Genomic DNA, 43751 nt, shown 5'->3' with positions numbered 1-43751 from the left:
CTGCGCGCGGAAGTCGACCAGCCCGCAGTCCCGCAGGCACGCCAGATGCGCCGACACCGTCGACTGCGCCAGGCCCAGCTCGCCCACCAGATCGGTCACCCGCCGCTCGCCGGCGGCGAGCCGCCGCACCAGCGCCAGCCGGGTCGGGTCCGCCAGGCTGCGGAACAACGCCACCGCCGCCGACAGCTCCGACCGGCTCGCCACCAGCGGAAGCTCACCGCCATCTACACTGATCGCCATGGACCGATGCTATCGTCCTTCAGCGATGATCCCGCAGGTGGTATCGGACCCGAGACGGCAGTCGCGGGGGTTTCGGGCAGTCGGTGCCAGGTGATGGCGGCCGGGCGCGGACGAGCCCGTGTCCATGCGCGGTCGCCCGACCGCTGCAAGTGGACTATGGGCTGATCGTCCCGAGCAGTGCGGGCACGGCCACGAGCAGCCCGCCCAGCAGCACGGGGGGCCAGATGAAGCCGGCGGCGACGGCGGTCCAGCGCAGCTGATGGCGGCGGTGGTAGGACGCCGTCAGCGTGGCGAACATCGCAGCGCCGGCCAGGAAGAACAGCACGTAGGCGACCGCTGGGAGCGTGACCCCGCCCGGCCGACGTCGGTGCGGGCATCGTGGGCAGCCGTGGGAGCCGTGGCGTGGATCGTATGCGACGTGACGGGACCGCCGATCCCCACCCGGCGGACGGTCGGGCCGGCGGATCCGATTGGTGCGTGCCCGCGTCGGGTGACGAGCGGATGATGTGGCTGCCGGTATCGGGTGGGCGGACGAGGGGCGTGACCATCGTGACCATGAAGGCCGATCACCCAAACGCGAAGATGATGCGAGACGCCATGCAGCGGATGCGCGACGAAGGCCCGCAGTCGCTCTCGGAGCTACTCGCCGAAGACGTCGTGTGGCACCAGGTCGGGGAGGTGGAGCCGCTGCGCGGACGCGAGACCGTCCTCGAGCGGATGACGTCCGTCGCCGACAAGGTGACCTTCGACTCGCGCTCCACGACGTGCTCGCCGACGACGTGGGCGTGTGCTTCGGTCGCGCCTCGCTCCACACGGAGGGGCGCTCGACCGAGTACGAGGCGGTGGAGATCTACCGCTTCCGCAACGGCAAGGTCGCCGACCGCTGGGCGATGGTCGGCAGCAACCCGGTGGTCGGCGCCCTCGCCGGCTATGCCGCCAGCCGGACGATGGACGCGGTCACGAGCGGGTTCCTCCGGCGACAGAGCGCCGCGTCGCAGCACAAGGAGAAGGAGCTGGCCCCAGGGGGCAGGCTCACCCAGTTCGGTCATCAGGTGGCCCAGGCGACCGGCCGGCAGATCGACGACGCCGCCGCCAGGCGGATCGGACTCGCGGCCCACCGCACGTTCGGCACCACGTACGGCGTGCTCGCGAGCTTCCTCGACCGCCGCGGCGTGGCCCCGCTGCGAGCGGGGCTCATCGTGCGCGCGGCCGGCTTCCTCGTCGTGGACGAGGGGACCTCGCTGTCGTCGCTGACGGCGTACCGCGTCGAGAGCCATCTCCGCGTGGTCGTTGGGCACGCCACGCTCGGACTCGTCCTGGGCACGCTGCTGACGCTGGCCGAACGTCGTTCCTGACCGCTCGCCGCGGCGGGCGTCACCAGGTGAGCCGGGCCCACCCGATGCGGCTGTCCGCCATGCCGTAGTAGACGTCCGCGGCGTGGTCGTCGCGGACGTCGATGCCCGTCGGGAAGACCACGTTGGGCACGGTGCCGACGCGCTCCTCGTCGAGTTCCGGCTGCAGCAGCGGCCGCGCGGAGCGGTACCGCAGCCGGGCGACGTCCTGCGGATCGTGGACCATAACCCCGGCCGCGTAGTGCACGCACGGCTGCAGCGCCACCCCCAAGAGATAGCGCCCCGACACGCCGTGGAAGACGGACAGCCACCCGTGCTCAGTGCGGATCGGCGGCGTCCCGCCCCCAATCTTCAGCTCCTCCCAGGGCTGCTCGGCGTAGGCGACACAGCGATGACCGAGCTGACGCGTCAGCCCCCGCAGGTCGTCTCCGACCGCATCGACGGGCACGTAGGACACCCAGATCGCCGGCCGGCGGTCGGCGAGCCCGGGTGGCACGGCGTCGTAGCCGAGCATCGCGACCTCCTCGAGGTTCCAGCTCGGCCGGTGCAGCATGGCGAAGGCGGGCGCACCGTCCGGGCCGGGAACCGGCTCGGGGAACCAGACGGCGTCCTTGTTCGGGTACAGGTTGAGATCGGCACCGAGCTCCGGTTCGTAGTCGAAGGTGACGGGACCGAGACGCCGCCAGTGCCGCAGATCGTCCGACACGGCCAGGCCGATCCGCGCCCCGAACGGCCCGTACGCCGCGTACGTCATGACGTAGGTGTCGAGCGCCTCGACGAACGTGACGCGCGGATCCTCGACGCCCGCGGTGACGGCGTTGCGCTCCCAGAGCAGCTGCGGCTCCAGAACGACGCCGAGGCGCTCCACCCCGCAGGGGTCCCCGTGGTCGTCGGCGAGGATCCGGCACAGACCGATGCATGACAGGTTGTTCTCCGCGACCAGCCGCGGGAGGAGGTAGCGGTCGCCGTCGCGGCCGCGCACTACCGCCGGGTTCAGCACGCCCCAAGCCTCCCGGCTGTCCTCCTTGTCCGGCACCATCACGATGCCGCGGCGCTCTAGGCGGTAGGTCGTCACCGTCAGCCTTTGATGCCCGCGCCGATGTCGGACTGGAGGAAGTACCGCTGGAACGCCAGGAACAGCACGACCGCGGGGATGGCGAGCACCGTCGCGCCTGCGAGGATCGCGCCGAAGGGGTTGGCCGCCCTGCCCGCGATCGTGGTGATGTAGTTGGCCAGCGCCACCGCGAGCGGCTGCATGGTCTGCTGCTTGGTAATCAGGAACGGCCAGAGGAACTCGTTCCACGGTCCGATGAACGTCACGATGATGGCCGTGAGGATCGCCGGACGGGCGATCGGAATCGCCAGTCGCAGCAGGATCTGCAGTTCGCTCGCGCCGTCGATCCGGGCCGCATCGAACAGGTCGCGCGGGATCGAGCGGAAGAACTGCCGGAAGATGAACACCGCGGTGGCGTTGACGGCGAACGGCAGGATCATGCCGAGGTAGCTGTCCGCCAACCCGTAGGTGCGCACGATCATGACGTACAGCGGGATCATGAGCAACTGGAACGGCACGATCAGGCTCAGCAGCACGACGCTGAACACCAAGCCCTTTCCCCGGAAGTCGAGCACCGCAAGGGCGTAGCCGGCGAGCAGCCCCAGCACGAGGGTGAACACGATGACCCCACCGGTGAAGACGCCCGAATTGAACAGGGTGCGCAGGAGATCGAGTCGGCTGTTGATGTCGGCGTAGTTGGCCAGGGTGATGTTCGCGGGATCGGGGAACGCGCCGCCCACGGTCGGATCCGGCTCCGTTTGCAGGGAGCCCACGACCATGTACCAGAACGGGAAGAGGAAGAGGATCGCCCCGAGGCTTAGGAGGACGAATCCGGCCATCCGGGCACGTGTGCGGCGGCGGACGAGGGTCTGGACCTCGCGGCCCTCTGCGGCCGCTTCCCGAGCCGTGCCCTGATCGGGTGCCCGTACAGCCGGCGCGTCGACGTCGTCCCCGCGCCCGGTCCGATCGGTCGTGGTGCGGTGGTCGGTCGTGGTCGGACCGTCGGTCGGGGGATCGGTGTTGGTGGCCATCACTCACGCTCCTCGAGGACGAACTGGTTGATGGCGGAGATGATCATCACGACGGCGGCGAGCAGGACGCCGATCGCGGCGCCGTAGCCCGCGTTGCCCTGCTCGATGCCCTCCTGGTACATGATGAGTACGGGGGACACCGACGCGCCGTTCGGCCCGCCGCCGCCGGTGAGCAGGTACGGCTCGGTGAAGAAGTTCGCGCCGATGATGATCGCGAGGACCACCACCAGTGTCGTGGCGGAGCGCACGCCGGGAACCGTCACCGTCCAGAACCGCCGGACCACCCCGGCCCCGTCGACCTTCGCGGCGTCGTACAGCTCGTCGGAGACGTTCTGCATGGCGGCCAGGTACAGGAGCACGTAGAAGCCGAGCTGCTTCCACGTGGCGAAGAGCGCGATGACCGGCATCGCCCAGAAGCTGTTGACGAGCCAGGATGGGTCCGGCGACAGGGGACCCAGCAATTGGTTGATCAGACCGCCGCCCGAGAACAGCCAGAGCCACACGGCGATCATCGCCACGCTGGCGGTGACGTAGGGCACGTAGTAGCTGGCGCGGAAGAACGTGCGCAGCGGCAGCGCCTGGTTGAGGGCGTAGGCGAGCACCATCGCCAGCACGACGGTGAGCGGCACGTTGATGACGATGAAGATGAGGGCGTTCAGGGCCGCCCGCCGCACGCTCGGGTCGCCGAGCACCTCGGTGTAGTTGTCCAGACCCACGAACGGTCGGTCGACCTCGGCGCCGGGCGCCGCGAAGAACCAATCGAAGAACGACATGTACACCGCGAACCCGATCGGGAATGCGAACAGGGCGAGCCAGAAGATGAGGTACGGGCCTGCGAAGGCGTACCCGATCGGGTGGACGCCGAAGAGCCGCTGGCGCAGCGGTGTGCGGTACTGGCCCTCCGGCCCCGCGTCAGTGGCGGCGGCCACGGCCTTACCCCTGGACCAGGTCCGCGACGGCGTTCGCCGCGTCTTCCATGGCCGGCTCGACCTCCTGCTCGCCGAAGATCACGGAGGAACTCCAGGCGTCGCGGAACGTCTGCCACATCTCGATGGAGCTCGGCAGGTACGGCACCTCGACCACGCGGTCGACCTGCTGGGCGAAGATCTCGTACTGCGCGTTCTGCTCGAAGAAGTCCGGGAAGGCGTCGAGCAGGTCCTGGCGCATCGGCATCTGACCGGTCGTCTCCAGCAGCGCCTGGTCGTTCTCCTCACTCATGGAGAAGGCGAGGAAGTCCCAGGCGGTCTGCTGGTTCTCGCAGGCGGTGTACAGCCCCACCGACTTCCCGTCGGAGAAGGTGTAGACCTCCTCCGAACCCGTGCCCTGTGAGGTGGGCGGTGGCACGACGCCCCAGTTGACGTCGCCGTAGATGGCGACGGCCCAGGGACCGGCGGAGCTCATCGCCGAGACGCCGTCGGCGAAGGCGTCGCCCTGGTACTCCTCGCGGGGCGCCAACCCCTCGTCATAGAGGGTCTTCCACGTGTTGGCGACGGCGAGGCCGGCCTCGCTGTTGAACTGCGGTTCGCCGTCCTCGACGAGTTGCTGGCCGCCGGTCTCCGCCGCGAACCACGGGTAGAAATCGAACCAGGACTGGAAGAACTGCGACGTCGGCGCCGGGTAGATCGCCGCCTCGGCGACGCCCTGCTCCACGAGCGTACGGGACGTCTCGAGGAACTCGTCGTGGGTCGACAGCGGCGGGTTCTCGGGGTCCAGGCCGGCCTCCTCGAAAAGATCCTTGTTGTAGAGGATCATGACGGGGTTGGCCTTCCACGGGAACTGATGGAACTGCCCATCCTCGGACTGGTACTGGGAGGCGACGTCGCCGAGCCGCTCCTCGATGAGCTCGCGCGCCCCGTCGAACTGGTCGAGTGCCACGAGCCCGCCGGCGCGGTTGAACGACGGAACGGCGGCGGGAGCGGTGTTGTAGATCAGGCACGGGGCGTTGCCGGCGGTGATCGCCGCCCGGATGACCTCCTCCGACGACTCACCGGCGGGGATCTCCTGCGCCGTCACCTGCTGGTCGGAGTTCTCGCTGTTCCACGCCTCGACGACGGCCTCGCCCCATTCGATCTCCTCGGGATTGTTCGAGTACCAGATGTCGATCGGCCCCACGCCGCCAGCGGCTTCGCCACCACCGTCGCCGCCGGTCGCCTCGGGGCTCGCGCCACCGGCGGTGTCCTCTCCGCTCTCGCCCTCACCACCGCCGCACGCCGCGAGCAGCAACAGCAGCACGGAGACCAGGACGGTCGGGACGCGGCGATGGAAGCGACGGGACATGGCGGCTCCTAGCCTTCGGGATTCCGGTTCGGCGCTGCGGACGGAGGCGCGGCGGTCGAGCCGCGGACGACGAGTCGGGCGGTGCGGAGCTCGAGCTCGCGGGGCGGCCCGCCCTCGATGCGGTCGAGAACCTCATTGCCGGCCGTCCGCGCCCACTCGTGGACGTCGGCGCATACCGAGGTGAGCAGCGGGCGGAGGAAGCCGGCGAGCGGGGCGTCCTCGAAGCCGACGACGGACACGTCCCTGCGGCACCCGCAGGCCGGCCTCGGCGAGCACCCCCATGCCCGCCATCGCCATGAGATCGTTCGCGTGGACGATGGCCGTCGGCAGCGGCGCGCCGTCGAGGAGCTGCTTCGTGGCGGCCGCTCCCCCCTCGGCGGTGAGGTCCGCGATCGCGCACCGGTCGTCCGGCAGCCCGTGGCGTCGCAGCGCCCGGCGCCAGGCCAGAGCCCGCGCCCTGGCGTGGAGGTACAGCTCCGGCCCCGAGACGTGCGCGATGCGCCGGTGTCCGAGCGCGACGAGGTGGTCGACCGCCGCCCCGACGCCGCCGTTGTCGTCAATCCAGATCCAGCCGCACGCACGGGCGCGGCCGGGCCGCCCGAGCACGACCACGGGCACGCCGAGCTCCTCGGCCCAGCCGGGCCGTGGATCGCGCCGACGCACGTCGGTGAGGACGAAGCCGTCCACCATGCCACTGCCCGCGAGCGTGCGGTACACCTGCGCCTCGTCGGTCCCCTCGGCGATGACACGGAGCAGCAGGCTCGAGCCGCGTTCGCCAGCGCCTCCCGAGCCCGGCGAGGAAGCTCGCGAAGAAGGGATCGGCGGCGAGGAGTCGCGCAGGGATCGCGTGGACGAGTCCGACCGCGAAGCCCTGGCGCGGGCGAGGGCACGGCCGCCGGCGTGCGGCTGCCACCCCAGCTGCTCGGCAGCGCGGCGGACCCGCTCGCGAGTGGCCTCGGACACCCCGGGACGGCCGTTCATGGCGTAGGAGGCGGCCGAGGACGAAATCCCCGCGGCGGTGCGACGTCCGCCAAGGTGACGGAGCGCCTCTTCGCGCTGGCCATGCGGCTTCCTCGCAAAATCCGAGAAGGGTCCTTGATCGAACTTAAGCGCCCAAGTAGGAAGGTGTCAACGCCATCGAAGCCGGGAGCCGCCATGTCCCCACCACCGGTCCGCGTCCGCTCCCTCGTCGCGCTGATGGTGCTCGCCATGAGCCTGCTCGCCGCACCGACCGGTGCCGCGGCGGCCAACGGCAGGCTCACGAACCTCGATCACCTCGAATTCCTCACCACGGAGGTCACGCCGCCAGAGCAGGCCGGGCACACGACGTACCAGCTCGATGAGGATCCCTCCATCGGGATGCTCTGGACCTACGCCGAGCCGGGGGAGGACGGGTACGTCCGGATCGGTGGTGGCACCTACGACCCCGCCACCGACACGTACGGACAGGGGGCCTACAACGCCGACGACATCAGCCGCGCCGCCGTGGTGTTCCTGCGCCACTGGCAGCAGTTCGGGGACGCCTCCAGCCGTGAGCACGCGTACGGGCTGCTCCGCGGCCTCACGTACCTGCAGACCGTCGAGGGCGAGCACCGCGGCAACGTCGTGCTGTGGATGCAGCCCGACGGCACGCTGAACCCCAGTGCCGAACCGGTGGAGCTGCCGAACCCCAGCGACTCAGGGCCGTCGTACTGGCTGGCGCGCACGATCTGGGCGCTCGGTGAGGGCTACGCGGCCTTTGCGGGCGACGACCCGGTGTTCGCCGCCTTCCTCGAGGAGCGGCTGCAGTTGGCCATCGCGGCGGTGGAGCGACAGGTCCTCGAACCGGACTACCCGCGGCTGCAGCAGGTCGACGGGCTCGCGTGGCCGGCCTGGCTCATCGCCGACGGCGCCGACGCGTCGTCGGAGGCCGTCTATGGCCTTGCCGCCTATGTCGAGGCCACCGGCGACGAGCGTGCCGAGGCGGCGCTGCGCAAGCTCGCCGAGGGCATCGCGCTCATGGGCGACGGCGACGTGCGGACCTGGCCGTTCCGGGCGCTCCTGCCGTGGGCGCAGTCCCGGACGGTCTGGCACGCCTGGGGCGACCAGATGGCCGGCGCGCTCGCGCGGGCGGGCACCCTGATGGGCGAGCCCGACTGGATCCAGGCCGCCGTCGACGAGACCGGGAGCTTCACGCCCCATCTCCTCGTGCAGAACGGCCCTGAGAACGGCTGGCTGCCCGCGCCGGCGGACCGCACCCAGATCGCCTACGGCGCCGACGCGACGCTGCAGAATCTGCTCGGCGCCCAGGACGCGACGGGCCGCGACGCGTTCACGGAGGTCGCTGCGATGGCCGCCGCCTGGTACTTCGGCAACAACCCCGCGGGTGAGCAGATGTACGACCCCGGGAGCGGGCGCACGTTCGACGGCATCAACCCCGACGGCGTCGTGAACCGCAACTCCGGCGCCGAGTCCACCATCCACGGGTTGCTGTCGATGCTGGCCCTCGACGCCCGGCCGGAGCTGGCCGAGCGCGCGCACGTCGCCTCGCGCATCGCCCAGGTGACGTGGCAGCTCGTCGAGGCCGAGGACGGCACCGTCCGCGACGATGCGACCGTCGTGACCGCCGATCCCGCCTGGACCGGCGAGAGCCTCTTCACCGGTGGCGCCTACGTCGAGCTGGGCCACGGCGGGCACGTGTCAGTGCCGGTCGACCTGCCGACCGCGGACGCCTACCACGTCATGCCGGTGTTCTGGCGGGAGCGCGCGGCCGCAGGCGTCACCCGCCACCTGCTCGACGGCCGCATGGCCGGGGCCGAACGCGCCGGTGGGGCGGGGCCGCAGGGGGTGACGCCGGAGCCGGGCTATCTCGAGGTGGGCAGCACGGACGTGGTGCGACCCGTCGGGCCCGGAGAGGTGCCCGTCGAGGCGCGCCGGTCGGGCGGTGGAGACGCGGTGCGCGTGGACGCCACGCTCGTGCAGCCGAACATCGAGTGGCTGCTGCTCGCCGGCGAGGGGGAGGCGCAGGGGCTGCTCCGCAGCTTCGACCGGCGCACCCGGTGGCAGGAGCTGCACCTCGGCGACGTGGGTGACGTGCACGCACGGTCCTACGACGATCAGGGCCGCCTCGTCAACGTCACCACCGGCGAGGACGGCGCCGTGAGGGCCCGCGTCGCGCCGGGCGGTTTCACCACCGTGTCGTCCGGCTGACGGCCCATTGCGCGGTGGGTGCACGAGCCCACCGCTGGTGGCGGGTGAGATCCGCCACCTCGCGGGGCGGGGCCGGGGACGGCACCGCCCCGCACGTCGGGTAGCATCCGCGAATGACCACCCGGTCCCCGGGGGAGCGTGACCTTCCTCCTCACGGACATCGAGGGGAGCACGCGCGTGCTGGCACGCGTGGGAGCCCGCTACCCCGAGATGGTCGCGCGGCACCGTTGGAGGGTGACGCGTGTCTCGCGGTGTTCCCCACGGCCGCTGCCGCGGTGCTCGCCGCGGTGGAGGCCCAGCGGAGGCTGGCGGTCGCGAGCGCCGCGAGCGCCGCGGGCGAGGCCGTGCTCGAGTGACGGTCGAAGCCGTAATCATCGCGGACTTGCAGGCCACACCGATGCGTGAGTCCTGGAAGAATGATCTTCGCGAGTCCGATCGCGCCGTCACCGCGAGCCTTCGCGGCTGAGGTAGTCGCCGCGATCCTCCCAGCGCTGGGCAAGGCGCCGGCAGCGACCGCCGAGACTTGACTTGGCGTATCCCGTCGGATGCAACGGGTGAGCGCAACACGTCATCGCAAGGGGCCTGGCCGCCGGGCGAGTCCGTCCGGTGCATGCACGACAGCGAATGGGACTTTCGCACCCTCCTGTGCCGACCCGGGGACTGTCGGGGAGTCATCGCTGACCTTCGGCCCTGCACCTGGCTACGGACCACGGTGCGCTACCACCAGCATCTTGATACACCGTACGAGGTTGCGACCGGCGCTCATGATCGGAGGGCATGTGCACATCACCGCATCCGCCATCTCGCTCAACGTGGCCGACGTCGAGGCATCGGCGTCATTCCTCGTCGACCACTTCGGGTTCACGCGCGACATGGGCGACGACGGGTTCGTGTCGCTGAGTCGTCCGGACGCAGGGTTCAACGTGATCTATCTGCGCACCGGTCTGCCGACATTCAGACCAGCGGCGCTCGCGGGTCGGAACGCCGACGGACTGCTGGTCGTGTTCGTCGTCGACGACATCGATGCTGAGTACGCGCGGATCGTGACCGAAGGCGTCGCCATCACCACGCCCATCGACACCGAACCGTGGGGCGAGCGCTTCTTCCAGGTCACCGACCCCAACGGCGTCGTAATCCAGCTCGTGCAGTGGATGACGGCCCCGGACGACACCTAGCGCCACGCTCCGACAGGTTGCGCTCGTCGCCGCCAGCGGCGCCGGGAAGACCAGGCGGCCTCATGCCCTCGAACGACCAGGTCGCCGACCAACCCTTCACGCGGTATCCCGCCCGTGGCGTCGTGCAGTGACCCGTCACCCGGCGTGCTCGACGCTGCGGCCACCTCGATCACCAACTCCCATAGATGGAGCGGCTGGCGACGACCACATCCGACGCCGAACTGCGACGCGGGCCCGGGCCGAATCGTCACAGCAGATGACCGCAGGCGCGCGTTCGGGATCCTGACGCTGGAGTTCTGGCTGTACGCCGCGCGACACAGCGAGACCCGGGCAGCGCTCGCCGCGGCGCGATCGGCGGATGCGCGACCGCGGCAGCCGCCGGGGCGCTTGTTCCTCACGAGCGGGGCCGGAGGTCCCTGCAACCGGGTTGCGAACCGCGGCACCCTGACCTCGGCGGAGTGGCCGTGCGGAAAGGATGCGCCGGTGGCCAGGTCGACGGGGTTCTCGGAGGACGATCTTGCGCAGTTCGCGGCTCTGTACCGCGACGAACGTGCGAGTGCGGCGCTGTATCGCGAGCTCGCGGGTCTGAGCGCGGAGCACGCCGCACTGCTCGAGGAGCTCGCGGCGACCGAGGAGCGCCACGCCGATCACTGGGACGGGCTGCTGCGGGCGGAGGGTCGGACGCCGGAACCGGCGCCGATGCCCTGGCGTCACCGGCTGCTGGTGTGGCGGGCGCGTCGTTTCGGAGTCGATCATGCGCTTCCCGCCGTGATCCGTGGTGAGGCGGCCGCTCGTGACCGCTACCGCGCCAACCCGTACGCGCCGGACCGCATGGCCGAGGAAGAGGCCGGCCACGGTCGCGCCCTGGCCCTCGCGTCGCACGACAACGTCGGCGAGGGGCTGGCGCTGGCCGACGCACGACACCGGATCACTGCCGGTGGAGCCCTGCGTGCCGCCGTGTTCGGCGTCAACGACGGCCTGGTGTCGAATCTGGCCTTGATCATGGGCGTGGCCGGCGGCACGACCGATCCCGCGGTCATCGTGCTCGCCGGGGTCGCCGGCCTCGTCGCCGGCGCGGGCTCGATGGCGGCGGGCGAGTGGGTCAGTGTCCGGTCTCAGCGCGAGCTGTACGAGCGCGAGCTGTCGGTCGAGCGCTGGGAACTGGAACAGTTCCCCGATGACGAGTGCCACGAGCTCGAGCTGATCTACCGGGGCAAGGGCATGCCCGCCAAGCTCGCCGCGGCGGTGGCCAAGCAGATTATGACCGATCCCGATGTGGCGCTGGACACGCTCGCACGTGAGGAGCTCGGCCTGAACCCCGGCGATCTCGGGTCACCATGGGCAGCCGCCGTGTCGTCATTCGTCGCGTTCGCTCTCGGCGCGCTGGTCCCTCTGGTGCCGTTCCTGTTCGCTGTGGTCGGGACCGGAGCCGTCGTCGCCTCCGCCCTGATGTCGGCGCTGGCACTGGCCGGCGTCGGCGCGATCCTGTCGGTCTTCACTGGCCGGCCGGCATGGCGGTCCAGCCTGCGCATGGTGCTCATCGGCGGCGGTGCGGCCGTGGTGACCTATCTGATCGGCGCGCTCGTGGGCGTCACACTCGACTGACCGTCGATCCGGCCCCGGGCCATCATGCGATCGCTCCATTGTCCCGCCCCGATGCAGTCACCACGACAGGAGCGGTGGGCACGGCGCACCGCCCGCCACGCTGGGGACGCCCCGCAACCGCGTCGGCGGTCCGGTGACGATCGTGTCACGGCTGACGTCCGCGTGTGGCGCCGGTCGCGGCTGAGGGCTCCGAGGGGTGCGTCGCCGCCGTGGGACCGCTCGCGCCGCCGGCGGCGTCCGCGTCATTGTCGAGGGCCGGCAGCTCCGCGTCCGTGCACCATATGCTGGGACGTAGCCACGGAGCGTCCGACGGCCGCATGCGGCGGGCGCCGACGGCCAGCCAGCCGGCGGCGATGACGGCGATCGTGACCCACAGGGCGGTCTCGCCGGGGTTGGGTCGCGGCACGAAGGCGAGGTTCATGCTCAGCAGTGCCAGCGCCAGGGTCACTTTGAGGCACAGCAGGACGCCCGCCAGCGCCGAGCCGGCGACGTGGCCGCGCCACAGCATGATCCCGGCGGTCAGCAGCAACGGCAGCACGAACGCGAGATCGAGGATGTGGACGGCGCTGGCGATGTCATAGGTCTGCCGCCCCGCGGGAAGACCGCCGGGGATGGCCGGCGCGATCATCGCCAGCCACATGCCGGCGAACAGCACGGCCACCGCGATGAGGAACACCCCCAGCGAACGCCGTGGCGCCTGCGCGAACGCGGCCGACACCACGTCCATGCGCAGCCGCAGCACGCCGTCGAGCAGCCCGAAGGATGCCATCCCCATCACGGCGACATACAGCAGGAACGCGTCGGTGAACGGCGCGAACGCGTACATGACGTACGAGTAGGCGTAGTACAGCAGCAGACCCGCCCACAGCAGATGCGCGCGCAGTGACCCAGCCCGCGCCCGCACGCCCGCCCAGACAAGCAGCGGCACCGTCATCAACGTCAGCAGATCCTGGCCACGCAGCACATCCGGCAGCGTCGGACGGACCCCGGGTGCCGCCCGGTACGGCGTGTCGGACAGCAGCCCGAACGCGGTCGCGCCGACCAGCACGACCGCCAGCACGACCGAGTACCCGATCGGCAACGGACGGCCGCTCGACCGGCCACCGTGCGGCACCGCCTGGGGGGTGGCCGGCACTGTCACGACGTTGACGTCGACCTTTGACGCGCGCATCATTCCCACACCTCCGCGCCACGCTCCGGTGCCCACCATCGTTGACGTTTCGACCCCGGGGCAGGGACGGCGTTGGTCCCCCGGGTCTGCAGCGAACGTCCCGTCACAGCACTGACCGCCGGAGAGGCCACAGGCCTTGCCAACCTGGTGGTCGACCGCAGCCACGTACTACGGTGAGCATCCCAGCGACAAGAACGAACAAGGAGGCGGCAGCGCCGGTGACGGAACGTCCGACGACCGCGAAGGAGTGCCCCATGCGCCGAGTAGTCGTGTCCGAGTGGATGAGCCTGGACGGGGTCGTGCAGGCACCCGGGGCAGCTGACGAGGACTGCACCGACGGCTTCCCCCACGGCGGCCGGCACATGCCCTACTTCGACGACGGGTCACGTGCGTGGGTGGTCGAGGGCCTCACCGTTCGACGGCGACGTCCCAACCGCGCTGGTCGCACGGTAGGGCAGCGCCGCAGCCGCGTCGACCATGCATCAGTCGAGGGCCTGGGCTCGTCCCACGAGCAGGACATCAACGTCGTAGTCGTCGAGCATCTCATCCGTCGTCACGATCGGGATTCGCAGCTGCTGTGCCTGCGCAACGAGCATGCGGTCGAACGGATCTCGATGGTGAGGCGGCAGCGCGGCGACCGCCAGCGCATGGGAATGCTCGATGCCCAGCGGCGTGACATCGAGCTCGCGGAACACGTGTGGGACGTAGCGCTCGGGCGGCTCGGGCAACGGCAACCTGTCGAGTCCGTACTTGATCGCGATCTCCCACGAACTGGCGGCCGAGACAAGCACCTCATTGTCGGCGTCCTCGAGCACGCCGGCCACCTCTCCAAGCCGCTCCGGGTCCACCGCCGCCCACAGGAGCACGTGGGTGTCGAGCAGGAGTCTCACCGTTCGAAGGCCTCCAGCAGCTCGTCGGGCAGCGGCGCATCGAAGTCGTCTGGCACGACGAACCGTCCGCGGTCGAACCCGAGCCGGCGGCGTGCCCGACGGACGGGAGGAACGAGGCGCGCGACATCACGGCCCCGGCGAGTGATCGTGATCTCCTCACCTGCGGCAACGCGGCGCAGCAGCTGACTGAGGTGCGTCTTGGCCTCGTGAACCCCAACAGACGTAGTCATACGACTTAGTCCACTCACCCGGGCCAGTCAGCGGCGCGCCAGCCGCCGTCTGGACACTGCCGTGAGGCGAGGGCCGCGGCGCGATCGCGTCGCACGCTGCCGAGGTGAGGCGAGGGAGCGGTGTCGCTGTATCACCTCGATGACACGCCGACAGCGGCGGGGTGTGGTATCCAGCACCTGACACGATGCCGTCAAGGTCCCACGCCGCCCACACCGCGCTGGATGGAGCGATGGCGCGATGACCACCAATCGTGACCCAGCCGTGATCCGGGTCGAATCTCCCCCTGAGGCACGCGCGACCCACCGCCTGCCGGTCGGACGCTCGATCGTGGGGCGCGACCCCGCCGCGGGGGTGGCGATCGCCTCCGAGTACGTCAGCCGGCGTCACGCCGAGCTCCACTGGGACGGAGATCGCGTGAGCGTCCGCGACCTCGGGTCGCAGAACGGCACGCACGTCAACGACCGACCGGCAACCGACTGGGTCGATCTGTCGGACGGCGACGTGATCCGGTTCGGGCCCGTCGAAGCGGTCGTCGAAGTGCCCGCTGCCTCCACCCGAAGCGGACTGTCCGCCACACGTGATCAGATGGGAGCGGACGACCTGCCCGCCGCGCCGCGTGATGCCCCTGTCGCCACGGCACGAACCGTACCGCTGTCACAGGTCCCGATCTTCGTCAGCCACAGTTCCGAGGACAAGACCGCGGCGCGCATGATCGCCGACCACCTCCGCCGCCGCGGGTGGAACGTGTGGATCGACGAGGCAGGCATCGCCGGGGGCAAGGAGTGGCACGGCGAACTCATGCGCGCCCTCGAAGCGGCCTGGATCGTGCTGCTCGTCGTCAGCTTCCACTCCATGCGCAGTCGGTGGGTCATCCGCGAGGTCCAGGCAGCGGACCGTCTCGGGCTGAAGGTCATACCCGTGGTCGTAGACGATGCCCCGTATCCGGACGAGTTGAGAATGATCCTCAGCGGCGTCCAGCAACTGCCGCTCACTGAACGCCGCGACGCCGCACGCCGGAACCGGCAGCTGGCAGGCCTCGACGATGCACTGTTGCTCGCCGCCCGAGCCGGTCGAGAGGGCAGACCGGGCAAGGTTCTCATCGCCATCGGCTCGGTCATCAGCGCGATCGGGGCCATCGGATGCATCGTGGGATTCGCCCTGTTCGCCTACCTGGGGTTCGCCGAGGTGAACGACCCGTCGATAGGTGGTGGTGGGATCCCTCCGCCGTTCATCGGCTGGGGCGTGTTCGCCGCGTCCATCGTCGTCGTCGGTGTCGGGCAGGCGTTGAGGCGAGCGGGCCTGAAGAAAGGCATCTGAGCTCCCACGCCCGTCGTCGACGGCGACCGCGCCAACCCTGACGCATCCGAATCGGGCGCATTGCGCCCTGCTCCCACGTCGGCGGACGACGGCAGAGGGACTTTCGTGATTCACTGCAGCACGCGCAACCAGCCGTGGCTGGGCGAGGAGGCAGGCGATGAAGGTGTATCTGTCATCGACGCTCCGCGATCTCGCCCACCATCGTGCAACGGTCGACACAGCCTTGCGCCGCCTGGGCCATGACGTCATCGGCATGGAGCAGTGAGTTCGAGGCCGCGATCGAGCCCCCGGCCAAGCCGGTGCTCGCCTTTCTGCTCGATCCCGAGGCACCGTGGCCACCCTCGCAGATGGACGCCTTCGGCCACGACGAGTCCCCAGCCGAGAGGCCGGGCGACGCCATCCAGCGGTTCCGCGTCGACATCGGCGGCGAGTACCTCGCCGGCGTGTTCAAGACGCCGGAAGATCTGGCCAGCCATGAGGCGCCTCGTGTTCCGGGACGGTGGTGGGCGGTTCGCCGGGATGTCGACGCCAGCCGCTGTGGTCGACGGCCTGGTCGGAGGCGCACGACGTGCTCTCTGCGTTCGGACGCGCGTTGGCCAAGAAGCGCGCGTCGCAGGATGTCGATGCGGAGATCGATCGGCAGATCGACATCTGGTACGAGGTCGTCAGCAGTCCGCAGTGGGCGAACGCGGGGGGCGAGCAGGCTCTCAAGGTCGGTGTCCGTGTGCCGCTCCTGAGAGCCTGGCTCGAAGACCGCTGGATCGACCGCTGCATCCGGATCGACGAGGGCGGGCTCACCATGAGCCAGGTGCAGCAGATCGTCGACTCGCTGCTGCCCGACGTACCGGTTGAACGACAACGGACCGACGCCACCGGCGACGTGATCGCCTATGACCTCCACGTCGTCGACCGCGACGCGTTCGCACTCGAACTCGCCCGTGACTGGGTACGGTCCGGACTTCCGCGCACGCCGATCCTGTGAGCCGGAGATCACCCGCAACCCGCACACCGCGGCCGCTGGTTGGCGTGATGTGACTGGAGTGGCGCGGCATGGTGACCCGCCTACCCCGGCCGTGATATCCGAGTGAGATCCGCGGTGGCGGCGGCTACGCCCCCTGGCCGCTGATGTTCACGAGCCAGTCGATCCCGAACCTGTCGGTGAGCATGCCGAACTTGTCGCCCCAGGGCGCCTGCACGAGCGGCTCGCGAACGGTCCCTCCCTCCCCCAGCTGCTCGAAGTAGCCGGCGAGCAGCGCGTCGTCGTCGCCGCTCAGCGAGATGCTGATCGTGCTGCCCGGCTGAAGCTCCATGCCGGCCGGCGAGTCGGCGCCCATCAGCGTCATGTCGTTCTCAGCCTCGAGCTGGGCGTGCATGATCTTGTCGTCATCGCTCGGGTCCGAGGACATCCCGAACTCCTTGAACGTGTTCATCGTCAGCTCACCGCCGAAGACGGATTGGTAGAACTCCATCGCCTCGCGGGCATCGCCGCGGAAGGTCAGGTACGGATTCAGTCGGCTGGCCATGGGATCCTCCGGATGTGTGCGCGTATGCACAGTGATCGACGACACACGATCGCACAGATCATCGGTCGCGGCGAGATCGTGCCCGCGCTCGACAGCGGCGCCGGCGGACATGGCCGGGATGCGTCGTCAGCAACTCGGTCTGCGTGAGCATCTCCCGCGCCTCGTCGGCGAGGAGGTCGATCGCCCGAACGTCAGCGGCGCGTCGGCGGCACGGCGCAGCAGCGGCGTGAACTGGGCGGCGACGAGCTCCTCGAAAGCCGACAGGTCGCGACGGTCGAGCACCAGTTGGTCGGTGAGCACGGCCATGGCGTCGTCGAAGGCCCGCTGGTGGCGAAGACGTCATCGACGCTGGTGACGATGCCGTCGGCGCCCCGACGCACCGCGTCGGTGATCTGGTCCTCCGTGGTCGCGCGCGCGAACAGCGTCACGTCGACCTGCTCGTCGGCGTGCTGCAGCAGCGTGGCGAGGTGCACGTTCGAGGTGGCGGGCCGGCTCATGGCCAGAGCGCCGACGTACCCCTCGCCGGTCGCGCCGTCCAACCACATCGCGTCGCCGACTCGAATGCGACGCCGGTGCCCGAAGGCGCCCCGAGGTTGCCGAAGACCATCGTCTGCGCGACGACGGCGGTTGAGGTCGTGCGGGATGCGGTGGTGCTCCCGGTAGGTCACGGCGTCGTAGGCGGGGTCGTGGTGGTGTTGGGCACCGTCTGTCCACCGACGTCGGCCCGCTGCCACCACGTCATCGCCTCCAGGAACCGCCGGTTGATGCGCTCGAAGTCGCCGTGCAGGTCCGCGATCGCCGGATCGGCGCGCAGGTCGGCGTAGCGGGCGGCTGCGGCCTCGGCCAGCGCAGGCTCGGCCGCGTCGGTCGGCACCTGCTCGCCGACGGCGGCGACGAGGCCGTCGTCGGCGAGCCCGGCGATGATCGACCTGGCAGCATCGGGGCCGTGGCCATCTTCTTGAGCACGACGGCGTTGAGCACGGCGTAGCGGTCGTCGTCGCGCGCGTCGATGGTCACGTCGCGTGGTCCTGCGCCGCCGTCGCTCAGAAGACCCGGTCCTTCGACCGACGCGGATCGGCGTCGTCCGGGAACGGCAGGTAGCCGGCTCGAGATCGGCGACCGCGTCGTCGGCAGCGACATCCTGGCGTGCGGCCTGTGCTGGTGGTGCCGGCCGGGGCGACCACTGGGAATGCACCGAGCGCAGGTTCATGGTCGGCGGTTGCGTGTTCGGCCCGCCGCTGGCCGGTGCGCGGACCGAGGCCGTGCGCGTCCCGTTCGCCGACGTCAGCCTCGGTGTGCTGCCGGACGGGGTGCGGTCGGACCGTGCGGTGCTGCTGACCGACGCACTGCCGACCGGGTACGCGGCGGCACGACGGGCCGACATGCGACCTGGTGATGTCGTCGCCGTCATCGGTGTCGGACCCGTCGGGCAGATGGCCAACCTGGCCGGCCAGGCCTGCGGTGCGGCGGCCGTGGTCGTCTCGGAGCCACGTGCCGAACGCCGTGTGATGGCCGACCGCCTGGGCGGCATCGGTTCGGACCCCGACGAGCTGGATCGGCTCGTGCACGATCTCACCGCAGCTGCGGAGCGGACGCCGTCATCGACGCCGTCGGTGGCGACGGACCACTGGGCGCGGCGTTCGACCCGTCAGCCGTGATCACCGATGTCGCTCGAGGTTGCCGTGCAGGCCTATCGCGCCTTCGAGTCCGGCTCTAGCATGAAGACGCTGCTCGCAGGTGGTCGCTGACGGCGAGGATGGGAGGCGACGGTGCCCGAGCAGAAAGGTTCCGTCATGGCCGCGGCGGACCCCGTTGCGGTGCCGACCGACGCCGTGCCCGCACTGCGCGCAGCGGCCTCTGTCGCCGAGGTCGATGCCGTCCTCAACGCCGCGCTACAGCGCCTCGAGGCTCCCACGTTGCCGACGACGCACCTGCTCCGCGACAACGGTGACGACACATCGGTCGTCCGCCTGCGGGTCGACCCCCAGCACGAGCCGGCGTTCGGGCAGCAGGTGCGCGCCGGCCAGGCCGCGCTCGGCGCGATCTGCCTGCTGGGCTGCTCGGAGACGGAGGAGGTCGCGACTGCTAGCAGAAGAACGCAGCCGAGCTGATCCCCGTGCACCACAAGACGCTGCGGTACCGCCTCGACAAGACCGAGGAACTGACGGGGCTCGATCTCACGCGCCACTCCGAGCGACTGCGCGCGTCCATCGCGCTGGACCTCCTGGCGTTGCACGACGACTGATGGGCGTGTGCCGGGCCGAGGTCACCGCCGACGCCGGCGAGATGATCCGAGAACGTGTCGATCAACTGCTGGAACGCGATCCGTCGATCCTCGCGGCGCGCCCGCTGTTCCGGGGGTGGATGGCACTTGTGGCTCCCCAACGCGGCGGTCGCCTGTGAGCGGCCACGCGGGCGCGTGACACGGATGCGACCCGACGCAGCCGACCGCGGCGACCGATGGGATCTGCGGCGCGCACGCGACGGTGTCGGGCGTGCGCTGGCCGCGAGCCCGGTGGTGTGGCGGGGCGCAATCGCCGCCGTCGGCATCGTCGTGCTGGTGGCCGCGCGCTCAGGGGTGACCGAACTGTTCGACGAGATCGTCGGCGTCACGCTGATCGCGATCGCGGTGCTCGAGCATGCGCCGCGCCTCGTTGGAGGGCATCGTGCACCCTGGTGGCGCAGCGGGCTCACGGCGGCGGCGGGAGTGGCCATGGTCGCGTGGCCGTCCGAGACGTCGCAGTCGGTGGGGCTGGTGGCTGCCGCGCTGATCGCCACCTACGGTGCCGTCAAGTCGGTGCAGGCGTTCGGATCAGCGGCACGTGAACGGCGGTATGACCGGCTGGCCCGAGGTGTGCTGACCGTGGCGCTGGCGATCGTCGTCGCGCTGTTCCCCGAGGCGACCGTGCGCGTCGTGGTGGTCGGCACCGGCCTGTTGTGGATCTTCCGCGCATCGCTCGTGGCGGCGGCGATCGGACGCGCCGACACGATGACCGCCGCGGCGTCCCGCGCCGACGCACCGCCACGCGGACGGCTGCCCGGCCACCTGACCGCGCGGCAGATGGGTCAGGTCGACCGCGACCGGATCGACGCGACGTTGTTCTTCGACGGCGACGACGGGCGCCGGCGGCTGTTCCGCTTCGCCATCCTCATGGCGTTGTCGACGGCCCTCGCCACGTTCGGCGTCGCCGCCGACTCCACGGCCGTCGTCATCGGCGCGATGCTGATCGCACCGCTCATGACGCCGATCCTCGCCACGGCGTCGGCGGTGTTGCGCGGGTGGACGGCTGGGGCGCTGCGCTCGGGCGGCATCGTGCTGGTCGCGACGGTCGCGGCGGTCGCGCTGGCCTATGTGCTCACCGGCTTCGTGCCCGACCTGCCGACCGTGGTCGCGAACGACGAGGTGACGTCACGTACGGCTCCGAACCTGCTCGATCTGGCCATCGCGGTCGCCGCCGGAGCTGCCGGTGCGTTCGCCGTGAGCCGCTCCGACGTCTCCGAGGCGCTGCCGGGCGTGGCCGTAGCGATCGCCCTGGTACCGCCGCTCGCCGTGACCGGGGTGACGCTCTACGCGGGCAGCTACGAGCAGGCGGCGGGCGCCATGCTGCTGTTCGTCACAAACCTGACGGCCATCGTGGCGATGGCCAGCGCGGTGTTCCTGCTCACCGGATACGTCGACTGGTCCCGGCTCCTGCGCGAACGCCGGCGTGTGCGCACCTCCTATGCCACCGTTGCGACCGGTGTCGTCCTGCTGCTGATCCCCCTGGGCCTGACGACGAAGGGGCTGATCGACGACGCGGCGGCACTGCGGGCATCCCAGCGCGCGGCCAGCGCGTGGCTCGACGGCACCGACGGCATCAGCGTGGCGGCGCTCGAGGTGGAGGGCGACCGGGTCAGCATCACCGTGCACGGTGCGGGCACGCCACCGGCGCCTGAGGTCCTGCACGCCAGGCTGGTCGAGGAGCTCGATCGCGAGGTCGTCGTCGAGATGCGGTTCGTACCGGAGGTCGTGCACGTCATCGGAGGAGACCGCCCCTGACGGACACGGCATGGCTCCGACGGCGGTCGCCGGGGCTCCCGCGAAGGTGACGGCCACGGCGTCGGTGTTCGCCGGTGGGTCCTCGATCCGACCGGCGAGGAGCAGGTGCTCCGGCTGCTCAACGACGCGCAGGGTGACCAACGCGCCGGGTGGCCACATCAGGCGGTGGCGATGACCGTCCTGAAGGTGTTGGGGATCAGGTACGACCCGTCGGGTCGGCGGTAGGGGGCGGCCGCCGCTCCGATCGCGTCCCGCACCGCGTCGAGCCCGGCGACGTGCGCCGCCTCCGAGTGCTGCAGGTCCGACAGGAACGCCTCGATCAGCATCTGGCGGTCGTGCAGGAGCAGCGGCGTGTCGACCAGCCGCGCGTCGGTCGGCGTCAGTTCGACATCGCGCATCAGCCCCTCGACTGCGCCGGGGCCGGACCAGTCCGGCACGGACGGGTGGTCGTCCTCCGGCTCGTCGGGCGCATCGGCGTCGTTGGGCACGAGCGCGCGGACGGCATGGTCGATGTCCAGCACGTGCCGGTCCTCGCGGGGACCCCACACGCACACCCCGACGCTGCCGCCTGGCTCGACGACCCGCGCGATCTCCGCGAGCGCGTCCACCGGATCGTCGGCGAACTGGATCGCGTTGATCGCGACGACGACATCGAAGCTGGCCGCCGCCCACGGCAGCCGTTCCATGCCCCCGAGGCGGACATCGGCCTCGGGCACCCGCGCCCGCGCGAGCTCGACCATCCGCTCGGCGGCGTCGATCCCAGCCACGACAGCGCCGCGGTCAGCCGCCATGCGCAGGAACCACCCCGGCCCGCACGCAACGTCCAGCAGCCGCGTGCCGCGCGTTACCGCCGCTGCGTCGAGCAGCACATCCCAGACCGGCGCGCCGAGGTCCGCCCACCAGCGGTCGTAGTCGTCGGCGGCCGCGCTCCACGCGGCGCCGTGTCCGGTCCCGGGACCGACGTCCATGTCCTCGGCACGGTCCTCGTGCCCGGTGTGTCCGTCGTCGTCCACGGTTTCGTCCGGCTGCGTCATGAGGAGCCGCATTCTTCCACGCACGCGTGCGGCGTCACGCGCGTGTCTGGCGGCAGATCGCGACCTTGGAGGCGTGGGTGCGCGAGTGGGGCGCGGAGGCGGACGAGCTCGCGCTCGTCGTCGGCGCCGACGACTTCGCCGAGCGGCAGGCGAGGCGCGGTCGACGCGGCCCGCGGGGTCTGCTGCGCCGGTACCTCATCACCCGCCGCCCGCGCCTGACGCTCGTGAGACGAGGCGGGTGTGCGGGCACGGCGTCGACCCCCGACGCGCGCATGCGGTGTGCGGCGCCCGCCTGCGGCCTGCGATGGCAAGGGACGGGATGCGCCATTTCCTACGTTTCGGGGTCGCCACGGCGGGTGGTGGAGTATCGTCACGGCGTGAGGGTGCCCCCGGCTGGGGTCAGCCGGCCGTGGGTCGGACGGCCTGGAGGTGGCGGGATGGAGCACATGGCGGATGTCGTGCTGGTCGGCGTCGGGACCGGCGGCGAGGATCTGGCACTGCGGCTGTTGGGCGCCGGCGTTGATGTGGTCGGCGTCGAGCCGAACCTGATCGGTGGTGAGTGCGCCTACTGGGCGTGCCTGCCGTCGAAACTGATGATCCGCGCCGCGAACCTGCTGCAGGAGGCGCGCCGCGTCAACGGCGTTGCCGGGCGGGCCGAGGTCACGCCCGACTGGGAGCTCCTGGCGACACGGGTGCGGCAGGAGGTCACCGGCGGGTGGGACGACTCCGCGGCCGTCGCCCGGTTCCAAGACCGCGGCGGCACGCTCGTCCGCGGATACGGCAGGCTCACCGGTCCGGGCACCGTGGCCGTGGGCGACGACACCTACACCGCCCGCCATGGGGTGGTGCTCGCGACGGGCTCACAGCCGGCGATCCCCACCATCCCCGGGCTCGACGACGTCGGCTACTGGACAACGCACGATGTGATCCAGGCCGAGAGGCTGCCCACCTCGGTCATCGTGCTCGGCGGCGGCACGGTGGGCTGCGAGCTGGGGCAGGTGCTGGCCCGGTACGGCGCCGCGGTCACCATCGTCGAGCAGCACGATCGGCTGCTGCCGGCCGAGGAGCCCGAGGCGTCGGACATCGTCGCCGCGGCGCTGGCGGGCGAGGGCATCGCCGTGCACGCCGGATCTCCGGTCCAGAAGGTGTCGGCCGGCGACGGGCAGATCGCGGTGACCACCGGCGACGGGACGGTGCGTGCCGAGCGGCTGCTGGTCGCCACAGGCAGGACGATCGACGTCGCCGCCCTCGGCCTCGACACGGTCGGCGTGGACCCGGCGGCCGGCCATGTCCCCATCGACGGGCGGTGTCGCGTCGCCGACGGCGTGTGGGCGCTGGGCGACGTGACCGGCGCGGCCATGCTCACCCACATGGCGCTGCACCAGGCGGCAATCGTCGCCGACGACATCCTCCGGCTCGAGCCCACCGCCGCCGACGACCGGCCACCCCCGCGGGCGACATTCACCGATCCAGAGGTCTGCGCGGTGGGCTTGACCGAGGCCGCAGCCCGCGAGCAGGGCCTCACGGTGGACGTCGTCGTCAAGCAGGTGCCCGCCACCTTCCGAGGGTGGCTGCACGGACCCGGCAACGCCGGCGTCCTCAAGCTGGTCGTCGACCGCGACGAGCGCGTGATGGTCGGCGCGACCGCCGTCGGCCCCGAGGCCGGCGAGACGCTGGGCATGCTGGCGCTGGCCGTCCATGCCCGGCTACCGCTCGACACCCTCCGCAGCATGATCTACGCCTTCCCGACCTTCCACGGCGGCATCGGCGAGGCCATCGGCGCCTACGCCCGCGGGCTGGTCACCGTCCTCGACCCGGGCTCCCAGCCGCTGGTCACCTGACCGGCCGCAGCCCGCGCACCAAGCAAGGACCACCGATGACGACGATGACCGATGGCTCGACGCAGCCGGTGCTGCTGCTGTTGGCCGACATCAGCGGCTACACGCAGTTCATGATCGAGCACGACGCGGCGCTGCGGCACAGCCAGACAATCATCGGCGAGCTGCTGGAGAGCCTGATCCGGCAGATCGACGTGCCGCTGCGGCTCTCGGCGGTCGAGGGTGACGCGCTGTTCCTGTACGCGGTCAAGAGCGGCGACGCCGATATCTGGCGCCGGCGCGGCGCCAGCCTCGTGGACCGTGTGCGCGGACTGTTCCGCACGTTCGCGCAACGGCTCGTGGAGATCGGCGCCTACTCGGTCTGCAACTGCAACGCCTGCCGCGTCGTCGGCGACCTCAAGCTGAAGATCGTCGCACACTCCGGCGAGGCGCTGTTCACACAGGTCGGCCAGCGCCCCACGCTGTCGGGTCCGGACGTGATCACGCTGCACCGGCTGGCGAAGAACTCGGTCCGCGAGAAGCAGTACTTCCTCATGACCGAGTCGGCCTACCGCGATCTGGGAGCGCCCGGCGGGGACCGCGTGATCGAAGGTACCGAGGTGCTCGACACGGGCACGTTCACGACGTACACGGTGGTGCCCGAAGTCACGGTGCGCGACGACCCGGCGTTCATCCGGTCACGGTTCTCCGACGACAACGCCGCGGTGCAGATCCTCCGCGACGAGGTCACCCGTGAGTACACCGCCGTCGCCCGCGACCCCGATCGCGGCTATCACTTCAACACCGGCCGGACGGCGCTGTCGACCAACGGCTACGACGAGGCGTGGCTGGACGGACTACCCGACGACGTGATCGCGTCGTTCGCCGGGACGGGCAACCCGTTCGCGATGGGCATGCCCACGGAGGGTGAGTACGTGGTCGACATCGGCTCGGGCGCGGGTCTCGACACGCTGATCGCGGCACGGGCGGTGGGTCCGGCCGGCCATGTCATCGGCGTCGAGATGACCGAGGCGATGCTCGACAAGGCGCGCGCCGGCGCCACGACGGCCGGGTTCGACACGGTCGAGTTCCGCGCGGGCTTCTCGGAGTCGCTGCCGATCTCCGACGGCTGGGCCGACCTGGTGGTCTCCAACGGGTCGGTGAACCTGTCGCCGAACAAGTCGCTGGTGTTCGAGGAGATCTTCCGGGTGCTGCGGCCCGGTGGACGGCTGCAGATCGCCGACATCACCGTCGAGCGGGAGATCCCGGAGGACGCCAAGCGCGACATCGATCTGTGGACCGGGTGAATCGCAGGGGCTCTGCTGGAGGCAGAGCTCAAGGCCACGGTCGTGGCCGCCGGGTTCACGGACTTCGAGATCACGTGGAGCGCCAACATCTTCGAGGGTGCCGCCAGACCCCGCAGGGAGGTGGCCGAGTTCGGCACGCGTGGGGTCAACTTCCGCGCCCGCAGGCCCCGGTGAGCACGGCGCAACCCTCCTCGGCAGCCGGCCTCGAGCACGACCATCGCGGCCGCTCAGGCCGCGCACCGCGAACACCGACAGGCCGGGACGTGTCCGGCGGCCCACTCGGACGTCTGGCGGACAACGAGCAGTGGCCGGTCCCGCACGCCGTAACCCGGACCGACCAGCGGGAGGGTGGCGGTGCGTAGCCGTCGGCGGTCCACGCGGCCATGCCGCCGGCCCGGTGCGGTTGACCTCCCGCAGGTGCAGGAAGTAGCGCGCTCGCGCGCGCCGGCTCGTCACCACGCGACGCACCGGCACCTATGTGCACTACCGGCTGGCATCCGAACGTGTCGACGACCTGTGGGCCGCCCTGCGGGACGTGGCCGCCACGCCCCTCGACGGACTCGGCGCACTGGCGCGCGCCTACCTCGGCGACCGTGGGCAGCTCGAAGCGATCGTCGGGGCTTCGACACCCGTGCGCCCGATGCCGTCCGGTTCGGCAACGCACTCCACCGTGCCGGCCCCGATGTCACCGTCCGACCGCCACGGCACTCCGCGCCCGTCCCGGTCACGCCGCCTCCATGCTCAGCCCGGCGGGCTCAGCGTGCCGGGATCATGAAGCCATCGAAGAAGGCAGCCAGCTCGGCGTGGGCGTCGAGTGGCAGGACGTGCGCGACGTGCTGGTCCGGGCGGACGACGACCACGCAGCCATGGTCGCGGTCGATGCCGCGCCGGTCGTAGATGTCTGTGTCGCTCCGCACCACGGGGTCGGTGCACCTGCGCAGGTCGGCGCAGAACACCTTCTGGTAGTCAATGAGCCCGTACCGACCCTTGCGGGGCCGGAGAAAGGTGGGCACCGCCGCGACGGCGAGCTCGCGATGGTCCTGCTGGAACACAGCCCGGACGTCGATCACCGCATCACTGTCCGCTCCCGGTGGCGTGTAGCGCCCGACAGGCGAGTCGGGTGCGCCGCCAAGGTACGCACACAGGCGCTGGATGGCCGACGACGGGTCGTCGGGATCGGCGGCGCCGGCGAACGCGAAGACGCGCCATCGGCCGTCCGCCTCGACGGTGTGACCGAGGTGGACCGGTCTGGCGTCCGCGAGACGGATGACCGGCGCCGAGTGGAAGCGCATGCCGATCTCGAAACCCGCGGCCAGATGCTGGTACGTCAGCTCCGCGGAGATGATCGACGGGTGATAGCGAATCGCCGTCCCGGCGGTGAACCGGCCCTGCTGGACGAAGTAGCGCTGGAACTCGGCCGGATCGACGCCGTCGCCATCGTCATCGACTGAGGTCTTCGGCCGCGCGCTGAACATCGCGGCGAACTCCCGATCGAACTCGATCAGCTCGCGCGCGACGGTCTGCCGTTCCGCGGAGTACGTGTGCAGCAGCTGTGGCGAGCACCGCCCGAGGATGACCGACGCCAGCTTCCACCCCAGGTTGAAGCTGTCGCGCATCGACACGTTCATGCCCTGGCCGGCCTTCGGGCTGTGGGTGTGGCAGGCGTCCCCCGTGATGAAGACGTGTGGCAGCCGGGTGTCGATCTCATCGGCCGGGACGTCATCGAACCGGTCGCAGAGCCGTTGGCCGATCTCATAGACCGACCACCAGGCGATCTCGTGCACCTCCAGCGTGTAGGGGTGCAGGATCCGCTGCGCTGCGGCGATGAGGTGGTCGGCGGTGATGTTGCGGTTCGCGACCCGCTCGTCCTCCTTGAGCTCGTCGAGCTCGATGTAGAGGCGGACCAGATAGCCACCTTCCCGCGGGATGATCAGGACGTTGCCCTCGTTCGCCGAGTGGATGACGCTCTTGAGCCGGATGTCGGGGAAGTCGGTCACTGCGAGCACGTCCATCACGCCCCACGCCTGGTTGGCCGAGTCGCCGTGGAGGGCCAGGCCGAGGGCCCTGCGCACAGTGCTCCGCGCGCCGTCGCATCCGACCACGTAGCGCGCCCGAACGGTCTCGACCTCCCCTTCATGTTGAGGGTCACGGCGCTCGAGCGTGGCGGTCGCCGCGTATCCGCCCTCCCCCGCATCTGATGCGCCGTCCCCGACGGATGACGTGGGCCCGATCGCAAGGTCGAGCAGACGCCGCGAGTAGTCGGGTGCAAGCCGGGTCGGCGCGTTGCGCATGACGTCGAGGAAGAAGTCGTGCACCCGTGCCTGGTTGAGGATGACGTGCGGGAACTCCGACAAGCCGTCCTCGACGTCCTGGATCCTGCTGCTCCGCGCGATCCGGGTCGGATCCCGCTCGTCCGGCTTCCAGAACACGGTCTCGTTGACCCAGTAGGCCTCCCTGAGCACCCGCTCGCTGAAGCCGTAGGCGCCGAACATCTCCAGCGTACGACAGGCGATGCCGTCGGCCTGACCCACCAGCAGTCGCCCCGGCTTCTGCTCGACGATCCGCGTCCTGATCGACCCGAACTGCGCGAGCTGCGCGGCCAGTGTCAGTCCCGCGGGACCACAGCCGACGATCAGGACGTCCACCTCGTCGGGGAGGCCGTCGGGCCGTCCCGCCCCATCATCGGGCGCCGATGCTTCCGCGACCGCCGGATCGCCGGACCTGAACCCGTTCAGATGGAACTGCATGGCCTCCGTCCTCCCTGGCTTGGCGTCAGCGCGCACCGTCGTGTGCCCCGCGGTCTCCATGTTCGATCATGCGCGTGGTGAGCGGCCAGGATCTGACCGAAGGGCGGGAACGACCGGGACGGCGCGACCAACCAGAGCGTGGCGTCGATCGTTCACCGGACTGGACGACCCCATCGAGCGCGGACGATGGTCCCGGCCACGTCTCGCCGGGCGTCACATGGTGGGTGGAGTCCGCGGTGGAACGCCGAGCGCCGCGGACGGCGACGGCGCGGCAACGACCGCCCGTCGTTGGTGGCCCGGAAACAGGGAGGCCGCAGATGACCGCCACGAACGAGCACCGTACGAGCCACGGCACAGACGCGCATCAGTATCTGCGGGATCTGCGCGAACCGACCAAGCGGTTGCGCCGGCAGATTCCAGACGCGTTCAAGGGGTTCCTCGACACCTCGCAGGCCACGATGACAGATGGCGCGCTGTCAGCGAAGCACAAGGAGCTCATCGCCCTGGCGCTCGCTGTGTCCGAGCACTGCGAGGGATGCATCGCCTACCACGCGCGCGGCGCCGCACGGCGGGGCGCCAGCGAGGCGGAGGTCGCCGAGACCCTGAGCGTCACCATCCTCCTGGGCGGTGGCCCAGCGGCCAGCGACTACGCCCCGCGAGCGCTCGAGGCGTTCCGCGAGTTTGCGAACGCCGACTGACACCTCCACGGGACGGGTGGTTGCTGGCCAGCCGCGGGCGTTCCGGTCACGCCGCCTTCATGCTCAGCCCGGCGGTCGAGGGTCGTCGGTCTCGTCGGGCCCCGACCTGAACGTCACCTCGACGTGCTGCTCCGGTCGCAGCTGCTCCGTCCGTGCGAGAGCGGTGAGCGCGCGCATGTCCTGCGCCGTGAGCGGCGGCTGCAGGAGGCTCCGGGGCCACAGACGCCGCGCGAGGACGACGTTGATCTCGGCGGCGTAGATCAGGATCCGGCCCGTCAGCAGCATCCATGACAACAGGACGAGGACGACGGCGAAGACCCCGTACAGCAGGTTCGCCCGCGCCACCTGCTGCGTCACGATCAGGACGCCCAGGGCCTGGACCATGCTCCACGCGACCGCCGCGACGGCAGCACCGGGCGCGAGACGCAGCCAGGACACGTCAACCGCGGTCAGCAGCCTGAACAGTGCCGCCACGATCACCATGTTGACCAGCAGCGAACCCAACAGCGAGACCAACGAGCCCAGCACACCGGGCACGACGGCGCCGTGGCCCGCGAGCCACGTCGCGCCGAACAGCGCCGCGGCTGCCAACAGCAGGACGCCACCGCTGCGCACCAGCCGCAACCAGAAATTGGGACGATCCCTCCTCGGCACGTTCCACACCGCGTTCATCGCGTCCTGCGCGGTCTGGGTGATGCCCAGACCGCCCCAGAGCGTGCCGAGCACCCCGATCAGCAGCCCGAGCCCCGACCCCCGGATGGTCCCGATGCTGCCCCGCAACTGCAGGCCCACCACCGGGAACTGCGCCACCACCGCGTCGATCACACGCTGCTGCAGATCCGGGTCGTTCTCCACGACGTACGCCATCGTGGTCCCGAGCACCAGCAGGAGTGGGAACAGCGAGACGAAGCCGTAGTAGGCCAGCAGCGCGGCGTGCTTGCCGCCCTGGTCGTCACCGAACTTCTTGACGACCCCGACCACGAACGCCGGCACGCCGTGCCGTTGTTGGAACCGGTCGACCGCTCGCAACAGCTGCTGGATCCGCTCCATGACAGCCATCCTGCGCGACACGGCGTGGTCCGTCGACGATGCCGCGTCTCGACGCCGCGGCGAGGGACGCCCGGCGAGCCGACGGGTGCGCGACGAGCCAGGAGATCGCCCTCAGGAGGACCTGTCCCTGGTGGGCAGCAGGCCGCCGACGACCAGCGCAACGCCAAGTGCCACGAGGAACAACGGCCACATCCAGTCGGGCCGGGTCTCCCAGACACCCAGATCGGCCAGCAGCGCGAACACGCCGACCAGCACGAACACCGTGCCCCACGCCAATCCGGAACGGCTCATCGTGTCACCTCGATGCGTCCGACACCGACGGAGACGTCGAGGCTGAGCACCCGCGACGACGACGTCCCGGCGAGCTCCCCGCTGAACGACGGCGCGACACCCGCCCGCTCCTGCTCGTCGACGACGACCTCGCCCATGCCGGCGCTGGCGTCGACCTGCACCGAGACGTCGTCGGGCACCCGGATGGTCAGCTCACCGGCTCCGAGGCGTACGGCCGTCGCCGTCGTGCCGACGGGGAACGTGATGTCGCGCAGGTCGACGGTGACGTTTCCGGCACCGTGTTCGTAGGTCTCGCGCACCTGGCTGGCCGACGCGGGTGCGAGGGTCACGTTGCCGGCGCCGCTGCGGAACACCGTGACATCGGCGGCCGGACCGGCCACCACGGTGATCAGCGCGAGCACCACCAGCACGATGCCGAGCCCGATGACGCCTCCGTGCTCACGCACCGGGACGAACGGGGTGACGATCCCGACACCGATCAGGGCCAGGGCGATCATGCGCGGGAAGGTGACGTCCACGACGTCGGCGGCGTCCAACAGCCAGAGCACGCCGGCGCCGACCAGTACGACACCCCACAGCAGCCGGCCCCATGCTGGTTCCTGCCGATCTGGGATCGGGACCGGTGCGGGAGCGGTGCTCACCGCCGCGCTCCCACGACAAGCGCCGCGCCGAGGCCGACCAGGATCAGCGGACCCATGAAGGTCGCGAACGACGGGATCAGCCGGTCGGCGAACAGCAGCCCCCCGGCGATCATCAGCACCCCGCCCAACACGATGATGCCGTGGTTGCGGTCCGGCGACACGACCCCCGCCGGCACCTCGCCTGGCTGCTCCTCCGGGATCGCGATCCAGCCAATGATGTACAGCAGGACGCCCGATCCGCCGGTCAGCGCCAGCACGACGAGGGCGATCCTGATGATCACCGGGTCGATACCGAGGTAGCGTCCCAGGCCACCCGCCACACCAGCGACCACCTTGTCCGTGGTCGACCGCCGCAGCGGGACGCGCTCAGGCGGCGAGTCCACCGGAGAACCGTCGTCGATCATCGGACGGTCGGGAGCCGTCGCGTCGTCCCGCACGGTGCCGTCGGGTGTCGGCGCGTCAGCGTCAAATGGCGATGCGGTACTCATGTCGTTTCGTTCCTCGCCACGCTCCGTGTGAGCAGCGTGGCGGGCACACGGTTCCGTCGGCACGGTCAGAGGTCCCGGGGCCGGCCGACGAACGGCCGTGTCCCGGACCACCGAACGTCGGGTCGCGCGGTTCTACCGCGGCATGGCCGCCATGTCGGTCGGGGCGGGCACGTCGTGGTCGGGCTTGACGTTGAAGTTGCCCTTGCCACGTCTTTCATTGATCGCTTCGGTGCTCTGCGCCAGGGAGATGGTGGCGTGCGCAGCGGCGTCACTCATCTGATCGAGGGCGTCGAGGCTCAGGTTGTCGATCGTGTCGCACGACAGGTGGTAGCACTGGTCGTACTGCTCACCCGCGATGCCACCGTAGATCTCCTCCTGCTCCTGGGTCTTGATGCCCTCGGCGCCGGTGAACAGGCCCCCGGCGGGGATGCCGGCCTCGATGAACGGCCCGTAGTCGGAGCGGCCGGAGAACTCGGTCGGTTCGACGGGCAGGTCCTGGCTCTCGAAGTAGTCGAGGAACAGCTCCTCGATCTGCGCGGAGCCCTCGGGCGCACCGCTGGGCGGCGGTTCCGAATCCGAAAGATCGCCGTCGTACACGAACCGGACGAAGTTCGGCGACGCGATCATGTCGAAGTTGAGCATCGCCGCGATCTGTGACTGCTGCTCCGCGGAGAGGTTGTTGACGTAGAACGTCGAACCCAGCAGACCGGATTCCTCCGCACCGAACCACAGGAACCGCACCTTGTTGCGCGGTTTCACCTTGGCCATCCCCTCGGCGATCTCGAGGATCGTCGCGGATCCCGACCCGTTGTCCTGAATGCCCGCGCCGACACCGACGCTGTCGAGGTGGGCACCGACCGCGATGACGTTGTCGGCGTCACCACCGGGCGTCTCTGCGATGACGTTACGCGTGGTGTAGGTGCCGGGACGCCAATCGATCTTGAAGCGTGCGGTCAACCCCGTGTCGCCGCTCGACACGCCGTTCGCGAGCGCGGTTCCGGTCTCCACGGTCGCCGCGAAGGTGGGGATCTCCAAGCCGTCGAAGTTGAACCACAGCGGGGTGGTGCGGCCGGGCTGGCCCTCGTTGATGAAGACCATCCCGCCCGCCGGCGACGCGTCAGCAAGGGTGAACTTCTGCGCGAACGTGCAGGTCCCCCGCTGGACGATGATGATCGCGCCCTCGGGTACGCCGTCGTAGTCGGACGCCTCACAGCCACTCGTGCTCGTGTTCGGCGCATCGCCGGGTGGTAGCACGAGATCGATGGCCCACACAGGGGCCGTGATGTCTGTGCCATACGTGGTGCTCTTGAACATCGACCCGAAGTCGCCACCGAGGCTGGCCCCGGCGATTCCCGCCACGAAGTCGGTGCCGCCGACCACGCTGAGGATCGGCGCCTCCCAGTCGGCCAGGAAGCTCAGGTCGTACTCGAACTCCTGGACCTCGACGTCATAGCCCGCGGCCTCGGCACGATCGGCGACGTAGTCGACCGAGTCCTCGTAGCCGGGCGCACCTGACAGGCGGTTGTCGCCCCCAGCCTCGGCGAAGGACTGGAACGCCTGCTCGTGCTCGAGGATGCCGTCGACGGTGACCGCCCGACGCAGCTTCTCCGAGTTGTTGTTGTTCGGCGCGGAGGCGGCGGGAACCGCACTCGCCATCAGGACTGCCAACGTCAGCAGAACCACTCGTGCGGACGACCACCGACGCATTGACCGATCCCGTCTTCTCACGTCGCCCGCACCGCGCGGCCACGACCGAGCATGCACTCTCGCCGACGACCACATTCCCGTCAACACGTGGATTGCGAGACTCGGACACGGGGACCTTGCGTCCGCCGCACTGCAACTGCCGTCGGCAGGCTCCGAGCGTGCGACCGGCACGGCTGAGAGTCGGATCGGGTGCCGTCGCTTCGACGCGCACGGTCCGAGGCGCCGGACCTCAGACCCCTGCATACCTGACACCCGCGAAGGGCCAGGCGTGACGCACCCACGTCGCGACGACCGTCCGGACCACCATGTCGAGGTCGGCGTGGTCGGCACGCACCCATGACCGGATGTCGGCGTCATGTGCCGGATCGTCGTCGGGATAGATGTAGACGCAGCCGATCACGTCATCCTGCGCATCGAGCACCGTGTAGGTGAACCCCCGCCGCGCGGCAAAGTCCTCCGCGTGCCCGGACAGGTCCTCTGCGTTCTCATCCAGTGACATCGTGTGTGGCCACCGCCGCCCCTCGAACCCAGGGCTGGTCCGGATGTGGTCGATGCTGGACATCCACGCGCGATGGTCGCGCTCGTTGTGCTCGACACCCAGCGGCTCGAGGCGGAACGCCACACCCGCGGGCGACGTCGCATGCAGGGACGTCGGTGGGTCGAAGTCGTCAGGTACGAACACGCACCGTCCTCTCACGCGTGCGGGACACGGCCGGTGGCGCGTGCCGACCCCGCGATGAGACCCGCCGCCCCGATCAGGACCGCGGTGTGAGCACCACGAGCGGGATGTCACGGTCGGTCCGTTGCGTGTAATCGTCGTAGTCGGGCCACACCTCAGTCATCGCGGGCCACAGCCGGGACCTGTCCTCGCTCGACGCCGTGCGAGCGGTGGCAGCAATGATCTGATCGGCCACCTGGACCTCAACCTCAGGCTCATGCTGAAGGTTGTGGTACCAGTCAGGGTGCTCGTCGGCACCGCCGTTCGATGCGACGACGACGTACCGGGGTCCGTCCTCGCGGTAGATCAACGGCGTCGTGTAGCGGTCGCCCGTCCTGCGTCCCGTCGTGGTCAACAGCAGCGTGAACACCCCCGGCTGCCATTCGTGACCGATCTCGCCCGCGGTCTCACGATACCTGCGCACATGCTCCTCGCCGTACAACATCGGCCGGGGCCTCCCCATCGTCGGTCGTCGTCGGTCACCGGCGGCCGGTGAATCCGCAGTCCCACGCCGCCACAACCCTGCGCGGGGCTCAGCTCGCGTCGCAGCAACGCTACCCGCCCGAGGCTGCTCGGCACGGATGGCGGCACTCCGAGGGCTGCCGAAACGCCGCCCGAGTCGAGGTCAGCGTGAGCGGGTCCAGTCGAGGAAGCGTTCGGCGGGCCAGGTGTTGGCGACCAGATCGCGTGGCACGCGGCCGCGGCGGGCGAGCCGCACGCCCCAACGGTGGTTGTCGAGATCACCGAGCCGATGGGCGTCGGTGGAGATCACGACGTGGACGCCGCGCGCCGCGGCCTCACGGAGCACGTCGGCGGGCGCGTCCAGCCGGTCGAGGTGGCAGTTGGCCTCCAGCGCGGTCCCCGTGCCGGCGCACGCGTCGAGGACGGCGTCGACGTCGACGCGGATCCCGCGTCGACGACCGATGCGCCGGCCGGTCAGGTGCCCGATGGCGTGCACGCCAGGGTTGCGGATCGCCGCGACGACGCGGGCGGTCTGCTCGGCGACGTCGAGGCCGAACAGCGAGTGGACGCTGGCCACCGTCCAGTCGTAGCCGGCGATGAAGTCCGGGTCGTAGTCGACCGACCCGTCCGGACCGATGTTCAGCTCGGCGCCGTGCAGTACGGCGAGATCGTCGTTGCCGCGGCGCAGCGCCTGAAGCTCGTCCCGCTGGCGGCGCATCGTCGCCCGGTCCAGGCCGTTGATCCGCAGGTCCTCGGCATGGTCGGTGATGGCGACGTACTCCCAGCCTCGGGCCACGGCGGCGTCCAGCAGTTCTCGCATCGTCATCCGGCCGTCGCCGGACCAGTCGTGCAGGTCGCCGCGCAGGTCCCCGACATCGGCGCAGCGGGGCAACCGGCCGGCGCGCGCCAGGTCGAGCTCGTCGGTGCCGTCGCGCTGCTCCGCGGGCACGGGCTGCAGGTCGAGCGCGCGGTACACCGTGTCGGCGTCCGGGGTGTCGAGCAGGGTCTCCCCCGGTCCGTGCATGGCGTCGGCGGTCAGCCGCATGGATCGCACGGTCGCCAATGCCTGCAGGCCCCGCCAGTGGCGGGAGTCCGCCGTCGCATGCACCAGGGCGAGACCGAGCCGGGTGGGTGGCACAACGGTCACACGCACGCGCGGTCCCTCGAAGGTCTGCACGGTCGCCGTCGAGTTGTCCACGTCGATCGCTTCGCGAATCGCCGGCAGCTGGACGGCGGCGCGCACCACGCTGTCCGGTGTGTCGGAAGCGACCACGAGATCGATCACGCCGACCGTGTCCGTCAGACGCCCGAGATCACCCGCCCACGACACCGAGGCCACGCCGTCGAGACCGCGGACCATGCGACTCATTCGCGCCGCGTGGCCGACGGCGTCCGCGATCGGCAGGCCGGGCTGCCGGCGGTGGAGGTCCAGGTCGCGCAGCGCCTCACGCAGCCGTCGCTCGGTGGCAGGTCCGAACCCGCACGGTGCGCACCCGCTCGGCATCGAGCGCGGCGCGCAGCCCGGCGACGTCCCGGACATCCAGGGCGTCGCGCAGCTTGACCACCGTCGTCGGCCCGAGCCCCGGCACGCGCAGGAGCTCCTCGGCACCGTACGGGTCCAACGCGCGCAGGTGCTCGAGCCGCTCGATCGTGCCCGTCCGACGGAACTCATCGATCCGTGCGGCGGTACCGGCGCCCACACCGGGCAGCGCGGTCAACTCCTCGATGGACAGGGCGAACACGTCCTCGGTGAGACCGGCGACGGTGGCGGCCGCGCGGCGATAGGCGTTCGCGCGGAACCGTCGGGTGCGGTCGTCGAGCCGCTCGCTGAGCGCACCCAGCTCGTACAGCAGCCGCGCGACGTCGTGGTTGTCGGTCACCGTCGGGCCTCGCTCGCCGTCACCCGGCATCCGGAAGGCTCGCCGTGTAGGTGTCGTCGTCGACAGCGTGCAGCCACCGGGTCGGTCCCGAGGCCGTCACGGCCAGATGGGTGAAGACCTCGTCGGGCACGGCGCCATGCCAGTGCGCGACGCCGGGGCTGACGTGCACCCAATCCCCCGGCGCGAGGATCTCGGCGGCGTCGAGGCCCTCCCACTGGATGAGGCCACGGCCGTCGACCACGATGATCGCCTGCTCGCCGTCGTGGATGTGCCAGTGCGAGCGGCTGCCCGGGGCATACGTGAAGCGGTTGCTGCGCAGACCGTCGCTCCGGGTCACCAGGATGTCCGCGCGCCACACCCCCGCCGTCCACTTCCGCGTATCAGCGGTGCGTGCGGTCACGTCGGCCGCTCGAACGATCTTCATCGGACGTCCTCGCGTGTCGGGTGGCGTCGTGGGCGCTCGTCATCGGTGATCATGCGGGATAGATGTTGACCTCGGTGGCCTTGACCGAGACGTGGACGTCGCCGCCGATGCCCAGGTCGAGGGCGGCGACCGCCGCCGGGGTGACCTCGGCGACGATCGGCAGCGGCCCGGCGACGTGGACGCGCACACGGTCGCCGTGCACGTCGAACCCGTCGATGGTCCCGGTCCACACGTTGCGTGGCGTCCCGTCCGGTCGGGCACGGTACAGCGCGACGGCGGTGGGATGCACGGCGGCGAACACGTCCCCACGCGCCGCCGTCGCGGTGACGATCCGCTGTGCCGACGGCAGGCGGACGGTGGTGCCGTCCGCCCGCCCCCGATACAGGTTGAGGCCCACCAGCCCGGCGACCCACGCCGACCGGGGCCGCTGCGTGACGTCGTCGATCGATCCGTCCTGGACGATCCTCCCTGCCTCGAGGATGACCAGACGGTTTGCCAGGGCGATGGCCTCGACAGGGTCGTGCGTGATGACGATGGCCGGCCCGGCGAACGCATCCAGGTGACCGCGGAGGGCGCGCCGGATCGCGAGGCGTGCCTCGACGTCGAGTGCCGACAACGGTTCGTCCATCAGCAGCAGGTCCGGCTGGTAGGCCAGCGCGCGTGCCAGCGCCGCGCGTTGGGCCTGGCCACCCGACAACTGGTCGGGGCGGTGGTGCGCGACATCTGACAACCCGACCCGCGCCACCCACTCCACGGCACGCGCACGGGCGTCACGCGACGACATCCCGCGGGCGCGCAGTCCGAACGCCACGTTGTCGAGCGCATCGAGGTGGGGGAACAGCAGGTGGTCCTGGAAGACCACGCTGACGCCGCGGTCCTCCGGCGCCAGGCGGACACCCGCAGCCGTGTCGTCCAGCGTGCGGCCGGCGATCACGACACGTCCGGACCGCAGTCCGCCGAGGCCGGCGAGGGTGCGCAACAGCGTGGTCTTGCCGGCACCGTTGGGGCCGAGCAGCGCGATGACCTCGCCGGCGCCGACCTCCAGTGCCACGTCGAGCAGGAACGACCCGCGGTCGACCGTGACACGGGCCACCAAACCGTCGGTACCTGCGACGCCCTCGGCCACGGCGGCCGTCGATGCAGACGCGTCCCTCATCGCGTCAGCCGACGCCGAGGTAGCGGCCGCGCAGCGCAACCAGGACGATCACCGACACGGTGAGCAGGAGCAGGCTGAGCAGGATCGCCGCGTCGACGTCGCGTTCGAGCTCCAGGTACACCGCCAGAGGCATGGTCTGCGTGCGTCCGGAAAGGTTGCCGGCGAACGTGATGGTGGCACCGAACTCGCCGAGTGCCCTGGCCCAGCACAGCGCCATGCCGGCACCGAGCGACGGACCCAGCAGCGGAAGCGTCACGCGTCGGAACACCAGCCACCGGCCGGCACCTAGGGTCGCGGCGACGTCCTCGTAGCGGCGGTCCATCGATCGCAGCCCAGCCTCGACCGTCACGATCAGGAACGGCATGGCGACGAACGTCTCGGCCAGCACGACGCCCGCGGCGGAGAACGGCAGTGTGATGCCGGTCAGGGCGTCCAGCGGCTGACCGATCAGACCCCGGCGGCCGAACGCGAGCAGCAGGGCCACGCCGCCGACCACCGGTGGCAGCACCATCGGCAGCACGCAGAGCGCCCGCAGCAGGGTCTTCGCAGGGAACTCGCGTCGCGCGAGCAGCCAGGCGAGCGGCACGCCGAGAATCGTCGACACGGCCAACGCGGTCAACGAGGTCACGAGCGACAGGCGCAGCGCCGACCGCACGGTCGCATCGCCGATCAGCTCACCGAAGCGCGTCCACGGGGTGTTGACCAGCAGACCGACGAGGGGCAGGAGCAGCAGGGCGATGGCACCCAGCCCCAGCCAGCCCATCACCGCCTGCAGACCGACCCGCGACCGCCGAGACGCCACCCGCTCCCAGGCCATCCCCCGGCCCTCGCCGGCACCCACCCTCATGGCGCCGAGAACCCGGCGGCGCGCAGCAGTGCCAGACCCTCGTCGGAGGTCACATGGCCCGCGAACGCGTCGGCCGCAGCCGGGTTGGGCGCATCGGTCACCGTGGCGATCGGATACGTCACCGCAACGTTGCGGTCCGGCGGGATGACCACGCCCTCGACAGCGCCGTCCGCCGACTCGACGTCGCTGGTGTAGACCACGCCCGCATCGGCCTCACCCAACGCCACACGGGACAGGACGGCGCGCACGTCGGTCTCCAGCGACGCCGGATCGACCGCGACCCGCTGTGCGTCGAGGACCTGACGGGCGTACTCCCCGGCGGGGACCTCCTCGGCCGCGAGCACCACGGTCACGTCGGCGCGTGCGAGATCGTCGAGGCCCGCGATCCCCATCGGATTGCCGGGCTCGACGGCGATCTGCAGGCTGTTGCGTGCGATGTCGACGCGCTCCCCCACGATGCCGCCCGCATCGTCGACCACGTCCATCTGCGCCTGGTCGGCCGAGGCGAACACATCCGCGGGCGCGCCCTCGGTGATCTGCGTCGCCAGGGTCGAGCTGCTGGCGAAGTTGAACGCCACGTCCACGTCGGGATGCGCCTGCTCGAACCGCTCCCCGATCGCCTCGAACGCATCGGTCAGCGACGCCGCGGCGAACACGGTCACGGTGCCGGCCAACGCGTCCGACGATGCCGTCCGTCCCGTGGTCGGCGCCGCCGACCCGGAACCAGCGCACGCGGCGAGCATCAGGGCGAGCAGGAGACACCCGACGACGCGGTCCGCCAACGCCTACTCCCTGGGAAGTCCGACGATGACATTGGTGGCCTTGACCGAGGCGACGACACGCGTGCCGATGTCCAACGCGAGCTCGTCGACGCTCTCGGCGGTCGTCAGCGCGACGAGCCTGTACGGACCGGCCTGCATCTCGATGGTCGCCGCAGCAACGCCTGAGACCACACGCGTCACGATCGCGTCCAGCTGGTTGCGCGCCGACGACGCCGCGATCACCCGCGACGGCGTGCGACGCTCCCCGAGCAGGCGTTGGACCTCTGGCAACGGCACCAACCGCTGGCCGCCGTCGCTGCGCGCGAGCTCGACCCGACCCTGGTCCTCCCACCGGCGCAGCGTGTCCACGCTGACGCCGAGCAGCGTCGCCGCCTGGCCGATCCGAAGCCCATCCTCCGCCACGCCGCGAACAATACCTAGGCAATTGTGTAAATGCAACGAAATCCATAGGTATGGTTCGGTGCGTTGAGGAGAGGGCGGCGACGCGCATAGGCTCGACCATGGAGCACCAATGGGTGATCGGACCGGCCCGTGCCCGCAGACGAGACCCCGCTCGATGGATGGATGACCACGATCCGCCGTGTCGGTGACACCGTCCGACGACCGACCGGACCGTGGAGCGCGAGCGTGCACCGGGTGCTGGAGCACCTCGCCACGGTCGGCTTTCCTGCCTCGCCCCGGCTCCACGGCGTGGACCCGGACGGCTGTGAGGTGCTCGACTGGATCGACGGCCAGACCGTGGGCAGGCCGCCGTGGCCGTCGTGGGCGTGGGACGATCGCGTCCTGATCAGCGTGGGCCACCTCCTGCGCGACTACCACGAGGCGGTCCGCGATGTCGTCGTCCCACCCGACGCGCGATGGCGCACCGGGACCGGCGCGCCGGGCCCAGGGGAGATCGTGTGCCACAACGACGTCGGCCCGCCGAACCTCGTGTTCGACGGGATGCGGATCGTCGGGCTCATTGACTGGGACCTGGCGGCCCCGGCCCGCCCCGAGTGGGACCTCGCGCACGCTGCGTGGATGACCGTGCCGCTGATGGACCCGGTGCGGGCACGCAACCACGGCATCGACCTGACCGTTGACGACCAGGCCGAACGGCTGCGTGTGCTGTGCGCGGCCTACGGCATGCCCGCCGACGTCGACGTCATCGGCGTGGTCACCCGCCGGATCGCCGCCACCGTCGCGGCGGTCACCTCGGCACAGCGGCGCGACGACCCTGCACTGGTGCGGCTGGGGGCGTTCGTACCCGCCATGCGGGCCGCCGCCACGTACGTACGCGTCAACGCGACCACCCTGCGCAGCGCGGTGCAGCCGTAGCGACCTACGCGCGCGCGACCGCGCGTCCGGCCGGTGTCGACAGCACGTGGTCCCGCCACTGGTCGCCCACCCGGTCCAGGAACGAACGCAGCGCGTCGCGCGCGACGCCGTCGGCGACCTCCGCACGGTCGTCCTCACCGGCTGCGAACGCCGCATCACGCAGGCCCGCGGCGGCCCGCATGACGGCGGTCGGCTGACCGAGCGTGGACGCGTCGCGCAGGCAGACTTCGAACACGCCCACCGCGTCACGGGGACGCCGTTGCGCCAGCAGCGCGGACCCGAGCACCTGCCGCGACGCCACCTCGTACTTGCGGCGTCCCACACGGCGCGCGTGATCGATCGCCTCGTGCGCCGCCTCGGCCGCGACCTCGGGCTCCGACGTGGCCAGAAGGATCTCCGCGCGGGCCGTCGCCAACCGACCGATGGTCAACCAGTTGTGCCAGGCCTTCATCGCCGCGGCCTGCGCGTGGAGCTCGGGCCAGAGCCGCGACGCCCGACCGAACTCATCCGCGGCCAGGTCGGCGTAGAGCAGGTCTATGCGGGCCTGGACGATCGGCGGCGGAAACGCCGCCCGCTCACCCAGCTCGATCGCCTCCTCGCTGCGCCGGCGCGCACCGTCGAGGTCGCCGAGCTCGCGCAACGCGTTCGCCCACATGTTGAACAGGCGGGCGGTGAACCGCGGGATCAGCTCGTGCGCCAACCCGTCGGCGGCGGCGTCCCGGCACACCTGCAGCGCCTCGACGTGGCGGCCCGCGCCGGTGAGACCGAGCGCGAGATGGCTGGACGCCAACAGCATGTCGTCGAGGCTGCGCAGGTCCCGGCTGATCTGATAGCCCTCGCGCCCCCGGTCGATCGAGGCGCCGAAGTCACCCACCCAGTAGTGGTAGACGGAGAGCATGCTGAGCATGGAGCCACGATCGCGTGTCGGAGCGTCGGCCGGCCACGACCGGATGATCGCCTCCCCCTCCGCGACACCCTCGGCCGTGCGCGTCTCCAGCGACGACAACGCGTTGCACAGGTGGACCGCCGCGCGCGCGTGCGGCACGGCGCCGATCGTCTCCGCCTCCTCCTTCGCCCGCCGCGCGAGACGCTGCGCCCCGGCGGTGTCCATGGTCCAGAACGCCGCCTTCGACCACTGGATCAGCGCCTCGACGCGTTCGGCCCCGGACAGATCGCCGATCAGCGCCGCGAACGCGTCACACGCCCGCGTCAGGTCCCCGGCATCGGTCAGCGCGATGGCGTGCGCGAGCCGCAACCCCGGTCGGCGTTCATCGTCGTCCGGAAGCACCTCCAGCGCCTGGCTGTACAAGGCCGCAGCCTCCTGCGTGGCCCACGCGTGACTCGCACGCTCGGCCGCCGCGACGAGGTACGGGACGGCCGCCACCGGGTCGTCCGTGCGCAGCCAGTGGTAGGCCACCTGACCCGCGAGCTCGTCGACGGTGCCGGCGTGCGCCGCTTCGAGGCGCCGCGCGATCTGCGCGTGGTAGTGGCGGCGCGTCGAGCGCGCGAGGGTCTCGTACGCGGTGTCGCGGATCAGGTCGTGGTTGAAGGCGTACCGGTCGGTCCGCGTCGCGGCGCGCTGGATCACGCCCGCGTCGATCAACGCGTCGAGCTGCGCGTCCACGTGCACGTCGACGGCGTCGGCGCGCAGGGCGACCACGTCGTCGCGCGAGAATGCCTTGCCGACGACCGCCGCTGCCAGCGCGAGCTGCCGGCAGTCCTCCCTGAGCGCGTCGAGCCGCGAGGCGATGAGGTTCTGCACGGTGGGCGGAACGTTGTCGGCCGTGGCCGTGCCTCCCTGCGCCGCCGCGACCAGCTCCAGGATGAACAACGGGTTGCCGCCCGCGCGATCGATGACCGCAGCGGCGTCACCGTTCGTGGCGTCGTCGGCAACCGCCGCGCTGACGAGCTGGCGCGCGTCGTCGTGGCCCAGAGGCTCGAGCGGCACGATGCGGATCGGCATCGCGTCGGTGCGCCAGGACGGTCGCATGTCGAACAGCTCGGGTCGGGCGACCACGACGACCAGCAACGGCGCGTCGCGCGTACGCGTGGCGACCAGCTCGATCAGATCCAGCACGCTGGGATCGGCCCAGTGCATGTCCTCGAAGACCAGCGCGGTGGGACGCCTGCGCGCGAGCGCCGCGAGGTACCGCCTGGCGAACGCCAGCAGTCCCTGGCGTTCGGCGATCGCCTCCCCGCTCGAGAGGCCCGCGAGGGCCGCCAACTGCGCCTCGTCGAGCTCGTCGGCGTCCGCGATGATCTGGCGCATGCGGGCCCACAGCAGCGTCCGCGCCTCGGGCATCCGCTGGCCGTCGGTCACGCCGGCGTCGGCGCGGAGCTGGTGCGACAGCGGCCCGTAGCCGGTCCCGGTCCCGTAGGCCAGTGCCCAGCCCCGCAGCACACGCGCGGTCTCGTGATCGAGCTGCTCCCTGAACGCCTCCACGAGCCGCGACTTGCCGATGCCCGCCGAGCCGACGACTGCGACGACACGCGCGGCATCGGTCGTGCACACATCGCGCCAGGCGTCCTGCAGCGTCGCCATCTCGGCGGTCCGGTCGACCAGCGGGAGCGTCCACGGCGACGCTGTCTGGGACCGGGGTCGTGCGCGCAACGCTGTCCACGCCGGCAGCGGGGCCGACTTGCCGCGGACGGTGACCATGCGCGTGTCCGCGTAGTCGATGGCGTGCCGCGTCGTGCGATAGGTCTCGCGACCGACGAGCACACCCGCCGGTTCCGCCTCACTGCGCAGACGCGCTGCGATGTTGACCGCGTCGCTCATCACGGTCGGGCGCCGGGTGGCGTCCGGGCCGAGCGGCGCGTACAGCACGACGCCAGTGTTGATGCCAACCCGCAGCTGGAACCCACCGGCCAGGTGCCCATCCGCTGACATGCGCTGCTGCATGACAAGCGCCGCACGCACTGCACGCTCGGCATCGTCACCGTGGGCGACCGGCGCGCCGAACAACGCCATGACCTCATCGCCGATGACCCGCGTCACGGATCCACCGTGCTCCGCGACCACCGCGCCGAGCATCGACAGGCACCGGTCGACGACCGCGTGCACATCCTCGGGATCGCGGTCCTCCGCGAAGGCCGTGAACCCGACGAGGTCGGCGAACACCACCGTCGCGTACCGACGTTCCGGGCGCGGGGCGTCCGTGCGCAGCGGCGAGCCGCAGGCCGCGCATGCGAGCTCGCCGGCGTCGTTGTGGGTGCCGCAGTGCGGACAGACCATGGCGCCGCCAGTGGCAGACCGGGTTGCGTCACGACGAATGTAGCGCCACCGACGCC

The 43751-nt window shown here is 70.8% G+C and carries 47 protein-coding genes; 17 read left to right on the top strand and 30 right to left on the bottom strand.

What is annotated here, in order from left to right:
• Both VFZ70_14080 and VFZ70_14075 read right to left on the bottom strand, forming a co-directional pair.
• Window positions 1–240, bottom strand: a 240-nt coding sequence (locus VFZ70_14080; protein HEX6256930.1) for a metalloregulator ArsR/SmtB family transcription factor, incomplete at its 3' end; no start/stop codon positions are given.
• Window positions 241–394: 154 nt separating this feature from the next.
• Window positions 395–565, bottom strand: a complete 171-nt coding sequence (locus tag VFZ70_14075; protein HEX6256929.1) for a hypothetical protein — start codon at window positions 563–565, stop codon at window positions 395–397.
• Window positions 566–1004: 439 nt separating this feature from the next.
• Here VFZ70_14075 and VFZ70_14070 point away from each other — a divergent pair, with 439 nt between their 5' ends.
• Window positions 1005–1595, top strand: coding sequence for a hypothetical protein (locus tag VFZ70_14070; protein ID HEX6256928.1), 591 nt, complete (start codon window positions 1005–1007; stop codon window positions 1593–1595).
• Between the two features lie 19 nt (window positions 1596–1614).
• Here the strand turns inward: VFZ70_14070 and VFZ70_14065 are convergent, their stop codons facing one another.
• From VFZ70_14065 to VFZ70_14045, 5 genes are all read right to left on the bottom strand, one after another.
• Window positions 1615–2667, bottom strand: a complete 1053-nt coding sequence (locus tag VFZ70_14065; GenBank protein HEX6256927.1) for a hypothetical protein — start codon at window positions 2665–2667, stop codon at window positions 1615–1617.
• A 2-nt stretch (window positions 2668–2669) separates the two neighbouring features.
• The gene (locus tag VFZ70_14060) at window positions 2670–3677 is read right to left on the bottom strand and encodes a carbohydrate ABC transporter permease (protein HEX6256926.1); all 1008 of its coding nucleotides are present in this window, start codon (window positions 3675–3677) and stop codon (window positions 2670–2672) included.
• Complete coding sequence (locus VFZ70_14055) at window positions 3677–4606, bottom strand: sugar ABC transporter permease (GenBank protein ID HEX6256925.1); 930 nt, start codon at window positions 4604–4606, stop codon at window positions 3677–3679. The genes VFZ70_14060 and VFZ70_14055 overlap by 1 nt, the downstream gene beginning before the upstream one ends.
• A 4-nt stretch (window positions 4607–4610) precedes the next feature.
• Entirely contained in the window at window positions 4611–5954 is a 1344-nt protein-coding gene (locus VFZ70_14050) for an extracellular solute-binding protein (protein ID HEX6256924.1), read from the bottom strand.
• Window positions 5955–6086: 132 nt separating this feature from the next.
• Window positions 6087–6962 (bottom strand): LacI family DNA-binding transcriptional regulator, encoded by an 876-nt coding sequence (locus VFZ70_14045; protein HEX6256923.1) that lies wholly within the window; start codon window positions 6960–6962, stop codon window positions 6087–6089.
• Window positions 6963–7109: 147 nt separating this feature from the next.
• Here VFZ70_14045 and VFZ70_14040 point away from each other — a divergent pair, with 147 nt between their 5' ends.
• The 3 genes from VFZ70_14040 to VFZ70_14030 all read left to right on the top strand — a co-directional run bounded on the left by VFZ70_14040 (window position 7110) and on the right by VFZ70_14030 (window position 11923).
• Window positions 7110–9143 (top strand): hypothetical protein, encoded by a 2034-nt coding sequence (locus VFZ70_14040; protein HEX6256922.1) that lies wholly within the window; start codon window positions 7110–7112, stop codon window positions 9141–9143.
• Window positions 9144–9922: 779 nt separating this feature from the next.
• Window positions 9923–10318 carry a VOC family protein gene (locus VFZ70_14035; GenBank protein HEX6256921.1) on the top strand — a complete coding sequence of 132 codons (396 nt, stop codon included), beginning with the start codon at window positions 9923–9925 and terminating at the stop codon, window positions 10316–10318.
• A 483-nt stretch (window positions 10319–10801) separates the two neighbouring features.
• Complete coding sequence (locus tag VFZ70_14030; GenBank protein ID HEX6256920.1) at window positions 10802–11923, top strand: VIT1/CCC1 transporter family protein; 1122 nt, start codon at window positions 10802–10804, stop codon at window positions 11921–11923.
• 145 nt (window positions 11924–12068) lie between these two features.
• Here VFZ70_14030 and VFZ70_14025 read toward each other — a convergent pair whose 3' ends face one another.
• From VFZ70_14025 to VFZ70_14015, 3 genes are all read right to left on the bottom strand, one after another.
• A complete protein-coding gene (locus tag VFZ70_14025; protein HEX6256919.1) occupies window positions 12069–13097 on the bottom strand; it encodes a hypothetical protein in 1029 nt (342 codons plus the stop codon).
• 479 nt (window positions 13098–13576) lie between these two features.
• A complete protein-coding gene (locus VFZ70_14020) occupies window positions 13577–13984 on the bottom strand; it encodes a type II toxin-antitoxin system VapC family toxin (protein ID HEX6256918.1) in 408 nt (135 codons plus the stop codon).
• Window positions 13981–14214 (bottom strand): type II toxin-antitoxin system Phd/YefM family antitoxin, encoded by a 234-nt coding sequence (locus VFZ70_14015; GenBank protein HEX6256917.1) that lies wholly within the window; start codon window positions 14212–14214, stop codon window positions 13981–13983. The genes VFZ70_14020 and VFZ70_14015 overlap by 4 nt, the downstream gene beginning before the upstream one ends.
• A gap of 238 nt (window positions 14215–14452) precedes the next feature.
• On the opposite strand from VFZ70_14015, the gene VFZ70_14010 reads away from it, so the two are divergent.
• From VFZ70_14010 to VFZ70_14000, 3 genes are all read left to right on the top strand, one after another.
• On the top strand, window positions 14453–15532 hold the full coding sequence (locus VFZ70_14010; protein HEX6256916.1) for a TIR domain-containing protein: 1080 nt from the start codon (window positions 14453–14455) through the stop codon (window positions 15530–15532).
• Window positions 15533–15689: 157 nt separating this feature from the next.
• A complete protein-coding gene (locus VFZ70_14005) occupies window positions 15690–15797 on the top strand; it encodes a DUF4062 domain-containing protein (protein ID HEX6256915.1) in 108 nt (35 codons plus the stop codon).
• A gap of 303 nt (window positions 15798–16100) precedes the next feature.
• Entirely contained in the window at window positions 16101–16514 is a 414-nt protein-coding gene (locus VFZ70_14000; protein ID HEX6256914.1) for a hypothetical protein, read from the top strand.
• A gap of 124 nt (window positions 16515–16638) precedes the next feature.
• Here VFZ70_14000 and VFZ70_13995 read toward each other — a convergent pair whose 3' ends face one another.
• The 3 genes from VFZ70_13995 to VFZ70_13985 form a co-directional block, all read right to left on the bottom strand.
• Entirely contained in the window at window positions 16639–17055 is a 417-nt protein-coding gene (locus tag VFZ70_13995) for a VOC family protein (protein HEX6256913.1), read from the bottom strand.
• A gap of 191 nt (window positions 17056–17246) precedes the next feature.
• Window positions 17247–17600 (bottom strand): hypothetical protein, encoded by a 354-nt coding sequence (locus VFZ70_13990; GenBank protein ID HEX6256912.1) that lies wholly within the window; start codon window positions 17598–17600, stop codon window positions 17247–17249.
• A gap of 119 nt (window positions 17601–17719) precedes the next feature.
• A complete protein-coding gene (locus VFZ70_13985) occupies window positions 17720–17929 on the bottom strand; it encodes a hypothetical protein (GenBank protein HEX6256911.1) in 210 nt (69 codons plus the stop codon).
• Between the two features lie 334 nt (window positions 17930–18263).
• On the opposite strand from VFZ70_13985, the gene VFZ70_13980 reads away from it, so the two are divergent.
• The 5 genes from VFZ70_13980 to VFZ70_13960 all read left to right on the top strand — a co-directional run bounded on the left by VFZ70_13980 (window position 18264) and on the right by VFZ70_13960 (window position 21094).
• Complete coding sequence (locus VFZ70_13980; GenBank protein HEX6256910.1) at window positions 18264–18713, top strand: hypothetical protein; 450 nt, start codon at window positions 18264–18266, stop codon at window positions 18711–18713.
• A 135-nt stretch (window positions 18714–18848) separates the two neighbouring features.
• Window positions 18849–19166, top strand: coding sequence for a hypothetical protein (locus VFZ70_13975; GenBank protein ID HEX6256909.1), 318 nt, complete (start codon window positions 18849–18851; stop codon window positions 19164–19166).
• 5 nt (window positions 19167–19171) lie between these two features.
• Entirely contained in the window at window positions 19172–19300 is a 129-nt protein-coding gene (locus VFZ70_13970; protein ID HEX6256908.1) for a helix-turn-helix domain-containing protein, read from the top strand.
• Window positions 19300–19458 carry a hypothetical protein gene (locus VFZ70_13965; protein HEX6256907.1) on the top strand — a complete coding sequence of 53 codons (159 nt, stop codon included), beginning with the start codon at window positions 19300–19302 and terminating at the stop codon, window positions 19456–19458. The genes VFZ70_13970 and VFZ70_13965 overlap by 1 nt, the downstream gene beginning before the upstream one ends.
• 25 nt (window positions 19459–19483) lie before the next feature.
• Window positions 19484–21094, top strand: coding sequence for a DUF389 domain-containing protein (locus tag VFZ70_13960; GenBank protein HEX6256906.1), 1611 nt, complete (start codon window positions 19484–19486; stop codon window positions 21092–21094).
• 158 nt (window positions 21095–21252) lie between these two features.
• Here VFZ70_13960 and VFZ70_13955 read toward each other — a convergent pair whose 3' ends face one another.
• Entirely contained in the window at window positions 21253–22128 is an 876-nt protein-coding gene (locus VFZ70_13955) for a class I SAM-dependent methyltransferase (GenBank protein HEX6256905.1), read from the bottom strand.
• 437 nt (window positions 22129–22565) lie between these two features.
• Here VFZ70_13955 and VFZ70_13950 point away from each other — a divergent pair, with 437 nt between their 5' ends.
• From VFZ70_13950 to VFZ70_13940, 3 genes are read left to right on the top strand one after another with little or no spacing between them, the layout of a single operon-like run.
• A complete protein-coding gene (locus tag VFZ70_13950) occupies window positions 22566–23969 on the top strand; it encodes an NAD(P)/FAD-dependent oxidoreductase (protein HEX6256904.1) in 1404 nt (467 codons plus the stop codon).
• Between the two features lie 35 nt (window positions 23970–24004).
• On the top strand, window positions 24005–25252 hold the full coding sequence (locus VFZ70_13945; protein HEX6256903.1) for a DUF2652 domain-containing protein: 1248 nt from the start codon (window positions 24005–24007) through the stop codon (window positions 25250–25252).
• Between the two features lie 42 nt (window positions 25253–25294).
• Window positions 25295–25426, top strand: coding sequence for a hypothetical protein (locus tag VFZ70_13940; protein HEX6256902.1), 132 nt, complete (start codon window positions 25295–25297; stop codon window positions 25424–25426).
• Window positions 25427–26007: 581 nt separating this feature from the next.
• Here VFZ70_13940 and VFZ70_13935 read toward each other — a convergent pair.
• Window positions 26008–27999, bottom strand: a complete 1992-nt coding sequence (locus VFZ70_13935) for an FAD-binding monooxygenase (protein HEX6256901.1) — start codon at window positions 27997–27999, stop codon at window positions 26008–26010.
• Window positions 28000–28316: 317 nt separating this feature from the next.
• Between VFZ70_13935 and VFZ70_13930 the strand changes: the two genes are divergently transcribed.
• Window positions 28317–28697 carry a carboxymuconolactone decarboxylase family protein gene (locus VFZ70_13930; GenBank protein HEX6256900.1) on the top strand — a complete coding sequence of 127 codons (381 nt, stop codon included), beginning with the start codon at window positions 28317–28319 and terminating at the stop codon, window positions 28695–28697.
• A 63-nt stretch (window positions 28698–28760) separates the two neighbouring features.
• Here the strand turns inward: VFZ70_13930 and VFZ70_13925 are convergent, their stop codons facing one another.
• The 14 genes from VFZ70_13925 to VFZ70_13860 form a co-directional block, all read right to left on the bottom strand.
• Window positions 28761–29747: a YihY/virulence factor BrkB family protein gene (locus VFZ70_13925; protein HEX6256899.1), complete on the bottom strand. Its 987-nt coding sequence runs from the start codon at window positions 29745–29747 to the stop codon at window positions 28761–28763.
• A gap of 111 nt (window positions 29748–29858) precedes the next feature.
• Window positions 29859–30038: a hypothetical protein gene (locus tag VFZ70_13920; protein HEX6256898.1), complete on the bottom strand. Its 180-nt coding sequence runs from the start codon at window positions 30036–30038 to the stop codon at window positions 29859–29861.
• Window positions 30035–30679, bottom strand: coding sequence for a LiaF domain-containing protein (locus tag VFZ70_13915; GenBank protein ID HEX6256897.1), 645 nt, complete (start codon window positions 30677–30679; stop codon window positions 30035–30037). The genes VFZ70_13920 and VFZ70_13915 overlap by 4 nt, the downstream gene beginning before the upstream one ends.
• Window positions 30676–31167, bottom strand: a complete 492-nt coding sequence (locus VFZ70_13910; protein HEX6256896.1) for a PspC domain-containing protein — start codon at window positions 31165–31167, stop codon at window positions 30676–30678. The genes VFZ70_13915 and VFZ70_13910 overlap by 4 nt, the downstream gene beginning before the upstream one ends.
• Window positions 31168–31299: 132 nt before the next feature.
• Complete coding sequence (locus VFZ70_13905; GenBank protein HEX6256895.1) at window positions 31300–32823, bottom strand: M28 family metallopeptidase; 1524 nt, start codon at window positions 32821–32823, stop codon at window positions 31300–31302.
• A 280-nt stretch (window positions 32824–33103) separates the two neighbouring features.
• On the bottom strand, window positions 33104–33556 hold the full coding sequence (locus tag VFZ70_13900; protein ID HEX6256894.1) for a hypothetical protein: 453 nt from the start codon (window positions 33554–33556) through the stop codon (window positions 33104–33106).
• A gap of 73 nt (window positions 33557–33629) precedes the next feature.
• Window positions 33630–34037 (bottom strand): nitroreductase family deazaflavin-dependent oxidoreductase, encoded by a 408-nt coding sequence (locus VFZ70_13895; protein ID HEX6256893.1) that lies wholly within the window; start codon window positions 34035–34037, stop codon window positions 33630–33632.
• A 180-nt stretch (window positions 34038–34217) separates the two neighbouring features.
• On the bottom strand, window positions 34218–35423 hold the full coding sequence (locus tag VFZ70_13890) for a hypothetical protein (GenBank protein ID HEX6256892.1): 1206 nt from the start codon (window positions 35421–35423) through the stop codon (window positions 34218–34220).
• 76 nt (window positions 35424–35499) lie between these two features.
• Complete coding sequence (locus tag VFZ70_13885; GenBank protein HEX6256891.1) at window positions 35500–35934, bottom strand: helix-hairpin-helix domain-containing protein; 435 nt, start codon at window positions 35932–35934, stop codon at window positions 35500–35502.
• 19 nt (window positions 35935–35953) lie between these two features.
• On the bottom strand, window positions 35954–36358 hold the full coding sequence (locus VFZ70_13880) for a cupin domain-containing protein (protein ID HEX6256890.1): 405 nt from the start codon (window positions 36356–36358) through the stop codon (window positions 35954–35956).
• A 49-nt stretch (window positions 36359–36407) separates the two neighbouring features.
• Complete coding sequence (locus tag VFZ70_13875; GenBank protein ID HEX6256889.1) at window positions 36408–37514, bottom strand: ABC transporter ATP-binding protein; 1107 nt, start codon at window positions 37512–37514, stop codon at window positions 36408–36410.
• 4 nt (window positions 37515–37518) lie between these two features.
• Window positions 37519–38361 carry an ABC transporter permease gene (locus tag VFZ70_13870; GenBank protein ID HEX6256888.1) on the bottom strand — a complete coding sequence of 281 codons (843 nt, stop codon included), beginning with the start codon at window positions 38359–38361 and terminating at the stop codon, window positions 37519–37521.
• The gene (modA, locus tag VFZ70_13865; protein HEX6256887.1) at window positions 38358–39143 is read right to left on the bottom strand and encodes a molybdate ABC transporter substrate-binding protein; all 786 of its coding nucleotides are present in this window, start codon (window positions 39141–39143) and stop codon (window positions 38358–38360) included. The genes VFZ70_13870 and modA overlap by 4 nt, the downstream gene beginning before the upstream one ends.
• A 3-nt stretch (window positions 39144–39146) precedes the next feature.
• Entirely contained in the window at window positions 39147–39545 is a 399-nt protein-coding gene (locus tag VFZ70_13860; GenBank protein ID HEX6256886.1) for a helix-turn-helix transcriptional regulator, read from the bottom strand.
• Between the two features lie 162 nt (window positions 39546–39707).
• Here VFZ70_13860 and VFZ70_13855 point away from each other — a divergent pair, with 162 nt between their 5' ends.
• Window positions 39708–40460, top strand: coding sequence for a phosphotransferase (locus VFZ70_13855; GenBank protein ID HEX6256885.1), 753 nt, complete (start codon window positions 39708–39710; stop codon window positions 40458–40460).
• A gap of 4 nt (window positions 40461–40464) precedes the next feature.
• Here the strand turns inward: VFZ70_13855 and VFZ70_13850 are convergent, their stop codons facing one another.
• Complete coding sequence (locus VFZ70_13850) at window positions 40465–43695, bottom strand: adenylate/guanylate cyclase domain-containing protein (protein HEX6256884.1); 3231 nt, start codon at window positions 43693–43695, stop codon at window positions 40465–40467.
• Window positions 43696–43751: the final 56 nt, after the last annotated feature.

Source organism: Euzebyales bacterium (assembly GCA_036374135.1).
GTDB lineage: Bacteria > Actinomycetota > Nitriliruptoria > Euzebyales > JAHELV01 > JAHELV01.
Note: the sequence above shows the minus strand (reverse complement) of the source record. Positions and strands in the feature narration are given on the sequence as shown.

Coding starts and splice junctions, on each gene's coding strand:
- VFZ70_13925 (HEX6256899.1), bottom strand. CDS start 29,747: ATGGAGCGGATCCAGCAGCTGTTGCGAGCGGTCGACCGGTTCCAACAA.
- VFZ70_14050 (HEX6256924.1), bottom strand. CDS start 5,954: ATGTCCCGTCGCTTCCATCGCCGCGTCCCGACCGTCCTGGTCTCCGTG.
- VFZ70_13855 (HEX6256885.1), top strand. CDS start 39,708: ATGACCACGATCCGCCGTGTCGGTGACACCGTCCGACGACCGACCGGA.
- VFZ70_14060 (HEX6256926.1), bottom strand. CDS start 3,677: ATGGCCACCAACACCGATCCCCCGACCGACGGTCCGACCACGACCGAC.
- VFZ70_13890 (HEX6256892.1), bottom strand. CDS start 35,423: ATGAGTCGCATGGTCCGCGGTCTCGACGGCGTGGCCTCGGTGTCGTGG.
- VFZ70_13955 (HEX6256905.1), bottom strand. CDS start 22,128: ATGACGCAGCCGGACGAAACCGTGGACGACGACGGACACACCGGGCAC.
- VFZ70_13975 (HEX6256909.1), top strand. CDS start 18,849: ATGGCCGCGGCGGACCCCGTTGCGGTGCCGACCGACGCCGTGCCCGCA.
- VFZ70_13950 (HEX6256904.1), top strand. CDS start 22,566: ATGGAGCACATGGCGGATGTCGTGCTGGTCGGCGTCGGGACCGGCGGC.
- VFZ70_14010 (HEX6256916.1), top strand. CDS start 14,453: ATGACCACCAATCGTGACCCAGCCGTGATCCGGGTCGAATCTCCCCCT.
- VFZ70_14005 (HEX6256915.1), top strand. CDS start 15,690: ATGAAGGTGTATCTGTCATCGACGCTCCGCGATCTCGCCCACCATCGT.
- VFZ70_13995 (HEX6256913.1), bottom strand. CDS start 17,055: ATGGCCAGCCGACTGAATCCGTACCTGACCTTCCGCGGCGATGCCCGC.
- VFZ70_13920 (HEX6256898.1), bottom strand. CDS start 30,038: ATGAGCCGTTCCGGATTGGCGTGGGGCACGGTGTTCGTGCTGGTCGGC.
- VFZ70_14025 (HEX6256919.1), bottom strand. CDS start 13,097: ATGATGCGCGCGTCAAAGGTCGACGTCAACGTCGTGACAGTGCCGGCC.
- VFZ70_13930 (HEX6256900.1), top strand. CDS start 28,317: ATGACCGCCACGAACGAGCACCGTACGAGCCACGGCACAGACGCGCAT.
- VFZ70_13980 (HEX6256910.1), top strand. CDS start 18,264: ATGGTCGGCGGTTGCGTGTTCGGCCCGCCGCTGGCCGGTGCGCGGACC.
- VFZ70_13945 (HEX6256903.1), top strand. CDS start 24,005: ATGACGACGATGACCGATGGCTCGACGCAGCCGGTGCTGCTGCTGTTG.
- VFZ70_13880 (HEX6256890.1), bottom strand. CDS start 36,358: ATGAAGATCGTTCGAGCGGCCGACGTGACCGCACGCACCGCTGATACG.
- VFZ70_13850 (HEX6256884.1), bottom strand. CDS start 43,695: ATGGTCTGTCCGCACTGCGGCACCCACAACGACGCCGGCGAGCTCGCA.
- VFZ70_14015 (HEX6256917.1), bottom strand. CDS start 14,214: ATGACTACGTCTGTTGGGGTTCACGAGGCCAAGACGCACCTCAGTCAG.
- VFZ70_14040 (HEX6256922.1), top strand. CDS start 7,110: ATGTCCCCACCACCGGTCCGCGTCCGCTCCCTCGTCGCGCTGATGGTG.
- VFZ70_13935 (HEX6256901.1), bottom strand. CDS start 27,999: ATGCAGTTCCATCTGAACGGGTTCAGGTCCGGCGATCCGGCGGTCGCG.
- VFZ70_13870 (HEX6256888.1), bottom strand. CDS start 38,361: ATGAGGGTGGGTGCCGGCGAGGGCCGGGGGATGGCCTGGGAGCGGGTG.
- VFZ70_13875 (HEX6256889.1), bottom strand. CDS start 37,514: ATGAGGGACGCGTCTGCATCGACGGCCGCCGTGGCCGAGGGCGTCGCA.
- VFZ70_13895 (HEX6256893.1), bottom strand. CDS start 34,037: ATGTTGTACGGCGAGGAGCATGTGCGCAGGTATCGTGAGACCGCGGGC.
- VFZ70_13990 (HEX6256912.1), bottom strand. CDS start 17,600: ATGTGGTTGGACGGCGCGACCGGCGAGGGGTACGTCGGCGCTCTGGCC.
- VFZ70_13910 (HEX6256896.1), bottom strand. CDS start 31,167: ATGAGTACCGCATCGCCATTTGACGCTGACGCGCCGACACCCGACGGC.
- VFZ70_13960 (HEX6256906.1), top strand. CDS start 19,484: ATGCGACCCGACGCAGCCGACCGCGGCGACCGATGGGATCTGCGGCGC.
- VFZ70_13965 (HEX6256907.1), top strand. CDS start 19,300: ATGGGCGTGTGCCGGGCCGAGGTCACCGCCGACGCCGGCGAGATGATC.
- VFZ70_13905 (HEX6256895.1), bottom strand. CDS start 32,823: ATGGCGAGTGCGGTTCCCGCCGCCTCCGCGCCGAACAACAACAACTCG.